Annotated in this window: 52 protein-coding genes and 1 riboswitch; of the genes, 22 read left to right on the forward strand and 30 right to left on the reverse strand. The window is 59.8% G+C overall.

Annotated elements, in window-relative coordinates; translation table 11 throughout:
* Window positions 1-20 precede the first annotated feature (20 nt).
* From ACFSAG_RS01015 to ACFSAG_RS01050, 8 genes are all read left to right on the forward strand, one after another.
* Window positions 21-1,187: a deoxyguanosinetriphosphate triphosphohydrolase gene (locus ACFSAG_RS01015; RefSeq protein WP_381511246.1), complete on the forward strand. Its 1,167-nt coding sequence runs from the start codon at window positions 21-23 to the stop codon at window positions 1,185-1,187.
* Entirely contained in the window at window positions 1,184-1,840 is a 657-nt protein-coding gene (locus ACFSAG_RS01020) for an NAD(P)H-binding protein (RefSeq protein WP_381510676.1), read from the forward strand. Before ACFSAG_RS01015 ends, ACFSAG_RS01020 begins: the two co-directional genes overlap by 4 nt.
* A gap of 35 nt (window positions 1,841-1,875) precedes the next feature.
* Window positions 1,876-1,965, forward strand: a riboswitch (glycine riboswitch).
* A 124-nt stretch (window positions 1,966-2,089) separates the two neighbouring features.
* Window positions 2,090-3,205 (forward strand): glycine cleavage system aminomethyltransferase GcvT, encoded by a 1,116-nt coding sequence (gene gcvT / locus ACFSAG_RS01025; protein ID WP_381510678.1) that lies wholly within the window; start codon window positions 2,090-2,092, stop codon window positions 3,203-3,205.
* Window positions 3,202-3,573: a glycine cleavage system protein GcvH gene (gene gcvH / locus ACFSAG_RS01030; RefSeq protein WP_374615115.1), complete on the forward strand. Its 372-nt coding sequence runs from the start codon at window positions 3,202-3,204 to the stop codon at window positions 3,571-3,573. The genes gcvT and gcvH overlap by 4 nt, the downstream gene beginning before the upstream one ends.
* Window positions 3,574-3,615: 42 nt before the next feature.
* The gene (gcvPA, locus tag ACFSAG_RS01035) at window positions 3,616-4,971 is read left to right on the forward strand and encodes an aminomethyl-transferring glycine dehydrogenase subunit GcvPA (RefSeq protein WP_381510680.1); all 1,356 of its coding nucleotides are present in this window, start codon (window positions 3,616-3,618) and stop codon (window positions 4,969-4,971) included.
* Window positions 4,968-6,539: an aminomethyl-transferring glycine dehydrogenase subunit GcvPB gene (gcvPB, locus tag ACFSAG_RS01040; RefSeq protein WP_381510682.1), complete on the forward strand. Its 1,572-nt coding sequence runs from the start codon at window positions 4,968-4,970 to the stop codon at window positions 6,537-6,539. The genes gcvPA and gcvPB overlap by 4 nt, the downstream gene beginning before the upstream one ends.
* A gap of 112 nt (window positions 6,540-6,651) precedes the next feature.
* Complete coding sequence (locus tag ACFSAG_RS01045) at window positions 6,652-8,208, forward strand: fatty acid--CoA ligase (RefSeq protein ID WP_381510684.1); 1,557 nt, start codon at window positions 6,652-6,654, stop codon at window positions 8,206-8,208.
* 1 nt (window position 8,209) lies between these two features.
* On the forward strand, window positions 8,210-9,391 hold the full coding sequence (locus ACFSAG_RS01050) for an acyl-CoA dehydrogenase family protein (protein WP_381510686.1): 1,182 nt from the start codon (window positions 8,210-8,212) through the stop codon (window positions 9,389-9,391).
* A gap of 9 nt (window positions 9,392-9,400) precedes the next feature.
* On the opposite strand, the gene ACFSAG_RS01055 is transcribed toward ACFSAG_RS01050, so the two are convergent.
* The 3 genes from ACFSAG_RS01055 to wecB form a co-directional block, all read right to left on the reverse strand.
* Complete coding sequence (locus tag ACFSAG_RS01055; RefSeq protein WP_381510688.1) at window positions 9,401-10,702, reverse strand: UDP-glucose dehydrogenase family protein; 1,302 nt, start codon at window positions 10,700-10,702, stop codon at window positions 9,401-9,403.
* Window positions 10,703-10,773: 71 nt separating this feature from the next.
* Window positions 10,774-12,072, reverse strand: a complete 1,299-nt coding sequence (gene wecC, locus ACFSAG_RS01060; protein ID WP_381510690.1) for a UDP-N-acetyl-D-mannosamine dehydrogenase — start codon at window positions 12,070-12,072, stop codon at window positions 10,774-10,776.
* Window positions 12,059-13,189: a non-hydrolyzing UDP-N-acetylglucosamine 2-epimerase gene (gene wecB / locus ACFSAG_RS01065; RefSeq protein ID WP_381510692.1), complete on the reverse strand. Its 1,131-nt coding sequence runs from the start codon at window positions 13,187-13,189 to the stop codon at window positions 12,059-12,061. The genes wecC and wecB overlap by 14 nt, the downstream gene beginning before the upstream one ends.
* A gap of 153 nt (window positions 13,190-13,342) precedes the next feature.
* On the opposite strand from wecB, the gene ACFSAG_RS01070 reads away from it, so the two are divergent.
* The gene (locus ACFSAG_RS01070) at window positions 13,343-14,059 is read left to right on the forward strand and encodes a polysaccharide biosynthesis/export family protein (RefSeq protein WP_381510694.1); all 717 of its coding nucleotides are present in this window, start codon (window positions 13,343-13,345) and stop codon (window positions 14,057-14,059) included.
* Window positions 14,060-14,170: 111 nt separating this feature from the next.
* On the opposite strand, the gene ACFSAG_RS01075 is transcribed toward ACFSAG_RS01070, so the two are convergent.
* Entirely contained in the window at window positions 14,171-16,795 is a 2,625-nt protein-coding gene (locus ACFSAG_RS01075; RefSeq protein ID WP_381510696.1) for a TonB-dependent receptor, read from the reverse strand.
* A 262-nt stretch (window positions 16,796-17,057) separates the two neighbouring features.
* Here ACFSAG_RS01075 and ACFSAG_RS01080 point away from each other — a divergent pair, with 262 nt between their 5' ends.
* Together ACFSAG_RS01080 and ACFSAG_RS01085 are read left to right on the forward strand one after the other, a co-directional pair.
* Complete coding sequence (locus ACFSAG_RS01080; protein WP_381510698.1) at window positions 17,058-18,134, forward strand: MBL fold metallo-hydrolase; 1,077 nt, start codon at window positions 17,058-17,060, stop codon at window positions 18,132-18,134.
* Window positions 18,135-18,176: 42 nt separating this feature from the next.
* Window positions 18,177-19,184: a LacI family DNA-binding transcriptional regulator gene (locus ACFSAG_RS01085; protein ID WP_381510700.1), complete on the forward strand. Its 1,008-nt coding sequence runs from the start codon at window positions 18,177-18,179 to the stop codon at window positions 19,182-19,184.
* Here the strand turns inward: ACFSAG_RS01085 and dapB are convergent.
* Window positions 19,181-19,909 carry a 4-hydroxy-tetrahydrodipicolinate reductase gene (gene dapB, locus ACFSAG_RS01090; protein ID WP_381510702.1) on the reverse strand — a complete coding sequence of 243 codons (729 nt, stop codon included), beginning with the start codon at window positions 19,907-19,909 and terminating at the stop codon, window positions 19,181-19,183. The two genes, ACFSAG_RS01085 and dapB, sit on opposite strands and share 4 nt — an antisense overlap.
* A gap of 37 nt (window positions 19,910-19,946) precedes the next feature.
* Here dapB and ACFSAG_RS01095 point away from each other — a divergent pair, with 37 nt between their 5' ends.
* The gene (locus tag ACFSAG_RS01095; RefSeq protein WP_381511248.1) at window positions 19,947-20,657 is read left to right on the forward strand and encodes an NAD-dependent deacylase; all 711 of its coding nucleotides are present in this window, start codon (window positions 19,947-19,949) and stop codon (window positions 20,655-20,657) included.
* Here ACFSAG_RS01095 and ACFSAG_RS01100 read toward each other — a convergent pair.
* Genes ACFSAG_RS01100 through ACFSAG_RS01120 form a run of 5 tightly spaced genes read right to left on the reverse strand, consistent with a single transcriptional unit; the run spans window position 20,654 to window position 25,410 of the window.
* Entirely contained in the window at window positions 20,654-21,409 is a 756-nt protein-coding gene (locus ACFSAG_RS01100) for a HesA/MoeB/ThiF family protein (protein WP_381510704.1), read from the reverse strand. The two genes, ACFSAG_RS01095 and ACFSAG_RS01100, sit on opposite strands and share 4 nt — an antisense overlap.
* Window positions 21,406-21,855: a dUTP diphosphatase gene (dut, locus tag ACFSAG_RS01105; RefSeq protein WP_381510706.1), complete on the reverse strand. Its 450-nt coding sequence runs from the start codon at window positions 21,853-21,855 to the stop codon at window positions 21,406-21,408. Before dut ends, ACFSAG_RS01100 begins: the two co-directional genes overlap by 4 nt.
* Entirely contained in the window at window positions 21,836-23,119 is a 1,284-nt protein-coding gene (locus ACFSAG_RS01110; protein ID WP_381510707.1) for a bifunctional phosphopantothenoylcysteine decarboxylase/phosphopantothenate synthase, read from the reverse strand. Before ACFSAG_RS01110 ends, dut begins: the two co-directional genes overlap by 20 nt.
* Before the next feature lie 4 nt (window positions 23,120-23,123).
* The gene (gene ubiB / locus ACFSAG_RS01115) at window positions 23,124-24,668 is read right to left on the reverse strand and encodes a 2-polyprenylphenol 6-hydroxylase (RefSeq protein WP_381510708.1); all 1,545 of its coding nucleotides are present in this window, start codon (window positions 24,666-24,668) and stop codon (window positions 23,124-23,126) included.
* A gap of 10 nt (window positions 24,669-24,678) precedes the next feature.
* On the reverse strand, window positions 24,679-25,410 hold the full coding sequence (locus ACFSAG_RS01120; protein ID WP_374615098.1) for a class I SAM-dependent methyltransferase: 732 nt from the start codon (window positions 25,408-25,410) through the stop codon (window positions 24,679-24,681).
* A 48-nt stretch (window positions 25,411-25,458) separates the two neighbouring features.
* Here ACFSAG_RS01120 and mutM point away from each other — a divergent pair, with 48 nt between their 5' ends.
* The 4 genes from mutM to ACFSAG_RS01140 all read left to right on the forward strand — a co-directional run bounded on the left by mutM (window position 25,459) and on the right by ACFSAG_RS01140 (window position 29,710).
* A complete protein-coding gene (gene mutM, locus ACFSAG_RS01125) occupies window positions 25,459-26,271 on the forward strand; it encodes a bifunctional DNA-formamidopyrimidine glycosylase/DNA-(apurinic or apyrimidinic site) lyase (protein ID WP_381510709.1) in 813 nt (270 codons plus the stop codon).
* Window positions 26,272-26,402: 131 nt separating this feature from the next.
* Complete coding sequence (gene rpsT / locus ACFSAG_RS01130) at window positions 26,403-26,666, forward strand: 30S ribosomal protein S20 (protein WP_381510710.1); 264 nt, start codon at window positions 26,403-26,405, stop codon at window positions 26,664-26,666.
* Between the two features lie 487 nt (window positions 26,667-27,153).
* Window positions 27,154-28,518, forward strand: a complete 1,365-nt coding sequence (dnaA, locus tag ACFSAG_RS01135; RefSeq protein ID WP_374615124.1) for a chromosomal replication initiator protein DnaA — start codon at window positions 27,154-27,156, stop codon at window positions 28,516-28,518.
* 79 nt (window positions 28,519-28,597) lie between these two features.
* Entirely contained in the window at window positions 28,598-29,710 is a 1,113-nt protein-coding gene (locus ACFSAG_RS01140; RefSeq protein WP_381510711.1) for an SH3 domain-containing protein, read from the forward strand.
* 57 nt (window positions 29,711-29,767) lie between these two features.
* Here ACFSAG_RS01140 and ACFSAG_RS01145 read toward each other — a convergent pair whose 3' ends face one another.
* From ACFSAG_RS01145 to secB, 4 genes are all read right to left on the reverse strand, one after another.
* Window positions 29,768-30,457 (reverse strand): DUF4136 domain-containing protein, encoded by a 690-nt coding sequence (locus ACFSAG_RS01145; RefSeq protein ID WP_381511250.1) that lies wholly within the window; start codon window positions 30,455-30,457, stop codon window positions 29,768-29,770.
* Window positions 30,458-30,560: 103 nt separating this feature from the next.
* Window positions 30,561-31,559 carry a tryptophan--tRNA ligase gene (trpS, locus tag ACFSAG_RS01150; RefSeq protein ID WP_374615122.1) on the reverse strand — a complete coding sequence of 333 codons (999 nt, stop codon included), beginning with the start codon at window positions 31,557-31,559 and terminating at the stop codon, window positions 30,561-30,563.
* Window positions 31,560-31,573: 14 nt separating this feature from the next.
* Complete coding sequence (gene murJ, locus ACFSAG_RS01155) at window positions 31,574-33,160, reverse strand: murein biosynthesis integral membrane protein MurJ (RefSeq protein ID WP_381510712.1); 1,587 nt, start codon at window positions 33,158-33,160, stop codon at window positions 31,574-31,576.
* A 26-nt stretch (window positions 33,161-33,186) separates the two neighbouring features.
* On the reverse strand, window positions 33,187-33,693 hold the full coding sequence (secB, locus tag ACFSAG_RS01160) for a protein-export chaperone SecB (protein ID WP_374615093.1): 507 nt from the start codon (window positions 33,691-33,693) through the stop codon (window positions 33,187-33,189).
* A 275-nt stretch (window positions 33,694-33,968) separates the two neighbouring features.
* On the opposite strand from secB, the gene ACFSAG_RS01165 reads away from it, so the two are divergent.
* Genes ACFSAG_RS01165 through ACFSAG_RS01175 form a run of 3 tightly spaced genes read left to right on the forward strand, consistent with a single transcriptional unit; the run spans window position 33,969 to window position 36,437 of the window.
* On the forward strand, window positions 33,969-34,631 hold the full coding sequence (locus ACFSAG_RS01165; protein ID WP_381510713.1) for a Tim44/TimA family putative adaptor protein: 663 nt from the start codon (window positions 33,969-33,971) through the stop codon (window positions 34,629-34,631).
* A gap of 13 nt (window positions 34,632-34,644) precedes the next feature.
* Complete coding sequence (gene mltA / locus ACFSAG_RS01170; protein ID WP_381510714.1) at window positions 34,645-35,895, forward strand: murein transglycosylase A; 1,251 nt, start codon at window positions 34,645-34,647, stop codon at window positions 35,893-35,895.
* Complete coding sequence (locus ACFSAG_RS01175; RefSeq protein WP_381510717.1) at window positions 35,895-36,437, forward strand: Smr/MutS family protein; 543 nt, start codon at window positions 35,895-35,897, stop codon at window positions 36,435-36,437. The genes mltA and ACFSAG_RS01175 overlap by 1 nt, the downstream gene beginning before the upstream one ends.
* Here ACFSAG_RS01175 and dapE read toward each other — a convergent pair.
* Window positions 36,434-37,573: a succinyl-diaminopimelate desuccinylase gene (gene dapE / locus ACFSAG_RS01180; protein ID WP_381510719.1), complete on the reverse strand. Its 1,140-nt coding sequence runs from the start codon at window positions 37,571-37,573 to the stop codon at window positions 36,434-36,436. The genes ACFSAG_RS01175 and dapE overlap by 4 nt on opposite strands.
* 56 nt (window positions 37,574-37,629) lie before the next feature.
* On the opposite strand from dapE, the gene ACFSAG_RS01185 reads away from it, so the two are divergent.
* Entirely contained in the window at window positions 37,630-38,094 is a 465-nt protein-coding gene (locus tag ACFSAG_RS01185; protein ID WP_374615088.1) for a cupin domain-containing protein, read from the forward strand.
* Between the two features lie 27 nt (window positions 38,095-38,121).
* Here ACFSAG_RS01185 and ACFSAG_RS01190 read toward each other — a convergent pair whose 3' ends face one another.
* The 15 genes from ACFSAG_RS01190 to ACFSAG_RS01260 form a co-directional block, all read right to left on the reverse strand.
* Window positions 38,122-38,793, reverse strand: coding sequence for a glutathione S-transferase family protein (locus ACFSAG_RS01190; RefSeq protein ID WP_381510721.1), 672 nt, complete (start codon window positions 38,791-38,793; stop codon window positions 38,122-38,124).
* A complete protein-coding gene (gene yihA / locus ACFSAG_RS01195; RefSeq protein WP_381510723.1) occupies window positions 38,790-39,401 on the reverse strand; it encodes a ribosome biogenesis GTP-binding protein YihA/YsxC in 612 nt (203 codons plus the stop codon). Before yihA ends, ACFSAG_RS01190 begins: the two co-directional genes overlap by 4 nt.
* Window positions 39,402-39,567: 166 nt before the next feature.
* Window positions 39,568-41,337, reverse strand: coding sequence for a membrane protein insertase YidC (yidC, locus tag ACFSAG_RS01200; RefSeq protein ID WP_381510725.1), 1,770 nt, complete (start codon window positions 41,335-41,337; stop codon window positions 39,568-39,570).
* Window positions 41,338-41,371: 34 nt separating this feature from the next.
* Window positions 41,372-41,584 (reverse strand): membrane protein insertion efficiency factor YidD, encoded by a 213-nt coding sequence (gene yidD / locus ACFSAG_RS01205; RefSeq protein ID WP_381510727.1) that lies wholly within the window; start codon window positions 41,582-41,584, stop codon window positions 41,372-41,374.
* A complete protein-coding gene (gene rnpA, locus ACFSAG_RS01210; RefSeq protein WP_381510729.1) occupies window positions 41,581-41,916 on the reverse strand; it encodes a ribonuclease P protein component in 336 nt (111 codons plus the stop codon). Before rnpA ends, yidD begins: the two co-directional genes overlap by 4 nt.
* A 26-nt stretch (window positions 41,917-41,942) precedes the next feature.
* Window positions 41,943-42,077 carry a 50S ribosomal protein L34 gene (rpmH, locus tag ACFSAG_RS01215; protein ID WP_298600653.1) on the reverse strand — a complete coding sequence of 45 codons (135 nt, stop codon included), beginning with the start codon at window positions 42,075-42,077 and terminating at the stop codon, window positions 41,943-41,945.
* Between the two features lie 115 nt (window positions 42,078-42,192).
* Window positions 42,193-42,543 carry a hypothetical protein gene (locus tag ACFSAG_RS01220; RefSeq protein WP_374615081.1) on the reverse strand — a complete coding sequence of 117 codons (351 nt, stop codon included), beginning with the start codon at window positions 42,541-42,543 and terminating at the stop codon, window positions 42,193-42,195.
* Window positions 42,544-42,585: 42 nt separating this feature from the next.
* A complete protein-coding gene (locus ACFSAG_RS01225; RefSeq protein ID WP_381510732.1) occupies window positions 42,586-43,047 on the reverse strand; it encodes an SRPBCC domain-containing protein in 462 nt (153 codons plus the stop codon).
* Window positions 43,044-43,526: a VOC family protein gene (locus ACFSAG_RS01230; protein ID WP_381510734.1), complete on the reverse strand. Its 483-nt coding sequence runs from the start codon at window positions 43,524-43,526 to the stop codon at window positions 43,044-43,046. The genes ACFSAG_RS01225 and ACFSAG_RS01230 overlap by 4 nt, the downstream gene beginning before the upstream one ends.
* 10 nt (window positions 43,527-43,536) lie before the next feature.
* Entirely contained in the window at window positions 43,537-44,337 is an 801-nt protein-coding gene (locus tag ACFSAG_RS01235) for a VOC family protein (RefSeq protein WP_381510736.1), read from the reverse strand.
* 6 nt (window positions 44,338-44,343) lie between these two features.
* Entirely contained in the window at window positions 44,344-44,727 is a 384-nt protein-coding gene (locus ACFSAG_RS01240; protein ID WP_381510738.1) for a DUF1428 domain-containing protein, read from the reverse strand.
* A gap of 34 nt (window positions 44,728-44,761) precedes the next feature.
* Window positions 44,762-45,172, reverse strand: a complete 411-nt coding sequence (locus tag ACFSAG_RS01245; RefSeq protein ID WP_381510740.1) for a VOC family protein — start codon at window positions 45,170-45,172, stop codon at window positions 44,762-44,764.
* The gene (locus ACFSAG_RS01250; RefSeq protein ID WP_381510742.1) at window positions 45,169-45,798 is read right to left on the reverse strand and encodes a TetR/AcrR family transcriptional regulator; all 630 of its coding nucleotides are present in this window, start codon (window positions 45,796-45,798) and stop codon (window positions 45,169-45,171) included. Before ACFSAG_RS01250 ends, ACFSAG_RS01245 begins: the two co-directional genes overlap by 4 nt.
* A 96-nt stretch (window positions 45,799-45,894) precedes the next feature.
* Entirely contained in the window at window positions 45,895-46,383 is a 489-nt protein-coding gene (locus ACFSAG_RS01255) for a GNAT family N-acetyltransferase (protein ID WP_381510744.1), read from the reverse strand.
* A gap of 50 nt (window positions 46,384-46,433) precedes the next feature.
* A complete protein-coding gene (locus ACFSAG_RS01260; RefSeq protein ID WP_381510746.1) occupies window positions 46,434-47,141 on the reverse strand; it encodes a hypothetical protein in 708 nt (235 codons plus the stop codon).
* Window positions 47,142-47,303: 162 nt separating this feature from the next.
* On the opposite strand from ACFSAG_RS01260, the gene ACFSAG_RS01265 reads away from it, so the two are divergent.
* Together ACFSAG_RS01265 and ACFSAG_RS01270 are read left to right on the forward strand one after the other, a co-directional pair.
* Window positions 47,304-48,812 (forward strand): YifB family Mg chelatase-like AAA ATPase, encoded by a 1,509-nt coding sequence (locus ACFSAG_RS01265; RefSeq protein ID WP_381510748.1) that lies wholly within the window; start codon window positions 47,304-47,306, stop codon window positions 48,810-48,812.
* 53 nt (window positions 48,813-48,865) lie between these two features.
* On the forward strand, window positions 48,866-49,205 hold a 340-nt coding region (locus ACFSAG_RS01270; protein ID WP_381510750.1), incomplete at its 3' end, for an endonuclease domain-containing protein.

A 49,205-nucleotide genomic window follows, 5' to 3' on the forward strand; every position in this document is an offset into this window, starting at 1 on the left:
CTGGTGCAAAGCGCATGGCCATGCATAGCCGCGCACCATTTGCCTGCAATCCTGAAACCAGCCGCGGAAGGCTCCATTCCGAACCGGGTGGGGAAGCGCGCGGCCCGCGCAACATTTTCCAGCGCGACCGCGACCGGATTATCCATTCGATTGCCTTTCGCCGCCTGCGCTACAAAACACAGGTGTTCATCGCGCCGGATGGCGATCATTACCGTGTCCGCCTGACCCACAGCCTTGAAGTCGCGCAAATCGGCCGCACCATTGCGCGTGCGCTGGGGCTCGACGAGGACCTGACCGAGGCGCTGTGCCTTGCCCATGATATCGGCCATCCGCCCTTTGGCCATGCGGGTGAAGATGCCCTCGAAGCTGCGATGGCGCCTTATGGCGGCTTTGATCATAATGCGCAGACGCTGCGAACCCTCTCCAAGCTTGAAAGCCCTTATCCGCTTTGGCCCGGCCTCAACCTCAGTTGGGAATTGATGGAAGGCCTCGCCAAGCATAACGGACCGGTGCATGATCCCAATTGGGCGCTGCGCGAAATCGATGGCGCGTTCCCACTCGGGCTTTCCCAATTCGCCTCGCTTGAGGCGCAGATTGCGGCGATTTCGGACGATATTGCCTATGATAATCACGATATCGACGATGGCATCCGTGCTGGCCTTTTGACGCTCGACCAGTTGCTCGAGCTGCCCTTTGTCGAGCAGCGCTGGCGCGCAATTTGCGATCGCTATCCGGGTGCGAAGCATGAAGCGCTGTTGCGCGAGTTGATCCGCGAGCAGATTGGCGTGATGGTCAATGATGTGATCGAAACGACCAAGGCGCGCATCGCTGCCGCGGGTATCGAAACCGCCGATGATGTGCGTGCGGCTGGTCGTACAATTGGCGGATTTTCCGATGAACTGGCTGAACGCGAACGTACATTGAAAGCGTTCATGTACGCCAATCTCTATCACTACCCGACGCAATTGGCCGCTGCGGAACGCGCTGCGACCATCGTTTCGGACTTGTTCAACGCCTATTGCAATGATGCGCAGCTTTTGCCGCAGGAATGGCGCGATAGTCTGCCCGAGGAGCAACCGGCGCGCGCACGCCATATCGGGGATTTCCTTGCCGGGATGACTGATCGGTTTGCGATGAACTGCCACCGTGAAATTTTCGGCGGGCAGATGGAGGGGCCGGGCAAATGAAGAAGGTCGTGATAGCAGGTGCAACCGGTCTGGTCGGCAAGCAGCTTGTCGTCGATCTGGCGGGGCAGGAAGGGGTGGAAACCCACATCATCGTCCGCCGCAAGCCGGAAAGGGTGCCAGCAGGCGTGATCGTGCATGAGGCGCCGTCCGCCGATTGGGCCGCCGAAGTTGCAGCGATCAAGGCTGACGTCGCCATATCTTGCCTAGGCACGACGATGAAGATTGCAGGCTCGAAAGCCGCTTTCCGCGCGGTCGACTTTGATTTGGTGGCGGCCTTTGCACAGGCTGCAAAACAGACCGGTGCCAGACATATGATCGCGGTCTCCTCGGTCGGCGCTTCCGATAAATCCGCCAATTTCTACCTAAAGACCAAGGGCGAAGCCGAAGCAGCGATGGCGCAGGCCGGCTTTGACCGTGTGGATTTCCTCCGCCCCGGTTTGCTCACCGGTGGGGAACGCCCCGAAAGCCGGCCGGGGGAGAGCGTGGCAATCATGCTGGCGCCGCTGACCGACCTACTAATGGTAGGCGGGCTAAGCCGCTATCGCTCTATTCCGGCGCCCGTCGTGGCGCAGGCGATTGCCAATCTGGCGCTTGCGGGCGGGCAGGGCAGACATATCCACGAAAATGATGCGATCCGCGCGCTCGCCGGTTGACTCTCGGGCGACCAAAAGCCAAGGCCGACTCAGTCGCTGACGAAACGGGAGAGTGCGGGGGAAACCTCGCCGCCGAAGGAGCAACCGCCCCGGAATCTCTCAGGCAAAAGGACCGTTTTGGCTTTTGCGACACTCTGGAAAGCGTCCCGTGCAAGGCGGGGCCACCGAAGGGGTAAAGCTCTCAGGTATCCGTGACAGAGGGGGCAGGCAGCGACGCCGTCGCTGGCTGTAACTTTGTGCGGAGATTTTATGAGCGACGACACCGACATGCTCGAACTACCATTGGGTGACTGGCACCGTGCCAAGGGCGCCCGCATGGTGTCGTTCGCTGGCTATGCCATGCCGATCCAATATGAAGGCATCATGGCCGAACATCAGTGGACGCGCGAGAGCGCAGGCCTTTTCGATGTCAGCCATATGGGGCAGTTGATCCTTTCGGGCGAAGGCGTCGCGGCAGCTCTCGAAAAGCTCGTTCCCGGCGATATCTCCGCGCTGAAAGAAGGGCGGATGCGCTATTCGCTGCTGCTTGGCGCGGATGGCGGCGTGCTTGATGACCTGATGGTCACCGCGACCCCTACCGGGCTCTATGTCGTCGTCAACGGCGCGGTAAAGCACCAGGACATCGCCTATCTGCGCGCGAACCTGCCTGCGGCCATCGATATCAACCACCTTGAAGACCGCGCCTTGCTCGCGCTGCAAGGGCCGAAAGCGGTCGAAACCATTTCGCGCGTCATCCCCGGCGTGGACCAACTCTATTTCATGGAAGCCGATCTCTTCCTCTGGGGCGAAGTGCCGCTTTGGATCAGCCGCTCGGGCTATACCGGTGAGGATGGTGTTGAAATTTCGGTTGCTGCCAATGAGGTGCAAGCCTTGGCCGATGCGCTGTGCGCACAGCCCGAAGTCAAACCCATCGGGCTTGGTGCGCGCGATTCCATGCGGCTGGAGGCAGGGCTTCCGCTTTATGGCCACGACATGGACCCGTCGACCGATCCGGTTGAAGGCAATGCCAGCTTTGCCATTTCGAAGCGGCGCCGCGAGGAAGGCGGCTTCAACGGCGCAGATCGCATCCTGAAAGCGCTGGCCGAGGGCCCGTCGCGCAAGCTGGTTGGCCTTTCGGTCGAGGGCAAGATGCCGGTACGCGAAGGCGCGCCGATTTTTGCAGGCGAAGTGCAGGTCGGCACGGTCACATCGGGCGGCTTTGCCCCCAGTGTGGGCGCACCCATCGCCATGGGCTATGTCGCAGCCGACCATAACAGCATTGGAACGGCGCTGGAGGCGGAGGTGCGCGGCAAGCGCGTGCCGCTGGCAGTCGCGGCCATGCCTTTCATTCCACATCGATATCACCGCAGAGGAGCGAGCAAATGACGCGTTATTTCACCGACGAGCATGAATGGATCGAAGTTGAAGGCACCACCGCCACGGTTGGCATCACCGACTATGCGCAAGGCCAGTTGGGCGACATCGTTTTTGCCGAAGTACCCGCAGTCGGCACCACATTGTCCAAGGGTGGCGACGCTGCGGTTGTCGAATCGGTCAAGGCGGCTTCTGACGTGTATGCCCCGGTTTCGGGCACCGTGACCGAGGGCAATGATGCACTCGCCGATGATCCGGCTCTGGTGAACAGCGATCCCGAAGGTGCCGGCTGGTTCTTCAAGCTTGAACTGAGCGATCCGTCAGAGCTCGACGGCTTGATGGATGCAGCGGCTTACAAGGCATTTGTGGATTCGCTCTGAATCATGGCCCTCCTGCGAGCGGGAGGGGAAAAGGATTAGGAAATGCGCTACTTACCCCTGACAAATAACGACCGGCAGGCGATGCTCGCCACAATCGGTGCAGCATCGATCGATGACCTTTTCATCGATGTGCCCGAAGAGGCACGGCTCAAAGGGCCGATCCCGGGCTTGCCGATGCATGCGAGTGAAATGGCGGTTGAACGGCATTTCTCCGCCATGGCACGCAAGAATATGGCGGCGGCGCACCATCCCTTTTTCCTGGGGGCAGGGGCCTATAAGCATCATGTGCCAGCGAGCGTCGATCATTTGATCCAGCGTGGCGAATTCCTGACCGCCTACACGCCCTACCAGCCCGAAATTGCGCAAGGCACTCTGCAAATGCTGTTTGAATTCCAGACGCAAGTTGCGCGGCTGTTTGGATGCGACGTGGCCAATGCCTCGATGTATGATGGCTCAACCGCCTGCTGGGAAGCGATCGGCATGGCCGGGCGTGTGACCAAGCGGAGCAAGGCCGTTATCTCATCCGGATTGCATCCGCATTATGTCAGCGTCGCCAAGACGATGGCGCGTTTCACCGGCGATACGCTCGATCTTGCCGCGCTCGACATGGCGCAAAGCGATACCGCGCGCTTGCTCAACGCAATCGATGGCGAAACCAGCTGTGTGGTTGTGCAATATCCCGATATTCTTGGCCGAATTGAAGACTTAAGCGCCATAGCTCAGAAAGCGCATGAACATGGCGCGCTGTTGATCGCAGTGGTCACCGAGCCTGTGGCGCTGGGTGCGATCAAGTCTCCCGGCGAAATGGGTGCAGATATTGTTGTTGGCGAAGGCCAGTCGCTCGGCGTCGGCCTGCAATTTGGCGGGCCCTATGTCGGCCTGTTCGCTTGCAAGGAAAAATTCGTGCGGCAAATGCCCGGTCGCCTGTGCGGCCAGACAGTTGATGCAGAGGGCAAGCGCGGTTTTGTGCTCACGCTTTCGACCCGCGAACAGCATATCCGTCGCGAAAAGGCGACGAGCAATATATGCACCAATTCAGGGCTTTGTGCGCTGGCTTTCAGTATTCATATGAGCTTGCTTGGTGAGCGTGGCCTGCGCGATCTGGCGGCGCTGAACCATGCTCGCGCGGTGCAGGCGGCAGAACGGCTTGCGCAGATCCCGGGCGTCACCCTCGTCAACGACAGCTTCTTCAACGAATTCACACTGAAACTGCCCGTCAACGCCCGCGATGTGGTGCACAAGCTGGCGGCGAAGAAGGTGCTGGGCGGCGTCTCGCTCGGTCGCCTCTATCCGGGCGAAGCAGCGCTGCAAAACGGCTTGCTCGTCGCGGTGACCGAAGTGGTCAGCGAAGAGGATATCGAAACATTTGCGGAAGCGCTGCAGGAGGTGTTGGCATGAGCACGGTAAACGCAAGCGGCTGGCGACCTGAAATGGGCCAAAGTGACGTCATGGCAGCAGAAACCTACACCGGAAACCGCGCGCTGATGCTTGAAGAAGCGCTGATTTTCGAGATTGGCGACAGCCACACCACCGGCGTCGACTTCGACCCCGCCCCGAAGGTGCAATCGCGTCTCGGTGGGCTGGAGCGCAACCGCGAGATCGGCCTGCCGGGTCTTTCAGAGCCCGAAACCGTCCGCCACTACACCCGCCTGTCGCGGCAGAATTATGCCATCGACCTCGGCCTTTTCCCGCTCGGTAGCTGCACGATGAAGCACAACCCGCGCCTCAATGAAAAGGTGGCGCGTATGAAAGGCTTTATCGACGTCCATCCGCTGCAGCCGCAGGAAACGGTGCAGGGTGCGCTGCAGGTGATCAACGAATTGGCACATTGGCTGATTGATCTTACCGGCATGCACGGCGTTGCCATGTCGCCCAAGGCGGGTGCGCATGGCGAATTGTGCGGCATTCTTGCGATCAAGGCGGCTCTCGATGCGCGCGGTGAAGACCGTCCGGTCATCCTCGTCCCCGAAAGCGCACATGGCACCAACCCGGCAACGGCTGCTTTTGCGGGCTTCAGCGTGGAAAATATCCCCGCAACCCCAGAAGGCCGCGTCGATGTTGCAGCGCTCAAGGCGCGCCTTGGGCCGGATGTGGCGGGCGTGATGATCACCAATCCCAACACCTGCGGCCTGTTCGAACGCGATTTGAAGGTGATTTCGGACGCGGTGCACGCAGCGGGCGGCTATGTCTATTGCGACGGCGCCAATTTCAACGCGATTGTCGGCCGGGTTCGCCCCGGCGATCTTGGCGTCGATGCGATGCACATCAACCTGCACAAGACCTTTTCCACCCCGCATGGCGGCGGTGGCCCGGGTTCGGGGCCGGTCGTGCTGTCCGAAGCGCTGGCGCCTTATGGCCCAATTCCCTTTGTCGCGAAACTGCCCGACGGCAGCTTCAAGCTGGTTGAAGAGGAGGATGCGACGGCGATGCAGCCCGAAACTTTTGGTCGGATGACTGCCTTCCACGGCCAGATGGGCATGTTCACCCGTGCACTTTCCTACATCATGAGCCATGGCGCCGATGGCCTGCGCCAGGTGGCCGAGGATGCGGTGCTCAACGCCAATTATGTGCTGCGCAGCCTTGAAGGCACGCTTGAGGCGCCATTTGGCGCATCGGGCCCGTGCATGCACGAGGCGCTATTCACCGACAATGGCCTTGCCGAGGGCTTTTCAACGCTCGATGTCGCGAAGGGTCTGATCGACGAGGGCTATCACCCGATGACGGTCTATTTCCCGCTCGTGGTCCACGGCGCGATGCTTGTCGAGCCGACCGAGACTGAGAGCAAGGCCGCGCTCGACCAGTTCATTGGCGCGCTGCGATCAGTGGCCAATCGTGCGAAGCAGGGCGACCCGTCGCTCAAATCCGCTCCGCACCACGCCCCGCGCCGTCGTCTTGATGAGACGCTGGCAGCGCGCAAGCCGATGCTGGTTTGGAAAGAGGCCGATCTATCCGTTGCCGCCGAGTAAGACATAAATTTAATCACGCGATTAAACTTCGCATTGACAGCCGCTTCCCCCTCGCCAAAAAGGGGTGGAGCGGCTGTTTCTATTCAGCCGATCTTCTTGGGAGAGAGGGAAGATGGCCGACATTTCGGAATTGAGCACTTTTGACGAATTCGTTCGCCACTGGGCGGAGGAGCGCGGCGATCGCCTTGCCATGCGCGAGGAAGACCGTTTCTTCACCTATGCCGAACTCGAAGAGCGCACTGCCCGCGTCGCGACCGCCTTATTGGCCAAAGGCCTGAAAAAGGGCGATCGCATCGCCTGGATCGGCAAGAATAGCGACATCTATTACACGCTGTTTTACGGGGCTGCGCGTGCAGGGATCGTCATGGTGCCGGTTGGCTGGCGCCTGGCACCACCCGAATGGGCCTATATCATCAACGATACCAAGGCGAAGATCCTCTTCCTCGGCACTGGCTTTGAATCCGCGCCCGCTTCGATGGAAGGCATGCTGCAGCATGTCGAACAGGTGATGACCGATCCCGAAGCGCGCGCGATGATCGAGAATACCGCGCGTGCGCCGTTTGAACCCTCCGCTCCTGACGATGCCGTGCTCCAGCTTTATACCTCGGGCACCACGGGCAATCCCAAGGGTGCTGTGCTATCGAACCGAAACCTTTTCGCACTGCGCAAGCATTCGAATGAGGCCGGGCTCGCCTACACAAAATGGGATGATGACGAAGTTGTGCTCGTTGCCATGCCCTGCGCGCATATCGGCGGTACCGGGCTGGGAATTATGGCAGTCGCGGCGGGATTGCCTGCCTATATCCTTGCCGAATTTACGCCCGACGGCTTTTTCGATTCGGTCGAAACCGGTGGTGTAACGCGGCTCTTTATCGTTCCGGCGGCGCTGCATATCCTGCTCCAGCATCCACGCTGTGCGACAGTCGATTTCTCGCGCCTCAAATATATCCTTTACGGCGCAGCTCCGATCCCGCTCGAACTGCTGCGTCAGTGCATCCAGATGTTCAAATGCGGCTTCATCCAGAATTACGGGATGACCGAAACCACCGGCACGATCTGCATGCTGCCGCCAGAGGACCATGATCCCAACGGCAATCCGCGCATGCGCAGCGCGGGTAAACCGCTGCCCGGTGTCGAGATCAAGGTGGTCGGTGCCGATGGCAATGAAGCAGCAACCGGTGAAGTCGGCGAGGTGTGGACGCGCTCGTCAAACAACATGGTCGGCTATTGGAACCTGCCCGAGGCGACCGAAAAAACGCTCACCAACGATGGCTGGGTGAAGACCGGCGATGCCGGTTATATGGACGAGGACGGCTATCTCTATATCCATGATCGGGTCAAAGACATGATCATCTCGGGCGGAGAGAACGTCTATCCTGCCGAGGTCGAAAGCGCGATTTATGGCCATCCCGATGTTTTGGAAGTGGCAGTCATCGGCGTGCCCGATCCCAAATGGGGTGAGGCAGTGAAGGCGGTCTGTGCGCCAAAACCGGGTGCAACCATCGATCCCGACAGCGTCATTGCCTGGGCGCGCGAACGTATCGCGCCGTTCAAGGTGCCCAAGAGTATCGACATCATCGATGCGCTTCCCCGCAATCCATCGGGCAAGATCCTGCGCAAGGATCTGCGCGCGCCCTATTGGGAAGGCTATGATCGGCAGGTGAATTGAGATGAGCGAAGCCCAGATCGACCTCAACGCCTTCCGCGCCGAAGTGCGTGGCTGGCTGGCCGATAACCTGCCGCCCGAATTGCGGCAGGCGCATAAGCGCGCGACGAGTGTGTTTGTGGAGAAAGAGTATAACCTCGCATGGCAGGCGATCCTGCTGCGCAAGGGCTGGGTCGCGCCGCATTGGCCTGCCGAACATGGCGGAACCGGCTGGAACGAGACGCAGCGCTATATCTTCGCCTCCGAATGCGCACGGGCAGGGGCGCCCAGCCTCGCACCGATGGGCCTCAAAATGGTCGCGCCGGTCATCATGAAATATGGCAGCGACGCGCAGAAGGGCTATTATTTGCCCAAGCTGCTCGCGGGCGAACATTATTGGTGCCAAGGCTATAGCGAGCCGCAGGCCGGTTCCGATCTGGCTGCATTGCAACTACGCGCTGACAGCGATGGCGATCATTATGTGCTCAACGGTTCCAAGATCTGGACCACACACGCGCATGTCGCCAACCATATGTTCTGCCTTGTCCGCACCGATCGCGACGGGCGGCCACAAGAAGGCATCACCTTCCTGTTGCTCGAAATGGCAACGCCGGGAATTTCGGTCAAACCGATCATCTCGATCGCGGGGGACCATGATTTCAACCAGGTGTTTTTTGACAATGTGCGCGTGCCCAAGGCAAACCGGCTGGGCGACGAAGGCAAGGGCTGGACGGTCGCCAAGACGCTGCTCGAATATGAACGCGCGGCGGCCTATGCTGCTGGCCTGATCGAGGCACTTGCAGAGGTGCGCGCTGCAGCGAAAGATGCCGAATTGCTGAACGAACCCACGATCCGTCGCAGGATTGCCGAACTTGATTCACAAGTGCGCACGATCCACGCGGTCGAGGATATGGTGCTCGCTGCAATCGGCGAAGGACGCGATCCGGGCCCGGCTTCTTCAATGCTCAAGGTGCAGGGCACCGAATGCCAGCAGAAGATCCAGGAACTGGCAGTCGACGTGGCGGGTATTTATGCCGCGCCTTATCAATATGAGGCTCGGCAAGCGGGGAGCAACACCGGCTATGTCGGCCCGGAAAGCGCGTTGACCGCAACGGCGCGCTATTTCAACGGCCGCGCCGCGTCGATCTATGGTGGATCGAACGAGATCCAGCGCAACATCATGGCCAAGCTGGTGCTTGGCCTCTAGCGCCAGCCCTTACCGCCCGACGCTATAATAATCGAACCCGGCCTTGGCGCCTTCTTCGGGTCGGTAGATGTTGCGCAGGTCGACGAGGACATCGCCATTCATCACGCTCTTGAGCTTGGCAAGGTCGAGCGCGCGATAGGCATCCCATTCGGTGACGATGGCTACCGCATCCGCACCTTGCGCTGCGGTATAGGCGCTCTCGGTCATCTTGACCTCAGGCAGGATCTTGGCGGCTTCTTCCATGCCTTCGGGATCGTGCGCATAGACTTCGGCGCCTGCATCGATCAGCGTCTGGACGATGGCGATAGAGGGGGCATCGCGCATGTCATCGGTATTGGGTTTGAAGGTGAGGCCCAATAGCGCGATCCGTTTGCCGCGCGCATCGCCGCCAAGCGCGTTGACGATCTTGCGCCCCATCGCGCGTTTCCTGAGGTCATTGGCCTGCACTACCGCTTCGACAATGCGCACCGGGGTGTCATTGTCCTGCGCGGTCTTCAGCAGCGCCAGCGTGTCCTTGGGAAAGCAACTGCCGCCATAGCCGGGGCCCGCATGCAGGAACTTTGAACCAATGCGGTTGTCGAGGCCGATGCCGCGCGAGACATCCTGCACATTCGCGCCCAGCTTCTCGCAAAGGTCGGCCATTTCGTTGATGAAGGTGATCTTGGTCGCAAGGAAAGCGTTCGCCGCATATTTGATCAGTTCGGACGAACGGCGGCTGGTAAAAAGGATCGGCGATTCATTGAGGAAGAGTGGGCGGTAGACGCCGCGCATCACTTCGCGCGCCCATTCGGTATCACTGCCGACAACAATGCGGTCAGGCCGCTTGAAATCGCCAATCGCCGCGCCTTCGCGCAGGAACTCGGGGTTGGAGACGACTTCGAACTCCAGATCGGGCCGTACATCGCGGATGATGCGCTCGACCTCGTCACCCGTTCCCACCGGCACGGTCGATTTGGTGACCACGACGGTCTTGGGATCAATCGCTTCGCCAATCTCTTTCGCGGCCGCATAGACATAGCTCAAATCGGCATGGCCATCGCCGCGGCGCGAGGGTGTGCCCACCGCGATGAAAACCGCATCGCAGCCCTTCACCGAACCAGCCAGATCGGTCGAGAAGCTCAGCCGCCCGGCATCGACATTGGTCTTCACCAACGCATCAAGACCCGGTTCATAAATCGGCATGATATTGGCGTTCAGCCGGTCGATCTTGCTCTGGTCCTTGTCAACACAGACCACATCATGCCCGAAATCGGCAAAACAGGCCCCAGATACCAAGCCAACATAGCCCGATCCGATCATCGCGATTTTCATATTGGACTTCCTGTATTTTCAGTCGAGCGGCGCTTTAGTGCCTCTGCCATGAGGCGGCAAGCCTGCACGGCTTAGCTGGCCAATCGCAAACCGACGGCTTTGGGTTCGATAGCAGGCTGATCTGGCCAGATACCGCGGGTATCATAGACCAGCTTATCGCTCCGCTCGGCAAGCGGGATCGCCTTGAACGCATCATGATCGACCAGCGGGATCAGGATTTCGCAATCGAGCAGCGCGCTGTCGATGTCGGTCAGCATTGCCCCGCTGCCGTCAAATTCGCGGGGCAGGGTGGCGGCATAGGGCTCGATCACATGGATACGGCTGCCAAATCTATGGGCGAGTGCCGCAGCCACTTTCTTTGCAGGGCTTTCGCGGAAATCGTCGATATTCGCCTTGAAGGCGAGCCCGAACAGCCCGACCTTTGCGGTAGGATTGGCCTCGATAAGGGCGGTTGCGCGCGCGATTACATGATCAACCTTGCCGTCATTCACTTCGCGGGCAGTGCGGATCAGCGGGGTGTGATCGGGGGCGCCATGGACGATGAACCAAGGGTCAACCGCAATGCAATGGCCACCCACGCCGGGGCCCGGTTGCAGGATGTTGACGCGCGGATGGCGATTGGCGAGGCGGATAACCTCCCACACATCGAGCCCCATCTGGTCGGCGACAATCGACAGTTCGTTGGCAAAGGCGATGTTCACATCGCGGAAGGCGTTTTCGACGAGCTTGGTCATCTCCGCCGAGCGTGCATCGGTGGTGACGCATTCGCCACGCACAAAGCGCTTGTAAAAGGACAGTGCCTTGCGCGCGCAACGCGGGGTGATGCCGCCGATCGAACGGTCGTTCGAAATCAGCTCCTCGAGTATCTTTCCGGGAAGCACACGTTCCGGGCAGTAAGCGATGGCGATGTCCGGCGTGTCACCGGTCACGCCTGGTACCTTCAGGTCGAGGCGCAACTGCGCGATCAAGTCTTTCACACGGTCGGTGGTGCCGACCGGCGAGGTGGATTCGACAATCACCGTGTCGCCCGCCTTGAGCGCAGCGGCAATGCTGGTGGCAGCGGCTAGGACATAGCTGATATCGGGTGCGTGGTTTTCACCAAAGGGCGTCGGCACTGCGATCACGAACACATCGGCCGGCTCAACCATCGTTGAGGCACGCAACAGTTTTCGCTGCACCACACCCTGCACAAGCCCGTCGAGATCGACTTCCTCGATGTGGATTTCACCGCGGTTGATCGTTTCGACCACCTCGGCATTCACATCGACACCGAGCACGCGACAACCCGACCGGGCAATCACCGCCGCGGTCGGAAGTCCGATATAACCCAGCCCCATTACACACACATCGGGTTTCTTATCGACAAGCATCAGCTACCAGTCCTGCTATGCGGATGGCCGCCCTGCCATCCCCGAAAGGGTTATGCGCGCGCGCCATCGTTGAATAGGTCGCTTCATTGTCAAGAAGCGTAGAAACTTCGGCGACGATCCGCTCGCGGTCGGTGCCGACCAGCTTTGCAGTGCCAGCGGTGACGCCTTCGGGCCGTTCGGTGGTATCCCGCATCACCAGCACAGGCTTGCCCAGTGCTGGCGCTTCCTCCTGCACTCCGCCGCTGTCGGTCAGCATGATATGGCTGATTGCAAGCAGGCGCGCGAAATGGGGGTAATCCAGCGGCTCAATCATCGCGACATTCGGGTTCGAACCAAGCCGTGCGTCCATAACCTTGCGCACATTGGGGTTGAGGTGCACGGGGAAGATCACCGCCACATCTTCGCGCGCCGCGATTTCACCAATTGCCGAAGCGATATTCTCCATACCCTCGCCGAAATTTTCACGGCGATGGGTGGTAACGCCGATGATGCGTTTGCCTTTGAACCGCACTTCCAGCGCCGAAAGCCCCGATGCCAGCGCAGGGTCGGCGGCAATCTTGTCGGTCACCCAGTGCAGCGCATCGATGACGGTGTTACCGGTGACGTGAATGCCAGCTTCCCCAATCGCCTCTGCTCGCAACGCTGCAGCCGATACTTCGGTGGGCGCGAAATGCTGGTCGGCGATCGTGCCGATGATCTTGCGGTTCACTTCCTCGGGCCAGGGCTGGTAAATATCATAGCTGCGCAGCCCCGCCTCGACATGGCTGACGGGTATCTTGCGATAATAGGCCGCCAGTGCGCCGACCATCGCGGTTGCCGTATCGCCCTGCACGATTACGCGCGCGGGCTTTTCCGCATCCATCACTGCCCCGATGCCGGTTAGCAGCTTTGCGGTCAGCGTATCGAGCGATTGGTCCGGCGCCATCACGTTGAGGTCATGGTCTGGCACAATCTCCCCAATCTGCAGTACCTGGTCGAGCATCTGGCGGTGCTGCCCTGTCACCAGCACGCGAACGGCAACATCACCGCGCGCTTGCAAGGCATGCACGACCGGGAAAAGCTTGATGGCTTCCGGCCGCGTGCCAAAGATAATCAGGACAACAGCTTTACTATTCATTCCCGTGCTTTAGCTGCGCAGGCATTAAATTCTACTAAAGCGGGTGTTAAGGGTTGTGAAATCTCCTAAACTACATGAATTCTATAAAATCGGCTGGAACCTCCACGCACCATCGTCTAGCAGGCGACTATGTCTTTTCGGGAACATGGAATCATGAAGAAATTTACCCTTCCTCTAGTTGCTTTGTCGCTGCTTGCCGGTTGCGCAGGTCCGGGACAATTGGGGGGAGCGTCAAACATCACCGTGATGCAGGGCAGCGAACTGCCCGCGCCCGACCGGGCCGACCTGCTGTCTGAATCGCGCCCTTATCTGATCGGTCCTTTTGACAAACTGATGATCGATGTCTTCGGCATCGAGGAATTGAGCAAGAAGGAAGTCCAGACGGACGCCAGCGGCCGTATCTCCTTCCCGCTTGCGGGTGTGATCGAGGCTGCCGGCAAGACCCCGGCCGAGATTGAGGACGAGATCGAGGCACGTCTGCGCTCGCGCTATGTCCGCGATCCGCAGGTGACGGTGAACCTCAAGGAAACCGTCAGCCAGGTGATCACCGTCGATGGCCAGGTCAAGAAACCCGGCCTCTATCCGGTGATTGGCAAGATGACGCTGATGCGCGCTGTCGCCACCGCAGAGGGTACTGCCGAATTTGCGAAACTCGACGATGTGGTGATTTTCCGCACCGTAAACGGCCAGCAATTGGCGGCGTTGTATAACCTCAAGGCGATCCGCCGCGGCAATTATGCCGATCCCGAAGTGTTTGCGAACGATGTTGTCGTCGTCGGCGATTCACAGGCCCGCCGCCTGTTCCGTGACGCACTGCAGGTCGTTCCATTGCTGACAACTCCTTTGATCATAGCGCTCCAGAACAATTGATTTCGCTCTGGCCGCGGCACGCGGCATTGGCCAAAACAAAAGCGGCGCTCCGACCATCCGGAGCGCCGCTTGTTTTTTGCGTGCCGCCCGCCGAAACGGGCGGCGCGTAAATCAGAACTTTACGCCAAGCTTCACGCCATAGAAGCGCGGCGGAGCGGGATAGACAGCAAAGCTGTTGCCCTGTTCCGGGATCGGGAAGGCAGTGATGTTGTAGTAAGTGTTGAAGAGGTTTTCGACATAGCCTTCAACGCTGTACTTGCCGTCGGCAAAGTTCACGCCTGCACGCAGGTTGACGATGCCATAGCCATCATTGCCGGTGAAACGGCGACCCAGCGGATCGTTCAGCGGGAAGTGATCGCTGTTGTAGCGCCAGTCGGCGTGCAGCAAACCGTTCACGCCCTCACCAAGACGCGGCGTCCAGGTGACGCCACCGGTGATGGCATGCTTGGGCTGGTTCGATGCCTGCTGGCCATCGTCACTACCGGCTGCCGGATCGCTAACCTTCGCATCAAGATAGGTGTAGCCCAAATTGACTACGAAATCGGGATGCGGACGGATGATGCTTTCCAACTCGACGCCCTTCGAAACCAGCTTGTCATAGTTCAATACGACGAAGTTGTTTCCGAGGAAGCGGTTCGACTGGTAGTTCTTGAAGTTCGAGTAGAACAGCGACGCATTGAACTGGAATTCACGCGTGAAGTTGGTCTTTACGCCGACTTCGTACGCATCGACCGATTCATTGCCGAATTCGAGGTCGGTCAGCTGCGCGCCGTTGCCGCCGAGCAGGACGGAGTCAAAACCGGCGCGGTCGAGGTTGTAGCCGCCCGACTTGTAGCCGCGGTCATAACCACCGAACAGCAGCACATCGTCGTTCACCTTATAGGCAAGGCGTGCCGTGCCGGTGAATTCGCTTTCGCTGCGCTTGTCCGAACGGAGGCCGTTGAACTCGCTGTTCACCGCCGGGTTGCAGCCCAGCAGGTACGCACCGCCAAATAGGCCGGAAGCCTGCAACGCCTGACGATAGGGCAGGGTTGCCGGATTCTGGAAGAAGGAGCATGCCGGAACGACCGAGTTCAGGTCGGTGTCGATCTGCTTCTTCTCATAATTATAGCGCAGGCCCAAGGTCAGCGTCAGATTGTCGCTGAAATTGATGATGTTGTGCGTGAACAGTGCGATGGCATCGGTATCGACGCGATACTTGTCTGCCGTTTGGCCAGCACCGGCCGGGGTGCGCGGAAGCGGGCTGGTGAACAGTGCGAGAAGCGCGGGGTTACCAGCAGCTGCGGCGGCCAATGCCGGGTTGGTTGCCAGCGCGACCTGTCCGAACAGCGGAACGCCAGCGCCGAGCGTGCCGAACAGTTGCAGGCCGGTCGGAAGCGCAACCGAACGGGTCAATCCGTTGATGACAGCGTCGGTATATTGGTCAGCCTGTGCACCGAAACGGATGGTGTCGGTCATGGTCAGCTTTTCATTCAGGTAGAATGCGCCGACGAGCCAGTCGAGCTTGTCGTTGAAGGCCGAACCCTGCAGGCGGAGTTCCTGGGTGAAATCAGTGATGCCGGTGCGGTAATCATCACGATAGGCACGATCGAGACCCGAAAAATCGATATCCTGGTCGCGCAGCGCCTTCCAGTCACGATAAGCGGTGATCGAGGTGAGCGTTGCGCCGCCGAAATCCCAATTCAGTTCGCCCGAAACGCCCCATTCATCGACCTTTTCGGTCAGGCCACGGCCCGGAGTGGTTGCCATGACACGGCCCTTGGCGTCGAACGGACGGACGATGCCGTCACGGCCGACTGCGCCGCCTGCCAGCGGGTTTGCTGACAGGGCTTCGATCGCGTTGCCGGCGATGAAAGCAATGGCCGAGTTGGTCGATGCGTCGATGGTCGGGAACAGCGAAAAGCCGCTGCCAGTGTTCAGCGCGCCGCAGCAATCTTCGTTGGTCTTGGCGACATCGGCAATGAAGCGGAAGTTGATGTCATCATTTTCGAAATAGGCCTGGCCGCGGGCGAACCAGCGGTTCACATTGTTGACGCTGCCATCTTCGTTGGCGAGTTTGATATAGCCATCGCGCTTGTGATAGCCGCCGTCGAGCCGCAGCGCGAGCTGCTCAGAAACCGGGCCGGTCACGCCAGCCTTGGCTTCGATCTCGTCATAATTGCCATAGCTGAGTTCGGCATAGCCGCCGAGTTCGAACTTGGGCTTGGTGGTGGTGATGTTGAGCGCACCGGCCGAGGTGTTGCGGCCGAAAAGCGTACCCTGCGGGCCACGCAATACTTCGACGCGATCGATCGGCGGAAGCTCTGCAAGGGCAACGCCAGCGCGTGCACGGAACACGCCGTCGATGAAGACGCCAACTGCCGGTTCAAAGCCCGGGTTGTCGCCAGCAGTACCGATGCCGCGGATGGTGAGGACGGCGCCGGTTGCGGCCGATTGGCCCGTGGTGGTCTTGAGCGAGGGAGCGAGCTGCTGGATGCCGCGAATGTCGACGACGCCAGCATTGGCAAGCTGTTCACCGGCAACAACGCTGACGGCGAGCGGAATATCCTGCGCGGCCTGGTCACGGCGGGTTGCGGTTACGATGATTTCGTCAAAAGCGACTTCTTCTTCTGCAGTCGCGGTTTCGCTGGTTTCAGTGCCAGCGTCTTGTGCCTGAGCGGCCGAAGCGAGGCCGATTGAGGCAATACTTATCGAAGACAGCAGTGCACAGCGCACTGCAGTTTGTGCAAACTTCATTTTTTACTCTCCACATGATCATCACAATAGCGCCCGGGATGGGCAACTTCCTTGGGAGTGGGGATGGTGAACCATCCTTATGTTATTCTTTATTGGTGCTTATGCACTGGTCGCGGGTGTAACCGGACTGTTTGAAAGCCGCAATTGGTTAGATGGACTAAGTTAAATCTTTTGATAAGCGCGGCAATATTGCCACAATTTGTAACAAGTTGATTGCGGCCACCTGCTTGGCGTAAAGAAATGGCCGGATGAGGGGGTGCCAATGAAAAAATCTGTCAAATGGGTAATCGGAATTGCCGCGGTAGCAGGCATCGCATTGCTGGGCGTGCGGCAATATCAGGCTGAAATCGGAACGGCGATGTTCCAGCGCGCGGTCGATAGCCGGGTGGGGCGCGATGTTACCGCGAGCTTGCCCGATGGATTGCACGTTGCGCTGTGCGGAACGGGTTCACCCTTGCCCAATGCCGATAGGGCAGGCGCCTGCACTGTGGTGGTCGCAGGCAAGCGCATTTTCGTCGTCGATGCAGGCGAAGGCGGGGCGCGCAACATTTCGATGATGGGTATTCCCAATGGCAAGATCGAAGGAATTTTCCTGACCCATTTCCATTCGGATCATATGGACGGGCTGGGGCCGATGATGTTGCTGCGTTGGACAGGCAATGCCGCAACCGCACCACTCCCCATCCATGGCCCGACAGGGGTGGAGGCAATCGTCGCCGGTTTCAATACAGCCTATGCGCAGGATAATGGCTATCGCACGGCGCACCATGGTGCCGATATCGCACCACCATCCGGGGCCGGTGCCGTTGCGGTCCCGTTTGCCATGACGGACGAAAGTGTCGTAGTGTTCGATGAGGGCGGATTGAAGATTACCGCCTTTACCGTCGATCATGAACCCGTCTCGCCAGCCGTCGGCTATCGTTTCGATTATAAAGGGCGTTCGGTGGTGATCAGCGGGGATACCGCGAAATCGGCATCGCTCGAACGGGCCGCAAAGGGCGCCGACCTGTTGCTGCACGAAGCGTTGCAGCCCAAACTGGTGGGCAAGATGACCGATGGTCTTGAGCGCAAGGGCATCAAGAATACCGCCAAGATCACCCGCGATATCCTTGATTACCATGCTTCACCCGAAGAAGCGGCAGAAAGTGCTGCCAAGGCTGGCGTACGGCAATTGGTGATGACCCACATCGTGCCGCCCGTGCCCACGCCCTTCTTTTACCCCGCCTTCCTCGGCAGCGCGGCTGACCGTTTCAAAGGCGAGATTGTGGTGGGTGAGGATGGCATGTTGTTCACCATGCCCGCTGGCAGCAAGGCTATTGAAAGGCAGCAGTTGATGTAAGCCCCGCTCCGCGTGTAAAGGGACTGCATCAGGGAGTATTTGATGGCATTTCGGGTCACCGCATTCGACGTTGCGCAGCGCGCGGGCGTGACCCAGCCGACGGTGTCGCGCGCCTTGAATGGCAGCCCCAAGGTCAGCGATGAAACCCGCGCCAAGGTGCTGCAGGCGGCGCAGGAACTGGGCTATGTCATCAACCAGAATGCCACCCGCTTGCGGCGCGGCGAAACGATGACGCTGGCGGTGGTGCTGATTGGCCGTGCCGGCGAAAGCGCAACCGAAACCAACCCCTTTTATTTCTCGCTTTTGGGCAGCGTTGCGGCGGCCGCGACTGCGCGCGGGTATAACCTGCTCGTTTCCTTCCAGGACAGCCCCGAAAACTTCTTCGGCCAATATGATGATGCCCGGCAGGCCGATGGCATGATTGTGATCGGCACCACGCAAAATCCCGAAGCATGGGCCTATTTCCGCGGGCTCGACCATGCCGACAAGGCATGGGTCTGCTGGGGCGCCCCCGATGATGATCTGCGCTGGGTGCGCAGCGAAAATGAAGGCGGCGGGCGCATCGCTGCGCGCTATTTGCTCGATTGCGGACGCAAGCAACCGGTGTTCATCGGCGCGCGCACATCACAGCAACGCCAATTCGGCGAACGCTATGAAGGCTTTGCCGAAGAGTTACGCTCAGCCGGAATCGTCGCAACGGCAATCGAGGTGGATGAAACGCTGTCGCGCGAAGAACAGGGCGTTGAGGCCGTGCGCAGCCTGCTGCAATCGGGGCAAGCCTTTGATGCCATCTTTGCGGCATGTGACTTGACCGCGCTCGGCGTGCTGCGCGCACTTTCCGACAGCGGGATTTCAGTGCCCGAGCATGTGTCGGTGATCGGTTTTGACGGTATCCGTGCTGGCAACTATTCCTCGCCGCCGTTGACCACGATCGAGCCTGATTTCCAACAGGCGGGTGATTTGCTCGTGCAGAATGTGCTCAACCGGATTGCGGGGGAGCCGCTAACCGAGCGCCGCGTGCCGGTGCAACTGGTCAAACGGGGAAGTTAAAGCCCCAATACCTCTGGCATGGTGTAACGGCCCGCTTTCTGGCCTTGCAGCCAAAGCGCGGCCTTGATCGCGCCGCGTGCAAATATTGCCCGGTTTTCGGCACGGTGCGACAGGGTGATGCTTTCCTCATTGCCGGCAAGGATAACGCTATGGTCGCCCGCAACAGTGCCGCCGCGCAGCGAGGCGAAGCCAATGGCACCTTCTTTGCGCGCACCAGTGATACCGTCACGACCGCGCTCGCTTGATGATGCAAGATCGATATGCCGACCGGCGGCTGCCGCTTCACCCAGCAGCATCGCCGTGCCTGAAGGCGCATCTACCTTCATCCGGTGGTGCATTTCGACGATCTCGATATCCCAGTCGCTGCCGAGCCGCGATGCGGCCTTTTTGACCAGTGCCGCGAGCATGGTGACACCCAGCGAAGTGTTGCCGGTCTGCAGCACGGCTATGTCCTGCGCGGCATCGTCGATTAGCCAATGGTGGCGTTCTTCAAGTCCGGTGGTGCCAATAACGATCGGTTTTTGCGCGGCAACGCAGGCCGCAAGGTTTGCCTCCACCGCATGCGGGCTGGAAAAATCGACGAGGACATCGGATGCCGCCACCAGCGCGCCGAGATCATCGCCCTTGTCGACGCCGCCCGCCACTGTCTGGCCCGCTTCTTCGATGGCCGAGACCAGGGCATTGCCCATCCGCCCCTTGCTTCCGATGATACCGATTTTTGCCATAGTTGCGTGCCCTTGAATTTGCTGCTTCATGGTCGAGATGACAGATATTCGCAACATCGTAATCCTGACCGGCGCAGGCGTTAGCGCCGAAAGCGGCATCGATACCTTTCGTGATGCAGGCGGGCTGTGGGAAAAGCATCGTGTCGAAGACGTCGCGACGCCAGAGGCGTTCGCGCGCGACCCTGATCTGGTCCATCGATTCTATGACATGCGCCGCGCGGCTATCCAGACCAAGGAGCCCAATGATGCGCATTATGCACTCGCCGAGCTCGACCGCCATTGGCGCGGGGAAGGGCGCAACCTGCTGATCGTCACGCAGAATGTCGATGACCTTCACGAGCGCGCCGGGGCCGAGCGCCTGCTCCACATGCACGGCGAACATCTGGTCGCTTTGTGCCAGGCATGCGAGATACGCAGCCCTTGGACCGGGCCGATGCAGCATCGCCCGCCATGCCCGATTTGCGGTACGCCATCGCTGCGCCCCGATGTCGTCTGGTTTGGCGAGATGCCTTACCATATCCCGGAGATCTATTCCGCGATCCGCACCGCTGACCTGTTCGTCAGCATCGGCACGTCGGGTGCGGTCTACCCTGCTGCCGGCTTTGTGCGCGATGCCAAACAGCAAGGTGCGAAGACGCTCGAGCTCAACCTTGAGCCTTCACAGGGCAGCCATTTCTTTGACGAGGCACGCTATGGCCCGGCGACCGAAGTCGTGCCCGAATGGGTTGACGAATTGCTCGACCTTTAGCCGCCGCAACTGCGGCATTCGGGGTCCTTCGGTAGGTTGACCGTGCGCATCGCCGGTTTCAGCCCGTCGAAGATGTGGAGCTTCCCCTTGGGATCGTCACCAAAGCCGGTGAGGCAGCGGATCGCCTCCATCGCGGCAAAACTGCCCATCAGGCCGCACATCGCGCCCAATACGCCCTGCGTCGCGCAATCATCGCAGTCATCAGGGTCATGCGCATCGCCAACGAAGCATCGATAGCAGGGGGCGTCATCCTCCCACCCTCGAAAGGTGCCGATCTGGCCGTGGAATTGGCCGATGGCGGCGCTCACCAGCGGCACGTGTGCCGCGATGCAGAGGTCGTTCACGATCAGCCGCGTCGCAAAATTATCGCTGCCGTCGATAACGACATCAACGCCATCCAGCAGGTCTGGACGTGTCGCATCACCGATCCGCGCGCAAATCGGGCGGAATTGCACATCGGGATTGAGCCGCGCCACTGCTTCGGCGGCTGCCGCAACCTTCGGCTGGCCTATCTGGGCCTCACCATAGAGCACTTGGCGTTGCAGATTGGAAAGCGATACTTCGTCATCATCGACCACACTGATCGTCCCGACACCCGCGGCGGCGAGATACTGGATCGCAGGGCAACCAATTCCGCCTGCACCGATCAGCAAAACATGGCTTTGCAGCAATCTGGCCTGGCCCGGGCCGCCAATATCGCGAAGGACTATGTGCCGGGCATAGCGATCAAGCTGCTGGTCGGTGAGGGTCATACACCGGTAGAGCCGAAACCACCGGCACCGCGCGCGGTTTCGTCGAGCGTTTCGACTTCGGTGACCAGCGCTTGCGGGGCAGGGGCGACAACAAGCTGCGCGATCCGGTCGCCCCGCTCGATTTCGAAAACCTCTTCGCCCAGATTGGCGAGGATCACCTTCACTTCGCCCCGATAATCGCAGTCGATCGTACCCGGCGTGTTGAGGCAGGTGATGCCATGCTTCAGCGCAAGGCCGGAGCGTGGGCGCACCTGGATTTCATATCCATGCGGAATAGCCACGGCAAAACCTGTCGGCACGGCAAAACGCGCGCCGGGCTTCAGTTTCACTGCCTCGGCAGCGCAGATATCCATCCCTGCAGCACCGGCGCTGGCATAAACCGGCAGCGGCAGGCCGGCCCCGTTGTTCAGCCGCTTGACCCTGATCTCAACCTTGTCCGACGGCATCAGCAATCTTCTCCATCAATTTGCGGGCAACCACATCCTTGGGCGCATCGGCAAGGCTTTCCACGACCTGCTTGGTGACGATATGCACGGCATTGTTCGCACCGCCCATCACATCACCCGAAACGTCATTGGCGACGATCCAGTCGCAGCCCTTTTTGGCAAGCTTGGCCTGTGCATGCTCGACCACCTTTTCGGTTTCGGCGGCAAAGCCGATCAGCAGGCGAGGCCGCTGTGCATGTTTGGCGAGTGTCGCCAATATGTCCGGATTTTCGGTGAGGTTGAGCGCGGGGATCGCTGCTCCATCCTTCTTGATCTTTTGTTCGGGCACATCAGCCGCGCGCCAATCCGCCACCGCGGCGACCATGATCGCGACGTCCGCGGGCAAGGCCTTTTCAACCTCGGCCAGCATTTCGCGCGCGCTTTCGACATCGATGCGTACAACACCCGCTGGGGTGGCCAAATGCACCGGACCGGCGACCAAGGTCACCTCGGCACCCAATTCTGCAGCGGCCTTCGCAATCGCAAAACCCTGCCGCCCCGATGAACGGTTGGCGATATAACGCACCGGATCGATCGGTTCATGCGTCGGGCCTGCGGTGATCAGCACATGCTTGCCAAAAAGCGGGCGATGGCCGGGATCGGCAAAGTCGGGCTGCGCGGTAAGCGCTGACTCTGAGGACTTGGTCGTCGGAGCCCTGCCCGCTGCCAAAGCTGCATCAAAAGGATGGTCGAGCAGGGTGCAAATCCGGGCCGCCACATCGGGCGGCTCGGGTAGCCGCCCGGGGCCATATTCGCCGCAGGCCATTGCGCCTTCATCCGGGTCCATGATTGTGATGCCGTCGGCGCGCAACTGGGCAAGGTTTCGCTGGGTCGCCGGGTGATTCCACATCCGCACATTCATCGCGGGTACCGCGAGCACCGGTTTGTCGGTGGCCAGCAGGATCGTCGTCGCCAGGTCATCCGCGATCCCTGCGGCCATCTTGGCAAGGATGTTGGCGGTGGCCGGGCAAATCACCACCAGGTCGGCCTGCCGGCTAAGCTGGATATGGCCGATTTCGCGTTCTTCCTTCAGGTCGAACATGTCGCCATAAACCTGATCCTCGGTCATCACGCCCAAGGATAACGGGGTCACAAATTCGCTCGCGCTTTTGGTCATCACCGCGCGCACCGTGATACCCTGACGCTTTAGCAAGCGGACAAGTTCAAGCGACTTGTAAGCGGCGATGCCGCCCGAGACGATAAGGAGGACGCGCTTTTGGCTCATGGCCCTATCCTAGCGTCCACATCGTAGCTGCGCCAGCGGCAGCCGCTGCCAGCGCCGTCAGCACATAGCGCCAGCCGTTGCCGCCCCGGCGCTTCTCCCAAATCAGTTCGATATCGGGCAGTGGGGGCGGTGGAGGCGCGCCGCCTTTTTTGGGCAGTTGGTCGTCGAGCCGTTTGATCAGGTCAGGGATCAGCGCGAGCGTCTTCATGCGATCACGCAAGCCATCGGCAATCGCCGCCTCTGGCCCAAGCTCGCCGCGGATCCATTCGCCGACATAGGGCGCGGCGACATCCCACATATTGATTGCGGGGTTCAGGCTGGTGGCGACACCTTCGACCATCACCATCGTCTTTTGCAGCAACAGCAGGTGTGGCTGGGTCTGCATGTCAAAGTCGCGGGTGATCGCAAACAGGCTGTCGAGCATCTGCCCCACCGACAATTCGCTCACCGGCTTGCCGCGCGTAGGCTCCCCCACAGCCCGCAGCGCGGTCGCGAATTCATCGACATTGTGGTAATCGGGCACATATTGCGCTTCGAAATGGATTTCGGCGACGCGGCGGTAATTACCCGTCGTCAGGCCGTAGAGAATTTCCGCCAGCCACAAACGCGCCTGCCGGTTGATCCGGCCCATGATGCCGAAATCGATCGCAACGATGCTGCCATCGGGGCGCACGAACAAATTGCCCTGGTGCATGTCGGCGTGGAAAAAGCCTTCGGAAATGGCTTGCCGCAGGAAGGTGAGCACCAGCCGCTCGGCGAGCTTGTGCGTATCATGCCCGGCGGCTTTGAGCGCCTCGACATCCGAAATCTTGATGCCATCGACCCATTCGAGTGTCATCACCCGGCCCGAGGTGCGATCCCAATCGATCGCGGGGATATGGTATCCCTCAACGGCGGCCATGGCTTCCTTGAGTTCGGAGGCAGAGGCAGCTTCGCGCCGCAGGTCAAGCTCGCGCAAGGTCCAGCGCTTGAGGTTGGCGATGACAAGTTGCGGGCGCAGCCGCGCAGCTTCGCCGCCCAGTGCTTCCAGATGCGCCGCCGCCCATTCATAGGTTTCGATATCGCGGGCAAATTGTTCGCGAATGCCCGGGCGCAGCACCTTGACTGCAACCTCGCGCCCATCAGTCGTGCGTGCGCGGTGTACCTGTGCAATCGAAGCCGCGCCGACCGGTTCAGGGTCGATATGTTCGAACAGCTCTGCCGCAGGATTGTTGAGGCTGTGGTCAATCTCTTCGTAAATCCGCTCAAACTTTTCGGGCGGCAGTGAATCCTGCAGCGTCAGCAAGTTATTTGCCGCCTCTTCACCCACCAGGTCGGGGCGGGTGGCGAGCGTCTGCCCCAGCTTGATGGCGGCAGGGCCGATTTCGCGGAAGGCACCGGCATAATCCGGAATTCTCGGCTGGATCGTCCCCAATCGCGCAATCCGGCACAACCGCTTCACCTGCGGCGGGGTGTTCCGATCCTTCTCGATCCCACGCAGCGCCCCGTGCCGCGCCAATATGCGGCCCCATTTGAGCAAGCGAAGGATATGCGTCGCAGGACGGGTCATGAGGAGGGAATCAAACCTTCCAGCCGCTGTGGATCGCGACCAGCCCGCCCAGAATCGGCTCGACCTTGGTCTGCACGAAGCCGGCGTCGCGGATCATCGCTTCGAACTGCGGCATGGGCGGAAATTTGCGGATCGATTCGGCAAGGTAGCGATAGCTGTCCTCATCGCCCGCAATCACCTTGCCCATCTTGGGCAGCAGATGGTGCGAATAAATATCATAAGCCTTGGAAAGCCCCGGCCACTCGACGGTCGAAAATTCAAGGCAGAAAAAGCGTCCGCCAAAACGCAGCACACGATGCGCCTCGCGCAGGGCGGCGGGAATATCGGTGACGTTCCTAATGCCAAAGGCGATGGTGTAGGCGTCGAAATGCCTGTCGGGGAAGGTCAGCTTCTCCGCATTCTGTTCGCTCCATACCAGCGTATCGATGCCGCGCTCGACCGCGCGTTCCATGCCGACCGACAGCATGTCGGGGTTGATATCGCTGACGGTGACATTGGCACCTGCCTTTTCGAGGCGAAAGGCGATGTCGCCGGTGCCGCCTGCCATGTCGAGAATGTCCTCACCGGGGCGCGGCTTTACGCGGCGGACGAAATGATCCTTCCACAGCCGGTGCATCCCGCCCGACATGGCGTCGTTCATGATGTCATATTTGCTGGCAACACTCGAAAAGACACCGCGCACGCGCTGGGTCTTTTCTTCGGGGCTAACCTGTTCATAGCCAAAGGAGACGGTCTCGGTCATGTTTCTGGCCTCTAGCCAAGTGGTGGGCTCGCCGCTAGCGGATTCGCTATGCCTGAATTACCCGAAGTCGAAACCACCGTTGCCGGCCTGCGCGCCGTGCTTGAAGGCGAAGTGATCGTCCGCGCCGAACCACGCCGCGCCGATCTGCGCTGGCCCATCCCGGTCGACCTGCGCCAGCGATTGACCGGTGCACGGGTAACCGGACTGGGCCGGCGCGCCAAATATGGGCTGATTCACACCGATCGCGACGATACGCTGATTTTCCACCTGGGCATGTCGGGCCGTTGGCGGGTCGATCCTGAAGAGATCGAAAAGCACGACCATTTCATATTGGAAACCGGCGCGGGCAGGGTGGTGGCGCTGAACGACCATCGCCGCTTTGGCTCACTCGATATCGTGCGTCGCGATGAATTGGAGGGATTCCGCCATTTTGTCGCGATGGGGCCGGAGCCGCTGGCCGACGATTTCGATGCCAAGGTGTTGCACGCGGCGCTGCAGGGGCGCAAGGCACCGATCAAGGCGATGCTGCTCAACCAGTCGGTGGTCGCGGGGCTTGGCAACATCTATGTGTGCGAGGCGTTGCACATGGCGGGGATATCCCCGGTGACCCCGGCGCAAAAGATCAGCCGGCCGCGCGTTGAAAAGCTGGTGATCGCCATCAAGGATGTGCTCGCCGCTGCCATCAAAGCGGGCGGATCGACGCTGCGCGATTTCGCCGCACCCGATGGAGAGCTGGGTTATTTCGCGAAGGATTGGCTTGTTTATGGTCGCGAGGGCGAATCCTGCCATTGCGGTAGCACAGTCCAACGCCGCGTCGATTCGGGGCGCTCGACCTTTTTCTGCCCGAAATGCCAGCGTTGATCGCGGTATTGCTGGCTTGAAAGCTGGGCATTTCCGGTTGACGAATCTGTTGCGGCTGGCTAAGGGCGGCGCTTCATCGGCCACACCACTGGTTTGGTGGCTCGTAACTATCTGATTTTTTGAGGACTGAAATGGCAAATACGCCGCAAGCTCGTAAGCGTATCCGTCGCAATGCGCGCCGCAATGAAATTAACGGCAACCGCGTCAGCCGTATCCGCACCTTCGTCAAGAAGGTCGAAGCTGCTCTCGCCGCTGGCGACAAGGGCGCCGCTGCCGAAGCATTGAAGGCTGCCCAGCCGGAACTCGCACGTGGCGTCGCCAAGGGCGTGCTCCACAAGAACATGGCTGCCCGCAAGTTCAGCCGCCTCACGAAGCGCGTTTCGGCCCTCGGCTGATTGCTTCCTCGGTGATCGAGAGGTCACCGGAACCAATGATATAGTTAATGGCCCGCCCGAAACGGCGGGCCTTTTCTTTGCCCGCAGTTGGGTGGTGCAAACGAATCCAGCTTTATCCACGATTCGTGGCCTATTGACACGGGTTGCAGTTGAAAAAGCCAATTAAAACAAAGTGATAAAAAAAATTCGACGGATTTTCAGCGCTTGCGCCGAGTCAATGCGAATTATTTCACTTTTTTTGCAATCGGCCCCTTGCTCGACTCAATTTTGCGTGGTTACTACGGTCTTTCCAGCAGCGTGCGATTAACCTCACACCTGTCTCAATCTAGCATGACGCAATAGGGACTTCTGCACGAAGATGCAGGAGAGCGGTGGAACTGTGTCAGCCGACAGGAGGCAGATGTGCAACAAAAACAGGGTGCGTTACTGGTTGGGGTGAAAGGGGTGGCAAGTGACGCTTAAAGTCGTGCGTTCGGAGCAGGAAACGATGGGGGGCTCCGCATTCGAATCTGATTGGCAAAATGTGGCGTCGCGGTTGCGCCGGGATCTTGGGGCTCAAATCTACGGACAATGGATCAGGTCCATTGCGCTTGGCGATTTCTGCGAACTTACCGGAACATTGGAACTGCTGACCCCGTCAGATTTCTCGGCAAGCTGGGTTTCCGATCATTATGCAGACCGTATCCGTCTTGCCTGGTCGAGCATCAATCCGTCTGTCCGCCAGCTGAAAATTCGCGCCCGTCCGGGTGCAGCCCGTGTCGAAATGCTGCAGGGTGCAGCCGCTGCCGAACGTCCGCTGGCCGCTCCGGTCGACGAAGCACTTCCGGTGCGCAGCCAGCTCGATCCTCGGATGACCTTTGCGAATTTCGTCAAGGGCCAGACCAACGCGCTCGCACTCAGCGCCGCCGAACGTGTGGCCGCTGCCGAACGTCCGCTGTTCAACCCGCTCTATCTGCAGGCCGCAACGGGGCAGGGCAAAACCCACCTGATGCACGCCATCGGCCATGCCTATGCAGAGGTGAACCCGAACGCGCAGATCCTCTACATGTCGGCTGAAAAGTTCATGATGGAGTTTGTCTCCGCCATGCGCCGCAAGGAAGTGATGGAGTTCAAGGCCCGCTTGCGCGCGGTCGATGTCCTCCTGATTGACGACATCCAGTTCATCATCGGCAAGGTTTCGACGCAGGAGGAATTCCTCCACACCGTTGATGCCATCATCGGCGCAGGCAAGCGCCTTGTCGTGGCCGCTGACCGTGCACCGCAAGCGCTGGACGGCGTTGATCAGCGTATTCTGTCGCGTCTTTCGATGGGCCTTGTTGCTGATATCCAGCCGGCAGACCTTGAACTGCGCCGTTCGATCCTCAACCAGCGTTTGGCCAACATGCCCGAAACCCAGGTGGGTGAGGATGTGATCGAATTCCTCGCGCGCACGATCAGCCGCAACGTCCGCGAACTCGAAGGTGGTTTGAACAAGCTGATTGCTTATTCGCAACTCACCGGAAAGCCGATCACCCGCACGCTCGCCGAAGAGCAACTGAAGGATATCCTCAGCGCGTGCCGCCGTCGCATCACGATCGACGAAATCCAGCGCGCCGTTTGCGAATATTATCGCATCGATCGCAGCGAAATGTCGTCAAAGCGCCGTGCGCGCGCAGTCGTGCGTCCGCGCCAGGTGGCGATGTACCTCGCAAAGGTGATGACGCCGCGCAGCTATCCCGAAATTGGACGCAAATTCGGTGGTCGTGACCATTCGACCGTGATCCACGCCGTCCGTCTAGTCGAAGACCTGCGCCGGATGGATAATGACATGGATAACGACGTCCGCGCCTTGCTTCGCCAGCTCGAAGCGTAACTATCCCGCCTTCCGCTTTCCTTGGGATGGCCGAACGGCTATTCCAAGGCAAAGATAAGGAATCGGGAGGCTGACACCAATGTCCAAATTCTGCTTGCAATGCGGCGCGGCGCTGAACGCGGGTGCGCGCTTTTGCGGCGAATGCGGCGCTCCTGTTTCCGCGGCATCGCCAAAGGCCAAGGCTGCGAACCACCCGCCTGCGAAGAAGAGCAACTGGATGCTGATCGGCGGTGTCGCTGGCGCGATTGCACTGGTTATCGCTTATTACTTCATCTTCCTGCACGACGATGCAAGTTCGGGGCTTGAAGATAGGGTTGCCGACCAACCCGTCGAGGCCGAGGCCGCGGTAGCAAAAGTCTATTACGCCATGCTCGAGGCCAATATCCGCGACAAGGCATCGACGCAGGGCTCGACTGTGTTGGGCAAGCTGCCGCGAGGCGAAAGCGCTTCGGGCAAGGTTATCCTTGGCGAAGATGGCACCAGCGATTGGCTTGAACTTGCCGATGGCAAAGGCTTCGTCGCCTTGGTCAACCTCTCAGAAATCCAGCCGCCCGAGCTTTCCAAAATGCTCGATGACAAGAAATGGACCGCGAATGAGGCTTTGGATGTCTGGGCCCAGCCCGACCCCGCCTCAACTTTGATAGAGCGCGTCGCCGCAGGCACTTCAATCACGCTCGTTGGGCTGACGGCCAATGATTATGTCGAGGTGAAACTGCCCAAGGGCGGTGTTGGTTATATTGCGGGCGGCGAACGCATCGCCAAACTCGCCAGCGGCAAGCCGATTGCGATTGCCTTCAACGCCAACACTTGCAGCTTCGGCCCCGAACTTGATGCCATGTTCGCGACGATCGGAAACCGGGTAAGGGCGAATTACAAGGCATTGGAAAACAAGGAATATCCCAGCGAAGAAGCGCGCTCCAAGGCGCTTGCATCGATCGAGGGACGCAGCACCTTCCAGAAACTGGAACGCAATTTCGAAGGGCTGACGGTTACCGCCATTGCACAGCATTATGAATCGCAGTCGGTCTATTTTGCCGAACCGGCGTCGCGGGTCATCGAAGTCTTCCGCTCAAAAGGTTTGCGGATTGGCCGCGATGGCAGCATTCCCAGCTCCGACCTTTTCGCTGCAATCGGCAGTGCCGCGGGTGAGGGCGGCCGTTACGGCAAATCCGATTTGAGCTGCGGCGTCTGATACGAAAAACCCCGCCGGTTGAGGCGGGGTTCTTCCTTTTCCTACAAGCGGGAAAGCTTATTTCTTTTTCATGCCCTCTTCGGGCGAGACCGAAATACGCACGGTTTCACCGCTATTGCCGGGGAAGCCGGTGAACATCGCAGTCACCAAGTTGGGCACCAGATAGGGCAGGCGGTTCGAACGCGATTTTGCCTCGGCCTTGCCTTCGAACAGGCGTTCGCCGGTGGCGGTGCGTTCGATCTTCATGTCGATACCGCTGGTATAGACGGTGTAGTTGCGCACATCATACCCGCCGCGCCAGCCGGGGCCGAACAGGAATGGATCGTGCCAGCCATAGACATAGCGCGCGCCGCGCGGGGTGCGCACAATATAGGGGCGGTAATATCCGGGGCCGAAACCAAACCGGCCATAGCCCCAGAAGGGATCGTAGAAGGGGTCGTCATAAACGACGGTGCGTTCCTTGCCTTCATCAATGCCGTAACCCAGCTTGACCGTGAAGTCAGCGGCTGCGCCGGGTGCCGCGGGGATATAGCCCGCCTTGGTCATTTCGGCCGAAACCATCGCGGCATATTGGCCGAATTCGATCCCGCCTTCATTCGCCGGATCAGCGGCCTTCACGATAAAAGTCTGCCCTTGCGGTGCCGGCATCTGCTGGAAACGCGAAACATCCGCCTCGAACGGCGTTGCGCACGCGGCCAGCGTCAGCATCAGGGCCGGAGCAAGAATGGAAATTGCCTTACGCTTCATCACGATAAACCTCCGTTTCCGCCAATATAGGCGGACATGCGCGGATATCTATCGCAAAAGCGCTGAACTGCGGTTGAACGGCGCAACCCGTGCAGACGGCGGTTTAACGCAAAAGCCCCAGCGCCTGATATGCCTTGTCGAGCGTCGGCTGGGCGAGCGCAGTGGCGCGTTCGGCACCCTTGCGCAAGGCGGCGTCGATCGCCGGGATATCCTGCCGCAATTCGTTGAACCGCTCAGCAATCGGTGCGAGGCGCGAAACCATCAATTCACCCAGCGCCGGTTTGAAAGCGCCAAATCCTTGGCCGCCAAATTGCTGCAGCACTGCGTTCACGCTGCTACCGTCTAGCGCGGCATAGATGCCGACAAGATTTTCCGCCTCGGGCCGTCCGGCCAGGCCTTCCTTCTCGCTCGGCAGCGGTTCGGGGTCGGTCTTGGCCTTACGCACCTTCTGCATGATGGTGTCGGCATCGTCGGTGAGGTTGATGCGGCTCATGTCCGAAGGGTCAGATTTGCTCATCTTTGCGCTGCCATCGCGCAGGCTCATGATGCGTGCAGCTTCGGGCGGGATGATCGGTTCGGGCAGGGTGAAGATCTCTTCGCCATTGCCGAAATCATTGTTAAACTTCTGCGCAATGTCACGTGCCAGTTCGAGATGCTGTTTCTGGTCGTCTCCAACGGGAACATGCGTCGCCTGGTAGAGCAGCACGTCCGCGGCCTGCAGCACCGGGTAAGTGAACAGTGCGACCGAAGCGCCCTCACGGTTCTTGCCCGCCTTGTCTTTCCACTGCGTCATGCGGTTGAGCCAGCCCATGCGCGCGGTGCCATTGAGCAGCCATTGGAGCTGGCTGTGTGCCACAACCTGCGTCTGGTTGAACAGGATCGACTTGTCGGTATCGATACCGCACGCGATCAGCGCCGCCGCCATCTCGCGGGTGTTGGCGGTAAGCTCAGCCGGAACATGCGGCTGCGAAATGGCGTGCAGATCGGCAAGGAAAAACAGGCATTCTCCCTGATCCTGCATTTTCACCCAGTTCCGGATGGCGCCGAGATAGTTACCAAGGTGCAAATTTCCGGTGGGCTGGATGCCCGATACGACGCGCATGTTTGTGCTTTCCATCAGCTGTTGTTGGCCGCAGCGCGGTTGCGCCGCAGCAGGCGGTTGACCCGATCGCGATCGAGCGCGCCAACCATATATCCTGCAGCGAAATAGACCGCCATGCCGCCGCCGACAAGTATCGCCAGCGCAGCAATTCGGGTGAGGATATCGTCAGAGAAATAGGGCAGCATCCAGCTCATCAGCCACCAGAGAAGGGCAGACATGATTGCGGTTGCCAGCAATTGGCGGCCAATGCGTGCACCCAGCGCGCCGGTGAAATGGAACCAGCCGCGTTTGTGCAGCACGGCATAGAGCAACAGGCAGTTTAGCGACGCCGAAGCGGCGGTTGCACCTGCCAGCCCGACAATGCCCCATGGGCGCACCGCAAAGACGTTGAGGATGATGTTGAAAATCAGCGAGATCAAAGCGGTATAGACCGGCGTCTTGGTATCTGATCGCGCGAAGAAACCGGGGTTCAAAATCTTGACGATCACATAGGCTGGCAAGCCCGCGACCAGCGCTGCTGTGATCTGCGCCATGATCGCGCCGTCCTGCATTGTGAACTTGCCGCCAACGAAGAAAGCGTTGGTGAAGGCAGGCGCGCAAATGGCGAGCGCGGCAGCAGCGGGAAGAGTCAGCAAAGTCGCCATCTCAAACGCATCCGCCTGCAAATCCTGCGCGCGCTGGTGATCCTCGCTCTGGATATGGCGCGACAGCATTGGCAGGATCGCAGTGCCCAATGCGATGCCGACAATCCCCAACGGCATCTGGTTGAGCCGATCCGCCATTTTCAGGAGCGTCAGCGAGCCCTGCGGCAGCGAAGTCGCGAAGAAAGTGTCGACGAACTGGCTGATCTGGTAAATCCCGGCGCCAAAGGTCGCGGGCAGGATGACCATGCCCAATTGCTTCACCTCGGGGGTGAATTTGGGCATTTGCAGTTTAAAGCTGAGGCCAGCGCGGCGCACTTCCCACCACAGATAGAGCAGTTGCGCGAGACCCGAGAGCGAAACCGCCGCGCTCAATGCATAGACGACAAGCCGGTCGTCATCGCTGCCCCCGCGCCAATAATAGCCAGCGCCAATGCCCCCGATCAGCACGATATTGAACAGGATCGGCGCGATAGCCCCTGGCGCAAATTTGGAACGCGCGTTGAGCAAGCCGGTGAGCATCGCCACCAGGCTGATGAAAAACAGGTAAGGGAAGGTCACCCGGCTGAGGAATACCGCAAGGTCAAACTTGCCCGGAACCGACTGGAATTCGCTGGCGAGCAGCCAGACAATTCCCGGCATCGCGAGCATCGCCAACCCCGAAAAGGCGAGCAATATCCAGATAAAGACCGACAATACGTCATTGGCGAACTTCGCTGCTTCATCCTCACCATTCTCGCCCGCCAGCCGCCGCGAATACATCGGCACGAAAGCGACCGAAAAGGCGCCTTCGGCAAACAGCCGACGGAAGGTGTTGGGCAGGGTGAAGGCCAGCTGGTACGCGTCCCCTGCCAGCCCGGCGCCGAGCACACGGGCGAGCAGGATGTCGCGGATAAAGCCGAATATGCGGCTGATGATGGTGAAACCAGCGATGGTCGATGTGTGCCGAAGCAAGCTCATCGCTGGTTCAACCTAATCGGAAAATATCAGGCTTCGCCGGCGGGCTGTGCTTCAGCCGTTGCTTGCGCCTGCGCGAGCTGCTGCAGGTAGAGGCCGTTGAAGTCGATCGGATCGAGCACCAGCGGCGGATAGCCGGCATCGCGAATCGCATCGGCAACCACGCGGCGTGCAAAGGGGAACATCAGGCGCGGAGCCTCACCAAACAGGAACTGGTGGGCATAGCCTTCTTCGACATTGCGCAGGCCAAAAAGCGTCGCATATTCGAGTTCGACATTGAAATGCACGCCCTGTTCCGCCTCGGCCTTGACGCCAAGTTTCAGGCAAACTTCGTTGACTTCCTCGTTCACCGGATTGACTTCGATATTCACCTGAACATCGATCTGGGGTTGGCTATCCCAGCCATAGCTTTGCGGGGCATTCGGGTTTTCGACCGATAGATCCTTGATATACTGGCTGAGCATGCCAACCGCCGGTGCGGTGTCTTCGCCGTTCGCGCGCAGTGTATCGGAAACGATGTTGCCTTCTTCGGCCATTTTCTGTGCTTTCCCTGACTTTCCCGGCCATCCCACATGGCCCCTATTTCGGCAGCGCGCCTAGCAGGGGGAAGGGCAAAGGGCAATGCTTAAGGGCGTCGCCAAAGCGCTTGTTTTGGCCTGCGTGAAAAGAATCGCAGCAAGCCATTTGAAACCAGCGGGGGAAATGCCTATGTTGACGTCAAGGAAGCTGGGTTTCATGCCATTCAAGTGGGATTAACCCGGATTTTGGTTTTTCGGGCTAAATCCCTGTCCGAACTTGTGAGGCGTGTGAAATGGTAACTGTCGAAATCGTCCTGCTCGCAATGGTTGCAGCCTTTCTGGGCCTGCGTCTCTATTCGGTGCTCGGCAAGCGCACCGGGCATGAGCAGGAGCCTGTGGCCCGCCCCGCAATCGATGAGCGCCAGCCTGCGAGCGTCCGCCAGCCGGTCGGCTCACGCGAAGGGCTATCGCCCGCGCCGGTCGTCGATAGCCCGCTCGCCGACAGCGCTGCCCAAAGCGGTTTGCGTTCAATCGCCAATGCCGATCGCACCTTTGACCCAGCCCTGTTTCTTGAAGGCGCCAAGGCAGCCTATGGCATGATCCTCGAAGCCTATTGGAAAGGCGACAAGGCGCAGCTTCGTTTCCTGTGCGATGATGATGTCTATGAAAGCTTTGTCGAGGCAATCGATGCGCGCAATGCGAATGGCGAAACGCTCGAAAACCGGCTCGTCCGTATCGATGAAGCCCGCATCGTTGATGCCAGCTATGATCATCCGATGGCACGGATTTCGGTGCGTTTCGATGCCGACATTGCGGCACTGACGCGCGATGCCAATGGAGCGATCATCGGCGGCTCGCTCACCGATGCTGTCGAGACGCACGATGTCTGGACATTCTTCCGCGATGTGAAGTCGGGCGACCGTAACTGGAAACTTGACGAAACCGACGCGGTCTGATTCACCACGGGGCATGAAAAGCCCCGCCATCGCGCTCGCCCTACCGACACTTTTGCTGTCTGCCTGCTCGGGGACGATCATCCCTAAAGGCGGAACGGTTTCTCCGTCCACACCGCCTGCGCCAACGGCACCAGATGTTGCCGCAAAGCCGATTCCATCGACACCGGTCGCTCCTATCGCGGTTTCTCCAACCACGCAGGCAACTGAAGTGGTCAACGCCCTCAGCGCCGGTGTGGTTCGCGGGCCGGCGATTGCAGAGCTGGCTTCGGATGCGCGCAAAGCCAATCTTGCACTCGCATCGTTCCGCACATCCTGCCCTGGCCTGTTGAAACGCACCGACAATTCAGGGCTAACGCAAGGAAGTGACTGGCAAGAGGCCTGCGATGCGGTGAAAACATGGAGCGGCGATGCCATCTCCTTCTTCGCCACCTATTTCGATGCGGTACAGGTTGGCGAGGGCAAGGCCTTTGTCACCGGTTATTTCGAACCCGAAATCGCCGGATCGCGTACCAAGCAACCCGGCTATGATGTCGCGATTTACAAACGCCCGCCTGACCTGATCGATGTCGATCTCGGGCTGTTTTCGGATGATCTCAAAGGCAAGTCGATCCGCGGCAAGGTGCAGGGCACCAAATTCATTCCTTATGATGAGCGCGCCGCGATCGTCGATGGCTCACTCGCCGGTCGCGGGCTTGAGATTGCCTGGGCGGCTGACCCGGTCGACTTCTTCTTCCTGCAGATCCAGGGATCGGGCCGTTTGCGCCTGCCCGATGGCGGGGTGATGCGGATCGGCTATGAAAGCCAGAATGGCCGCGGATATACCGGCATAGGTAGGTTGATGAAGGATCGCGGCCTGATCACCGACGGGTCGATGCAGGGAATCGTCAAATATCTTCGCGAAAACCCCGAAGAGGGGAAGAAGATCATGAACGAAAACAAAAGCTTCGTCTTTTTCCGCGAATTGACCGGGGCAGGGCCACTCGGTGCCATGGGCTATCCGGTGGTGGGCGAGGCGAGCGTTGCTGTCGATCCCAGATATGTGCCCTTGGGCGCGCCTGTCTGGCTCTCGCTCGACCGGGCCGAACCCAATGGCATCTGGGTGGCACAGGATACCGGCGGCGCGATCAAGGGGGCGAACCGCTTTGACAGCTTCTGGGGTGCTGGCGATCGCGCGCGCGCCATTGCGGGCGGCATGTCGGCACGCGGCAGTGCGCTGATCTTCCTGCCCAAGGCTACCGTCGCGCGCCTGATCCCGGCGCAATAATGGCACGCCGCCTCCATCCGGAGGAGCGGTCGTTGTGGAACCGTGTCGTGCAGACGGTGAAGCCGCTACACCCGGTGAAGGTGGTGTTGCATCCGCATCCGGTGGAAGAAGCGCCCAAGCTCAGCGTCGCGGAGCCCAAAAAACCAAAACCCAAAGCTAAGCCGGCAGCGGTCGCTCCCCAGCAAAAGCCAGTGAAAACCATCGAGGGCAATCTCGATTCGCATTGGGACCGGCGCTTCAACAAGGGCGCGGTCATCCCTGATATCAGCATCGACCTGCACGGGCAGGGGCTGGCGGGGGCGCACGCCCGGCTTGACCATGCACTCGAACAGGCGATCCACCAGCGGATGCGCGTGGTGCTGCTCGTTACCGGCAAGGCGCGCGCGCACGATCGGGCGAGCGGAACCGGACGGGGAGCGATTGCGTCGGTGGTGCGCGACTGGCTCGCGGCATCGCGACACAGCGCACATATCGCCGCCGTCCGCCAAGCACACCCGCGCCACGGCGGCGACGGGGCCTTGTATATTGTTTTGAAACGCTAAGCGGACAACAACCGCAGTGTCACCTGCCGGTAAATCTCCGCCAGCGCATCAAGGTCTGGAATCGCCACGGCCTCATCAAGCTTGTGCATCGTTGCATTGCACAGCCCGAATTCGACAACCGGGCAGAGCTTGGAAAGGAAGCGTGCATCCGACGTGCCGCCGGTGGTCGAGGCCTCGGGGGCGATGCCGGTCACTTCCTCTACCACCGCGGCCAATGTTTCGCTGAGCTCGCCTGGCGGGGTCAGAAAGGCCTCGCCAGAGATCATCGCCTTCAGCGTGCCGCCACCCGGCTCGACAATGCCGCGGATCAGCTCGACCAAACACTCACCGCTGTGCAAATCATTGAAACGGATCGACAACCGCGCCAGCGCCTTTGCCGGGATCACATTGGTCGCCGGGTTGCCGGTGTGGAGTTCGGTAATCTCGATATTGCTCGGCTGGAAAAATTCGGTGCCTTCATCGAGCACCACCGCCTTGATCTGCGCAAGGATGGCAACCAACCGCGGGATCGGATTGTCGGCCAGATGCGGATAGGCAACATGGCCTTGCGTGCCTTCGACGGTGATCCACATATTCACCGATCCGCGCCGACCGACCTTCATCATATCGCCCAGCCGATTGACGCTGGTGGGTTCGCCGACAAGGCAAATATCGGGCAGGGTGCCGCGTGCCTTCATATGCTCGATCAGCGCGCGGGTGCCGTGGATGGCGGGGCCTTCCTCATCACCGGTGATGATCAGGCTTATCGTTCCGGCTTCTTCGGGGATTTCGTGCAGGGAAGCGACAAAGGCCGCGATGCTGCCTTTCATGTCGACAGCGCCGCGCCCGTAAAGCAGGTCGCCGCGGACTTCGGGTTCGAATGGTGCGCTTGCCCAGCCGTCGCCCGGCGGCACGACATCAAGATGCCCCGCAAAGGCGAAATGCCGCCCGCCTTTTCCACGGATTGCAAACAGGTTTTCCACAGGGCCGCCATGCGCCGGGTCAGGATCGTCAGCACCTGCAATGAAACGTTCGACAGTGAAGCCCAAAGGCACCAGCAGCGCCTCCATCGTGTCAAAAACGCTGCCGCGCGCAGGCGAGATGCTCTCGCAGGCCATCAGGGCTTGGGCATATTGCAGGGCAAGGCTGTCAGTCATTTGCACCGCATGGCAATGACGTTATGGTTTGTCCATAAATTCTGGTTGGAAGCGCCATGCCCAAGATCGATATCGAAGCCATCCCGCAATCGAACGCGACCGGTTACCCCGAACCTTTCGACAAGGCTGTTGAAGGCCGCTGGTGGCGTCGGCTCGCCCCTGCTGCGGGATTGACGCGCATGGGTGCAAGCCATGTGGTGCTCAAACCGGGCGGTTGGTCTTCGCAGCGCCACTGGCACGAGGCAGAGGATGAGATGGTGATCATGCTCTCGGGTGAGGCAGTGCTGGTTGAGGATGAAGGCGAAACCGTGATGCGCCCCGGCGATATCGCGGCGTGGGCCGCTGGCGTGCGCAACGGCCATCACCTTATCAACCGCAGCGACAGTGACTGCATGTTCATCGCCATAGGGGTGGGCGATCGCTCAAAAGGCGGGGGGTATTCGGATATCGACATGATGTTCGGCGAGGAGGATTATTACCACAAGGATGGCACGCTCTATCCGACCAAACGGATCAAATAATCTCCTCCCGAAAGCGGGAGGGAGATTTCACTTACTCGGCTCGATCTCGAACTTTTCGATCACCCATTCTTCATTCTGCGCCGCCTGGTACCATTCCTCCATCCAGGGATGGGCAAGGACGGCATCGACATAGGCCTCGGCAAAGCCGGGCAGGGTGAAACCATAAGTGACAAAGCGCGTCACAATGGGGGCATACATGATATCGGCGGCGCTATAGGTGCCGAACAGATAGGGGCCTTCATTGCCGAACCGCGCGCGGGCTTCAGCCCACAAGCCCAGGATGCGCAGCGCATCGTTGCGGGTTTCGTCGCTGATCGTCACGCCTTCATAAACCTTGCGCAGGTTCATCGGGCAAGCACGCCGCAGGGGCAGGAAACCCGAATGCATTTCGGCTGCCATCGACCGCGCCATGCCGCGGGCGACTTCGTCCTTGGGCCAGAAACGCTCCCGCCCAACCTTGTCGGCCAGATATTCGAGAATTGCCAGGCTGTCCCAGATAACCGCCTCGCCATCCCACAGGATTGGCACCTTGCCCGATGAGGGCGCAATATCCTCCTCGCGCTTTCGCTCGTCCCAGCCGTCATTATAGAGGGGAACGGTCAATTCCTCGAAGTGCAGCCCCGATTGCTTGCAAGCCAGCCAGCCACGCATCGACCAGCTCGAATAGGCCTTGTTCCCGATGATGAGTTTGAGGGTCATGACTGGATGGCTTCTAGCACCGCCTCGCGCAAGGCATCAATCCCGCCCTTCTTTTCCGCAGAGGTCGCCGAAATCACCGGAAAAGCGGCGCTGTGCTTGCGCAGCTCCTCGAGCGTTGCCGCCTCGACCGCAGCGAGTTCGCTCGCCTTGATCTTGTCGGTCTTGGTAAGCACGATGCGATAGCTGACGGCTGCACCGTCGAGCATTTTCATAATCTCGCGGTCGACTTCCTTGATGCCATGGCGGCTGTCGATCAGCAGGAAAGCACGCTTGAGCACTTGCCGGCCGCGCAGATAATCGTTCACCAGGTAACGCCATTTCTGCACCGTCTTCAGCGGCGCCTTTGCATAGCCATAGCCGGGCATGTCACAAATGCGGAAGATCGGCGGTTCACCCACGTCAAAGAAATTGAGTTCCTGCGTACGCCCCGGCGTGTTCGATGCACGGGCAAGGCCGTTGCGGTTGACGAGCGCGTTGATCAGGCTCGACTTGCCCACATTCGACCGTCCGGCAAAGGCGATCTCCGGCACGGTCGCGTCGGGCAGGAATTCAAGGCTGGGGGCAGACTTCAGGAAGTTGACCGGGCCTGAAAAGATTTTCGTGTCCATATAATTGTCTCTCAAACCCTCTCTCCATCCGGGGGAGAGGATAGCAAGGTTTGCTGCAACGCAGCTAGCCGCGCTTGGAGAGGGGCCCCTCTCCGACTGCGACTAGGCCTCGCTTCGCAAGACCAAGTCTCGTTGCCTCTCCCCCGGAAGGGGAGAGGTTAATGCCTTAAGCCTTCGCCTTTTTCTTCTCGGCCTCTTCCTTGGCCATCTGCTCCTTCAGGATCGGATGCTTGGCGTAGAGCCACTTTTGCTGGCCGATCGAGATGATGTTCGAAACCACCCAGTAAAGCTGCAGACCGGCTGCGAAGGGGGCCATGATGAACATCAGGAACCAGGGCATGATGGCAAAGACCTGCTTTTGCACTTCGTCCATCGGCTGCGGGTTCAGGCGCTGCATCAACCACATGGTGATGCCGAGCAGGATCGGCAGGATGCCGATGGCGATGAAGCTCGGCGGGTCAAACGGCAGCAGGCCGAACAGGTTGATGGGGGTCAACGGATCGGGTGCCGACAGGTCCTTCAGCCACAGCGCAAACGGCTGGTGCCGCATTTCAACCGAGAGCATCAGTATCTTGTACAGCGCGAAAAAGATCGGGATTTGCAGCAGGATGGGAAGGCAGCCCGCCAGCGGGTTGATCTTCTCTTCCTGGTACAGCTTCATCATTTCCTGCTGCAGCTTGGGCTTGTCGTCCTTGTACCGCTCCTGCAGCGCCTTCATCTTGGGCTGCACCGCGCGCATGCCGGCCATCGACGCAAACTGCTTTTGCGCGACGGGGAACATGAAAATGCGAACGATGATGGTCAGCGCGATGATGGCGACGCCGAAATTCTTGAACAGGTCAAACAGCCACAACAGCAGCTTCTGGAACGGAATGGCGATGAACCAGAACCAACCCCAGTCGATCGAATAGTCGAGATAGGGAATGCCGAGCTTTTCGGTGTAGTTGGTCAGCTCTTCATATTCCTTGGCCCCCGCGAACAGGCGCGAGGTCTGGGTTTCGGTCTGCCCCGCAGCGACTGCCGTCAGTTGCGCATTGCGGACATTGGCCCAGTTATAACCACCTTCAGAGAGGAACTCTGCCTTCACCGGTACCTTCTGATCAGGGATCAGCGCTGCCAGCCAATATTTGTCGGTCAGGCCGTTCCAGCCACCCGTGGTCGCAAAGCTGACCTTGCCACCCGGTGCTTCGGCAACCTGGTCATAGCCCCATTCATAATTGGGCTGGCCGTTGAACACGCCCATCGGGCCGATATGGATCTGCGTAAAGATCGAACCGCCTTTGGTTGCATCCTTGGGCGTGCCCTTGCGGCTGATGATGCCAAAGGGCGCAACATTTGCGGTGGGCAGGCCGGCGGCATTCGCAAAGCGCTGTTCCGCGGTGATTAGGTAATGTTCATCGATCGACAGCTTGATATCGAAACGCTGGCCCTCTGGATTGGTCCAGCTCAGCGTAACCGGGGTCGTCGGGGTCAACTTGTTGCTGTCGGCCGTCCAGATGGTCTTGTCGGTGGGAAGCGTCGCGCCATTGCCGGTCCAGCCGAAGCGCGCAAAATAGGCGTTAGCGGTGCCCGAAGGGGCAAACAACCGCACTGGCGGCGATTTCTTCGAAAGTTCCTGGCGATGCTGTGTCAGCACCAGGTCATCAATGCGTGCGCCTTCAAGGTTGATCGAGCCCTTGAGCTTGGGGGTTTCGATAAGCACGCGCGGATTGGCGGTAAGCGCTGCGGGCAGGGCAACGGCCTTTGACGATACCGATGGGGTGGCAATATCGCCGCTGGGTGTACCTGCACTCGCAGGTGCATCAGCTGTCGTGGCTGGCGCGCTTTTCTCCGCCGGAGGCGGGGTCGGGAAAAATTGCTCCGCGACATAGGGCCAGCCAAAAAGGATAAGGCCCGTCAACAGCACAGCCAAAATGATATTACGCCGGTCTTCCACTTGATATTCCCTGTTACTTCAATGTCTTGATCTGTCAGGGCACCGGATCATATCCGTGCCCGCCCCAAGGATGGCAGCGCAATAGCCGTTTCAGCGTCAGCCAGCCACCCTTAATCGCGCCATATTTCTGCAAAGCCTCTATCGCATAGGACGAACAGCTAGGGACATAGCGACACGTCGGCGGCAGGATACGTGACGGCCCTAATTGCCAACCACGCGCGATCAGGATGAAAAGCTTTGCGATCATGCTGAAAGCTTCCCCAGCGCCTTCGTCATTTCTTCGCGCAGCTGGCCGAAATCTCGTTCGATCCCGCCCTCGCGACCTATCAGGATATGATCGGCTCCAGCCTTGCCCAATGTGGGAAGCAGCTCAGCCGCCAGTTCGCGGAAACGGCGACGCATGCGGTTGCGCACCACGGCATTCCCGACCTTTTTGGTGATGGTGATGCCCAGCCGCTTGGCAGGATCATCGTCGCGCCGATCGTGCACCAGCAAAACGAAACCGGGAGTTGCATAACGCTTCCCCCGGTTGGCAGCCAGAAAATCCGGCCTTTTCTTGATTACCTGATAGCCGCGCATGATGCGGCTGGCAAAATCTGCGGCGCTTAGGCCGACAGCTTCTTGCGACCGCGTGCGCGGCGTGCGTTCAGGATCGCGCGACCCTTGGCGGTCGACATGCGGAGACGGAATCCGTGACGGCGAGCGCGCACAAGATTGCTCGGCTGGAAGGTGCGCTTCATGGCTCAAATCCTCAAAAAAATCAGCTGTTGGAATAAAAACAGCCGCCGAATCTCTACGGCGACCGCCTTTGTTGAGCGGGCCTTTATGGTTTAGGCGCGCAAAAGTCAACATGACTCAGGGCAGTTTTTGGCCAAGGTCGTCACGCCGGAACAGCCGCATCAGGTCACGCTTCACAGGCGGGAAGGGTGGCCGCTTGCGAAACCGCTTCCTGCGAAGCGCCCAGTTGAGCCATGTTCCATATTCGGGATGTCGCTTGCTATGCTTGGTGAATTGCCGTTTTGCCCAAAGCGAGTTTTTGATGATCAGGGCTGATCCGATGATGAAAAAGGCGAGCCCGCCCGGCCCCGGGAGCCAGCTGATCAGCGGAGCGGATACCACAAAGGCCCAGCCGATGACGATCATCGTCCAGCGATAAGCCCGCATTTCGCTGATTTTTTTGCGTTCGGCCCGAATCTTCCCGGTCATGCCGCCGATGTGGGAGCTATTCTTTTCGAAACAAGGACAGTTTCAAACTTCCTCGCACATCTCCACCAACTGGTCGGCACAGGCACCCCATCCTTCTTCAAAGCCCATCTCGGTATGTTGCTTGCAGGCATCTTCGGTCCAGTGGCGGCATGTGGCGGTGTAGCGCGTGCCATTGCCTTCGGGCTCGATGCTCCAGATGCCGATCATGAAAGGGCCAGCGGGCATCAGGTCGCCGACGACGGCATCGGTAAAGGCAAAGCGCTTGCCTTCATCCCATGCCAGCACGGTGCCGGGATGCGGGTGCACTTCGCCATCGGGGCCATACATGGTGCAGGTGGAGGCGCCTCCCGCTCGCCGTTCGAGCTTGTCGAACTCCGCACGCCAAGGCTTTGGGCACCACCAATCGTTGATCCGGTTGGTCATCACATCCCACACTTTTGTCGGCGGTGCGTCGATGAAACGCGTGACCGACAGTTCCCACCCATTTTCTGCTGTTGCTGTCATTGTCCGTCTCCCCGCACCGCCGCCTCGATTGCGGTATGGTCGATTTTCTGCATCGTCATCATCGCCTCGAATGCGCGCTTTGCAACATCGCCACCCCGGGCCATCGCATCGGTCAGTACATGCGGGGTGATCTGCCAGTTGAGGCCCCATTTATCCTTGCACCAACCGCAGGCGCTTTCAGCCCCGCCATTGCCGACAATGGCATTCCAATAGCGGTCGGTTTCTTCCTGGCTGTCAGTGCCGATCTGGAACGAGAACGCCTCGCTCTGCGGAAAGACTGGGCCGCCATTAAGGCCGATGCAGGGCACGCCAACGACGGTGAATTCGACCGTCAGCACATCGCCCTTCTTTCCAGAAGGATAATCGGCCGGGGCGCGGTGCACCGCCTTGACCGTACTGTCGGGAGAGGTTGCGGCATAGAAATTGGCCGCTTCCTCGGCAGCATTGTCAAACCAGATGCAGATAGTGTTGGTGGTCATGGCTGTTTCCTCAATGTCGAGGCCCAACAAGCCCAAAGGCCGCGCCTTGGGGATCGGATGCGGAAAGGCTGTAATCGCCGCCGGGAATTTCCATCGGCTCCATATGAAGTGTCCCGCCTGCCGCCTTCAACGCATCGACCGCTGCGTCGATATCGGACACGCGGAAATAATAGGTCCAGGCCGAAACGGGCATTTGTGGCATTTTGGGCATGACTGCACCCAGCAGGAAGCGCCCGCCCGCGACGCGGAGGAATTCATATTTGCCCATCGTCCCCATATCGAGATCGCCATCCTTGGCCCAGCCGAACAGCTTGCCGTAAAAAGTCTTTGCGGCTTCAGGGTCGGTGGTCGAAAGCTCGTTCCAGGCGCAATGGCCGACCTTGGGTTCGATCGCGGCAAAGCTGTGGCTTGGTTCGCTTGATGCGCCACGCATGACATAGAAAAGCGCGCCTTGCGGATCGGCAACCATCGCCATGCGGCCGACATTCTCAACGTCCATTGTCATAAACGATGTGCCGCCTGCCGCGATGATATCGGTCACGGCCTTGTCGACATCCTCGACCGCAATATAGCCGATCCACGCCGGTCTTGAGCCGCCTGCCTCCATTTCGGGGGTGATGGTCATGAAACCGCCAACGCCGTTCATCGTGTCAGACGGATCGCCCGCATAGAACAGGTTGTAATCCATTCCCGGCTGGTTGGCGTTCGCCGCATTCCAGCCAATGACCGATTTGTAGAATGCCGCAGCAGCGTCAGCGTCGCTGGTCAACAATTCGTACCAGATGAAGTCGCCATGTTCGTTTCGCATCATCGCCTCCTATTGCTTGAGGTCGAGAACGGGCGTGAAACCGCCGAAGATCAGCCTTTTGCCGTCAAAGGGCATCGGGTTCTTTTCCGGGTCCATGCGCGGATCGGCCTTGCTGGGATCGTTCATCCACTTGGTCATCGTCGCCATCGCCGCTTCGCGGGTGGCCTTGTCGGGCCATTCGATCCAGCTGAAGAGCACTTCTTCATCCTCTTCGGCTTTCACAGCCATGCGGAAATCGGTGGTGTGGCCTTCGTGGATGTCGTCACCCCAGCACTCAACCACCCGCAGCGCGCCCAGTTCCATGAACACACTATCGCCCATCTTGGCGTGCTCGATGAATTTGTCCTTGTTGGCCTTGGGGCAGGCGATCACGAAACCGTCTATATAACTCATCTTTCGTCTCCTATTTGCCCCCGGTTCAAAAAACTCAGGCGTCTGGCGGCACTGCGGCCGGATCCATCCAGAATGGCTCCCAGATATGGCCGTCGGGATCGGCAAGCGTGCGCTGGTACATGAAGCCATGGTCCTGCGGCGGATTGAGGTCCGCTGTTCCCCCGGCTGCGGCACCCGCATCAACCAGCGCGTTCACTACATCCTTGCTGTCCAGCGTGATGGCGATCATGACTTCGCTCGAAGTCGATGGCGGAATCGGCCGGTCGGTGAAGCTCTTCCATTTGTCGTGGGTCAGCAGCATCACGTGGATGCCTTCCCCCCAAACCATGCAGGCAGCGGTCTCGTCGGTGAAATGCGGGTTGTTGGTGAACCCGAGCGCCGCATAGAAAGCCATAGATCGCGGCAGGTCCGCCACTGGCAGGTTGACGAAGATCATTTTGCTCATTTGGCATCTCCTCGATCGAACAGCATTTTAATGTAGCGTTTGAGATGGAGCACGCTGTCGCGCGCTTCCTTCGGGCTGTTCCTCGCCTTGGCGATGATGAATGCACCCTGCAGCACCGCCTGGATGTGATAAGCGAGGCTTATAGCCGAAACGCCGCCGCTGATGCCGTAACGTGCGATGGCTGCTTCGATATCCACGGCCAGCCGATCGCAATAGGCGCTGATGCTGGCATCGCTCGCAATGCGCAGCGGCTCGCTGCTGGCAAAGCTTTCCTGCACCATCGTGCCGACGAAGCAGGTGAAGCCCTCGGCAGGGCCCTCCATCATGAACAGGCGAAAATCAATGTGGGCGAGGAGCCGCTCGAGCGGGTCTTCGATGCGGACCCAATGGGGCAGGGTGAAGATCAACTCCTCGGCGCGCGCGGTCCATTGCTCGGCGGCGGCCACACCCAATTCTTCCTTGGAAGCGAAATGGTGGAAGAAAGCGCCTTTCGATACACCTGCAGCCGCGCAAATCTCATCGACCGAGGTGGCTGCATAACCCTGCCGTCGCACCAGCATATGTGCCGCATCGATCAGTTTCGACCGGGCAGAAACTCTTGGGGCAGGGGCATTGCGACTCGACATGTGCAGACCATACCGACTAGTTGGTATGTTAGTCAATCCGACAACAGGATGGCGTCGCAGAGTAGCAGAAATGCGTTGGTGAAAAGGAGCGAGTGGTTAGAGCTGGAGCGTCATGGTGATGTGCACGCCATCGCCGTGCCACAGCCGCTCGACATGCGCATCACTCGTCCGGAAACCCATTTTTTCATAGATCGCCATAGAGGAAGCGAGGCCGTCGGTGGTTTCAAGATAGACCTCGGCATGGCCGCAATGCCGGGCATGATCGAGCGCAAGTTCCACCAGCTTGCGGCCCGCGCCGGTCCCGCGAGCTTCGGGGAGCAGCACGACCCAGCGCAATTGACCGCGCTCGCCGCGATCGACCAATGCAGAGCAGCCCACCGCTTTGCCATCGATTTCCGCAAACCATACGCGGCTGCGCCCCGGCTGGTCGAGCCGGGCCTCGGCAACGGTTTCGACGACAAAGTCCCAGAAAGGCGGGCCAAAGCGGTCGCCTTCTTGCGCATAGCCATATCGGTGCATGTCGACGATCAGCTGGTCGTCGCCTGACCTCCGATCATGCCGGAAAGTGATAGCTGCAGCCCCCATAGGGCGGGCGCTTAGAGCATGATTTTTGCGGTATCAAGCCCGCGGACGGTTCAATCCAGCCGGACGTAGCGTGCCAGTTCGCGAGAGTTGAGGTAGAGCGCATCATCATGTGGCGCGCTGTTGGTCATCGCGTAAAAGCTGCGTGCCTCGGCATCACCCAGCCCCATTTCGCGGTAAAAAGCGATATATTCCTGATGCACCGGGTCGTCTGCGGCGAAATCATCGGCTTCATAGCCATCTTCGTCGCGCCAGCTATGCACTGCGAATTCGGCGGTCGGCGCGGCGCGGCGGGTGGCACCTGCCAGGAACAACTCCACCCCGCCCGAACGGACCGAACCGCCATCGGGCACATAGGTGCTGACGCCATGGCGGCGCACCATGCGGGCGAGTGCAAGATTGGCTTCGTCATCACCGGTGCCGGGGCATTCGACCATGTCGATCTGGCGCAGGCCCGGAAAGGCGCGGAGCAGAGCGGCAAATTGCGCGGGCGTTTCGCTCTCGATGCTGCCGATCAGTTCGGCGCGATCGGGCGCAACCATATGGAACGGGCCAAAGCTCGCCAGCGGCGGGCGGCTGGGGGCGATTTCCCCAAAGGGCTGGGCGACAAAACGCTCGGTCGCGCCGCTCTCGACCGTCGCATCCACTTCATAAACGACATCTTCGACCTGCAACGTCGCAGCGTGCGACGGCGCGGCAATCAGCACGATTGCAAACAGCGTCGCCAAGCCGAATTTTTCAAGGATCCTGATGCCCTTCATTCACGCCCAATGCATTGCAGCAGCTTGCGAAATCATCTTCGCGAAGGGTTAAAAGGATTTTAGCCACGATTTGCCTTCGGGCGAATTCATGCTAACCGATGGCAGCGCGCGGTGGCCAAAATGGCGCAACTTTTGGACCTGTTTCTAAGGAGTTGCTTCGCCATGGTCGCGATTGTTTCTACCGTTGCCTATTTGGGGCTGGAGGCCCGTGCGGTCGAGGTGCAGTGCCAGATCGCTCCCGGCATGGTTGCCTTTTCAGTGGTTGGCTTGCCTGACAAGGCGGTGGCAGAAAGCCGCGAGCGCGTGCGCGCCGCCATCGCGGCTCTCGGGCTTTCGCTGCCGCCCAAACGGATCACTATCAACCTCTCGCCGGCTGACCTGCCCAAGGAGGGATCGCATTACGACCTGCCGATCGCGCTGGCGCTGCTGTCCGCCATGGGGCTGGTCGATACCGAAACGCTTGCGCATTATGTCGTGGTCGGCGAACTCGGCCTCGATGGGCGGGTTGCCGCTTCCCCGGGCGTATTGCTTGCAGCGCTCCATGCTTCGGGGCGACAAATGGGGCTGATCTGCCCGGCGCTGCAAGGCGCCGAAGCGGCATGGGCAGGCCAGGTAGAGGTCGTTGCCGCGCCAGACCTGCTGTCACTGCTCAACCACCTAAAAGGGCAGGGGATATTGCGCCCGCCCGAACCAGGTATCGCCGAAGCGCCTGCACGCGGGCCGGACCTCAAACAGGTGAAGGGGCAGGAAACGGCCAAGCGCGCGTTGGAGATTGCCGCAGCGGGCGGGCACAACCTGCTGATGGTCGGCCCGCCGGGTGCGGGCAAGTCGTTGCTCGCCTCTTGCCTGCCCGGAATACTGCCCGAACTGACCCCGGCTGAAGCGCTTGAGGTTTCGATGATTGCCTCGGTCTCAGGCACGCTGGAGGGTGGGCGCATTTCGCGCAGCAGGCCATTTCGGGCGCCGCACCACAGCGCCTCGATGCCAGCACTGGTCGGTGGCGGCCTGCGCGTTCGGCCCGGCGAGGTGAGCCTTGCCCATCTCGGCATATTATTTCTCGATGAATTACCAGAATTCCAGAGGGTTGTTCTCGATAGTTTACGCCAACCCTTAGAAACAGGCGAGGTCAGCGTGGCGCGCGCAAACAGCCATGTGACCTTCCCGGCAAGGGTGCAACTGGTCGCGGCGATGAACCCGTGCCGCTGCGGCCATCTGGGTGATGCCGCGCTCGCCTGCAGCCGCGCTCCGCGCTGTGCGGCAGATTACCAGTCGCGCGTTTCGGGGCCACTGCTTGACCGCATCGACCTGCATGTAGAGGTTGAGGCAGTAAGCGCCGCCGACCTTGTCTTACCCCCGCCATCGGAAGGCTCCGATCAGGTCGCCGCGCGGGTATTGGCGGCGCGGCAAGTGCAGACCGAACGATTGGGCGGCACTGCAAAACGCAGCAATGCCGAACTCGACGGTGAATTGCTCGAGGCGCATGCCACCCCCGACGAACCCGGCCAACGCCTGCTCGCACAGGCCAGCGAAGCGATGCGGTTGTCGGCGCGCGGCTATACGCGGATATTGCGGGTGGCGCGGACGATAGCCGACCTCGCCGGATGCGAGACCGTGGGCCGCATCCACATCGCCGAAGCCCTATCCTACCGCAGGCAACCACCAAGGAATTGAGCACGCAATATCCCCCTCCCGCTTGCGGGAGGAGCTAGGGGAGGGCCTGTGATATGAAACGTCCAAAGTTTCGTGGAAGGGACATCAACCGTTCGCGTGAACTGCGCCGAGAGGCGTCATTGGCAGAGCGGTTGATCTGGCCTGCGCTTTCAAGCGGCAAACTCTCCGGGCACCGTTTTACCCGGCAGTATCAGATTGGTCCCTATTTCTGCGATCTGGTATGCCGTTCCGCAAAGTTGGTGGTCGAAATAGACGGATTTTCCCACGATCTCCGGCAGGGGTATGATGCTAGACGAGACAGTTTCCTGCGCGATCAAGGATATCGCGTTTTGCGGTTTGCCAATGACGATGTGATGCACAATCTGGAAGGGGTGGTGGCAACCATTGCGCTTG

The sequence above is a fragment of the Sphingorhabdus buctiana genome (assembly GCF_042680825.1).
Lineage (GTDB): Bacteria > Pseudomonadota > Alphaproteobacteria > Sphingomonadales > Sphingomonadaceae > Sphingorhabdus_B > Sphingorhabdus_B buctiana.

What these genes read in the sequence shown, in the direction of transcription:
- ACFSAG_RS01015 (WP_381511246.1), top strand. Translation starts at nt 21, where the DNA reads ATGCATAGCCGCGCACCATTTGCCTGCAATCCTGAAACCAGCCGCGGA.
- ACFSAG_RS01020 (WP_381510676.1), top strand. Translation starts at nt 1,184, where the DNA reads ATGAAGAAGGTCGTGATAGCAGGTGCAACCGGTCTGGTCGGCAAGCAG.
- gcvT (WP_381510678.1), top strand. Translation starts at nt 2,090, where the DNA reads ATGAGCGACGACACCGACATGCTCGAACTACCATTGGGTGACTGGCAC.
- gcvH (WP_374615115.1), top strand. Translation starts at nt 3,202, where the DNA reads ATGACGCGTTATTTCACCGACGAGCATGAATGGATCGAAGTTGAAGGC.
- gcvPA (WP_381510680.1), top strand. Translation starts at nt 3,616, where the DNA reads ATGCGCTACTTACCCCTGACAAATAACGACCGGCAGGCGATGCTCGCC.
- gcvPB (WP_381510682.1), top strand. Translation starts at nt 4,968, where the DNA reads ATGAGCACGGTAAACGCAAGCGGCTGGCGACCTGAAATGGGCCAAAGT.
- ACFSAG_RS01045 (WP_381510684.1), top strand. Translation starts at nt 6,652, where the DNA reads ATGGCCGACATTTCGGAATTGAGCACTTTTGACGAATTCGTTCGCCAC.
- ACFSAG_RS01050 (WP_381510686.1), top strand. Translation starts at nt 8,210, where the DNA reads ATGAGCGAAGCCCAGATCGACCTCAACGCCTTCCGCGCCGAAGTGCGT.
- ACFSAG_RS01055 (WP_381510688.1), bottom strand. Translation starts at nt 10,702, where the DNA reads ATGAAAATCGCGATGATCGGATCGGGCTATGTTGGCTTGGTATCTGGG.
- wecC (WP_381510690.1), bottom strand. Translation starts at nt 12,072, where the DNA reads ATGCTTGTCGATAAGAAACCCGATGTGTGTGTAATGGGGCTGGGTTAT.
- wecB (WP_381510692.1), bottom strand. Translation starts at nt 13,189, where the DNA reads ATGAATAGTAAAGCTGTTGTCCTGATTATCTTTGGCACGCGGCCGGAA.
- ACFSAG_RS01070 (WP_381510694.1), top strand. Translation starts at nt 13,343, where the DNA reads ATGAAGAAATTTACCCTTCCTCTAGTTGCTTTGTCGCTGCTTGCCGGT.
- ACFSAG_RS01075 (WP_381510696.1), bottom strand. Translation starts at nt 16,795, where the DNA reads ATGAAGTTTGCACAAACTGCAGTGCGCTGTGCACTGCTGTCTTCGATA.
- ACFSAG_RS01080 (WP_381510698.1), top strand. Translation starts at nt 17,058, where the DNA reads ATGAAAAAATCTGTCAAATGGGTAATCGGAATTGCCGCGGTAGCAGGC.
- ACFSAG_RS01085 (WP_381510700.1), top strand. Translation starts at nt 18,177, where the DNA reads ATGGCATTTCGGGTCACCGCATTCGACGTTGCGCAGCGCGCGGGCGTG.
- dapB (WP_381510702.1), bottom strand. Translation starts at nt 19,909, where the DNA reads ATGGCAAAAATCGGTATCATCGGAAGCAAGGGGCGGATGGGCAATGCC.
- ACFSAG_RS01095 (WP_381511248.1), top strand. Translation starts at nt 19,947, where the DNA reads ATGACAGATATTCGCAACATCGTAATCCTGACCGGCGCAGGCGTTAGC.
- ACFSAG_RS01100 (WP_381510704.1), bottom strand. Translation starts at nt 21,409, where the DNA reads ATGACCCTCACCGACCAGCAGCTTGATCGCTATGCCCGGCACATAGTC.
- dut (WP_381510706.1), bottom strand. Translation starts at nt 21,855, where the DNA reads ATGCCGTCGGACAAGGTTGAGATCAGGGTCAAGCGGCTGAACAACGGG.
- ACFSAG_RS01110 (WP_381510707.1), bottom strand. Translation starts at nt 23,119, where the DNA reads ATGAGCCAAAAGCGCGTCCTCCTTATCGTCTCGGGCGGCATCGCCGCT.
- ubiB (WP_381510708.1), bottom strand. Translation starts at nt 24,668, where the DNA reads ATGACCCGTCCTGCGACGCATATCCTTCGCTTGCTCAAATGGGGCCGC.
- ACFSAG_RS01120 (WP_374615098.1), bottom strand. Translation starts at nt 25,410, where the DNA reads ATGACCGAGACCGTCTCCTTTGGCTATGAACAGGTTAGCCCCGAAGAA.
- mutM (WP_381510709.1), top strand. Translation starts at nt 25,459, where the DNA reads ATGCCTGAATTACCCGAAGTCGAAACCACCGTTGCCGGCCTGCGCGCC.
- rpsT (WP_381510710.1), top strand. Translation starts at nt 26,403, where the DNA reads ATGGCAAATACGCCGCAAGCTCGTAAGCGTATCCGTCGCAATGCGCGC.
- dnaA (WP_374615124.1), top strand. Translation starts at nt 27,154, where the DNA reads ATGGGGGGCTCCGCATTCGAATCTGATTGGCAAAATGTGGCGTCGCGG.
- ACFSAG_RS01140 (WP_381510711.1), top strand. Translation starts at nt 28,598, where the DNA reads ATGTCCAAATTCTGCTTGCAATGCGGCGCGGCGCTGAACGCGGGTGCG.
- ACFSAG_RS01145 (WP_381511250.1), bottom strand. Translation starts at nt 30,457, where the DNA reads ATGAAGCGTAAGGCAATTTCCATTCTTGCTCCGGCCCTGATGCTGACG.
- trpS (WP_374615122.1), bottom strand. Translation starts at nt 31,559, where the DNA reads ATGCGCGTCGTATCGGGCATCCAGCCCACCGGAAATTTGCACCTTGGT.
- murJ (WP_381510712.1), bottom strand. Translation starts at nt 33,160, where the DNA reads ATGAGCTTGCTTCGGCACACATCGACCATCGCTGGTTTCACCATCATC.
- secB (WP_374615093.1), bottom strand. Translation starts at nt 33,693, where the DNA reads ATGGCCGAAGAAGGCAACATCGTTTCCGATACACTGCGCGCGAACGGC.
- ACFSAG_RS01165 (WP_381510713.1), top strand. Translation starts at nt 33,969, where the DNA reads ATGGTAACTGTCGAAATCGTCCTGCTCGCAATGGTTGCAGCCTTTCTG.
- mltA (WP_381510714.1), top strand. Translation starts at nt 34,645, where the DNA reads ATGAAAAGCCCCGCCATCGCGCTCGCCCTACCGACACTTTTGCTGTCT.
- ACFSAG_RS01175 (WP_381510717.1), top strand. Translation starts at nt 35,895, where the DNA reads ATGGCACGCCGCCTCCATCCGGAGGAGCGGTCGTTGTGGAACCGTGTC.
- dapE (WP_381510719.1), bottom strand. Translation starts at nt 37,573, where the DNA reads ATGACTGACAGCCTTGCCCTGCAATATGCCCAAGCCCTGATGGCCTGC.
- ACFSAG_RS01185 (WP_374615088.1), top strand. Translation starts at nt 37,630, where the DNA reads ATGCCCAAGATCGATATCGAAGCCATCCCGCAATCGAACGCGACCGGT.
- ACFSAG_RS01190 (WP_381510721.1), bottom strand. Translation starts at nt 38,793, where the DNA reads ATGACCCTCAAACTCATCATCGGGAACAAGGCCTATTCGAGCTGGTCG.
- yihA (WP_381510723.1), bottom strand. Translation starts at nt 39,401, where the DNA reads ATGGACACGAAAATCTTTTCAGGCCCGGTCAACTTCCTGAAGTCTGCC.
- yidD (WP_381510727.1), bottom strand. Translation starts at nt 41,584, where the DNA reads ATGATCGCAAAGCTTTTCATCCTGATCGCGCGTGGTTGGCAATTAGGG.
- rnpA (WP_381510729.1), bottom strand. Translation starts at nt 41,916, where the DNA reads ATGCGCGGCTATCAGGTAATCAAGAAAAGGCCGGATTTTCTGGCTGCC.
- rpmH (WP_298600653.1), bottom strand. Translation starts at nt 42,077, where the DNA reads ATGAAGCGCACCTTCCAGCCGAGCAATCTTGTGCGCGCTCGCCGTCAC.
- ACFSAG_RS01220 (WP_374615081.1), bottom strand. Translation starts at nt 42,543, where the DNA reads ATGACCGGGAAGATTCGGGCCGAACGCAAAAAAATCAGCGAAATGCGG.
- ACFSAG_RS01225 (WP_381510732.1), bottom strand. Translation starts at nt 43,047, where the DNA reads ATGACAGCAACAGCAGAAAATGGGTGGGAACTGTCGGTCACGCGTTTC.
- ACFSAG_RS01230 (WP_381510734.1), bottom strand. Translation starts at nt 43,526, where the DNA reads ATGACCACCAACACTATCTGCATCTGGTTTGACAATGCTGCCGAGGAA.
- ACFSAG_RS01235 (WP_381510736.1), bottom strand. Translation starts at nt 44,337, where the DNA reads ATGATGCGAAACGAACATGGCGACTTCATCTGGTACGAATTGTTGACC.
- ACFSAG_RS01240 (WP_381510738.1), bottom strand. Translation starts at nt 44,727, where the DNA reads ATGAGTTATATAGACGGTTTCGTGATCGCCTGCCCCAAGGCCAACAAG.
- ACFSAG_RS01245 (WP_381510740.1), bottom strand. Translation starts at nt 45,172, where the DNA reads ATGAGCAAAATGATCTTCGTCAACCTGCCAGTGGCGGACCTGCCGCGA.
- ACFSAG_RS01250 (WP_381510742.1), bottom strand. Translation starts at nt 45,798, where the DNA reads ATGTCGAGTCGCAATGCCCCTGCCCCAAGAGTTTCTGCCCGGTCGAAA.
- ACFSAG_RS01255 (WP_381510744.1), bottom strand. Translation starts at nt 46,383, where the DNA reads ATGGGGGCTGCAGCTATCACTTTCCGGCATGATCGGAGGTCAGGCGAC.
- ACFSAG_RS01260 (WP_381510746.1), bottom strand. Translation starts at nt 47,141, where the DNA reads ATGAAGGGCATCAGGATCCTTGAAAAATTCGGCTTGGCGACGCTGTTT.
- ACFSAG_RS01265 (WP_381510748.1), top strand. Translation starts at nt 47,304, where the DNA reads ATGGTCGCGATTGTTTCTACCGTTGCCTATTTGGGGCTGGAGGCCCGT.